The organism is Staphylococcus lugdunensis, from assembly GCF_002901705.1.
Lineage (GTDB): Bacteria > Bacillota > Bacilli > Staphylococcales > Staphylococcaceae > Staphylococcus > Staphylococcus lugdunensis.
In genome coordinates, this window is sequence record NZ_PPPV01000016.1 from 598,578 (window position 1) to 656,248 (window position 57,671).

A 57,671-nucleotide genomic window follows, 5' to 3' on the forward strand; every position below is an offset into this window, starting at 1 on the left:
TTTTTTATAATCTTAGCTCCCTTTTCAATACCTAATACACGTTCAACAAATTGTCCTGCACGTGGTTCATCTGTTAATTTTTGACTATCATAAGCGATTTTACCATCTAATGCCGTTTGAAAAAATGTCGTCGCTTGTTCTATATCGGGTACGGTTAAGCCAATATGATTAATTCCTCTTGTTACAGCCATGATTTTATTCATCTCTCTTTATCTCATTTTCATTTACTTTACCTATTTACCCTAATCATCATCACTGCTATCACAGTCTTATCTTCTTGCAGCTATTGACAACAGAAATTTGATGCTACCATCTATTCCTGCTTATGTTTAAAACGTACCTGCTGTTTAATTTATTGAAATTGGTAACTGTTATGCGCTTTGGCAAATCCATTCACTGTGTAAATCATCGAACCGCCTTCTGAGTTGTTTTCAATATCATTTGTACAAATGAGTAATTGATTTGTCCCTGGAATAAATTGAGGGTGCGTGGAACGCAGCATTTTCCCTTCATCACGACCGGGCATTAGAATTTGACCAATTGGATAGCCACGGCGATTAAACACAAGTACACGACCTTGGCCATACATGGCTACATATAAATTATCGTCACTGTCAATGCAACATGAATCCGGTCCTTCATGCCCAGTAAAATAGTATGGAATTGTCGCGCCAAACGATGCAATCGTCACACCATCATCTTCAAGCTGTATACGATGCAATCGATTTGTTGTAGTTTCTGTCACCCATAAAATTTTCTCATCCGTACTTAATGCAATTCCATTGGCTACTGAAATATTTTGAATGACAGGTGTGACGGTTTGAAAATCAGGTGAAACATAATAAACACCACCTTGTGGCTGTGTAGAGTATCCTCTAAAATCTGTAAAATAGAATCCACCTTTACTATCGAAAACCATATCATCTATACAATAATCATTACCAATATCCGAAATAATATCTTCAAAGTGTTGACCGTGTGCATCCGTCGCAAAGATGCCACCTGTTGTCTTAAAGTCCCCTAAATAACACGTGAACAAACGGCCATCCTTATGAATTTTTACTGCTGCGGGATTAACTTTAGGCGCTTGAAAAGCCGTACTTAATTTTTTCTTGGCAACATCAACTTTAAATACTCGCCCACCAAAAACTTCACACAAATATAAATCACCTTGCTGATCAAAAATCAAACCTTCTAACTGTAAGCCATCATCCGAAACTTTTAACCAAGGTTCCGCCGTTACCGTTTGTAAATCAGCCTCAGAAATAATCGGTACAGCGCTTTTAGAGGCACCAATGTATTTTAATGTAGGAAGTGCTTGTTCACACATGATTTATTCTCCTTTACATCGCAATTTATAGCTCTATCATATTATATGTGACCGTTTTCATCAAAAAAATATCATTCTCCATATCCGTCTGTTGATGTATTTGCGGCTTAATCTATTGAATAATGAATCATATTTGATAAAATATAGTAATGTCTTTTTTAAGAAAATTTGATTATTGTCATTTACTACATTTAACGATATAACTTTTAGAATAAGGAGAATCACAAATTATGGATTATAATGTACTGCTATATTACAAATATACAACCATTGATGACCCTGAAACATTTGCAGCTGAGCACTTAGCATTCTGTAAAGCAAACAACTTAAAAGGTAGAATCTTAGTTTCTACTGAAGGTATTAATGGTACGTTATCAGGTACGAAAGAAGATACAGAAAACTATATGGCACATATGTATGCAGACGAACGTTTTGCAGATATGACGTTTAAAATTGATGAAGCTGAAGGGCATACTTTCAAAAAAATGCATGTGCGACCTCGTAATGAAATTGTTGCGTTAGGTTTAGAAGATGATGTAGATCCTCGTGTAACAACTGGTAAATATTACTCACCAAGCGAATTCAAAAAAGCTTTGGAAGATGATGAAACAATTATTTTGGATGCTCGTAATGATTATGAATTCGATTTAGGGCACTTCCGTGGTGCAATTCGTCCAGATATTACACGTTTCAGAGATTTACCAAATTGGATTCGTAAAAACAAAGATCAATTAGAAGGTAAAAACATCGTAACATATTGTACTGGCGGTATTCGTTGCGAAAAATTCTCTGGTTGGCTAGTCAAAGAGGGCTTTGAAAACGTAGGTCAATTACATGGTGGTATCGCAACTTACGGTAAAGACCCTGAAACAAAAGGTGCATATTGGGACGGTAAAATGTACGTCTTCGATGAACGTATCAGTGTTGATATCAATCAAATTGAAAAGACCGTTATTGGCAAAGAACATTTCGACGGTACGCCTTGCGAACGGTATATCAACTGTGCCAACCCTGAATGTAATAAACAAATTCTGGTTTCCGAGGAAAATGAAGCAAAATATCTTGGCGCTTGTTCTTATGACTGTGCTAAACATGAGCGCAATCGTTATGTTGCTAAACAAAATATTAGTGATGAAGCATGGAAACATCGTTTAGAAAATTTTAAAGATGTGCCAGAACGCGCACATGCTTAATTGCAATTCAAAAGAAGGACTCGAAAGATGCTATTTGCGTCTCGAGTCCTTCTTTTATTAATTATGATTGCTGTTGTTCATATTTCTTATCTGCTTTTCCTTTTAAGAAGATAGCGCCTGCTGCCAAAATGACTATAAAGATGACAGAACCTATAATACCTGCATACTTAACGATATTACCAAAGATAATACCTACAGCTAAGAAGTCTGTATCTGAAAATGTTGTTGTCGCTAAACCTAAGTCTCCCAAGAAAGGGATAAATAATAATGGCAAGAACGTAATTAATATACCATTCAAGGCCGCACCAGCAACAGCACCTTTAATACCGCCTCGAGCATTACCAAAGACAGCAGATGTTGCACCTAGGAAAAAGTGTGCAACAACACCTGGTAATATGACAATGCCTCCCGTGAAAAATAGAATGAACATGCCAATTACCCCGGTAATAAAACTAACAAAGAATCCTATTAGCACAGCATTTTGTGCATATGGAAAGACAATTGGACAATCCAATGCTGGTTTAGAGCTCGGTACTAGTTTTTCCGAAATACCCTTAAACGCCGGAACAATTTCAGCTAAAATTAAACGTACCCCTGTTAAGATAATAAAAACACCTGCCGCAAAGGTCACACCTTGAATAACTGAAAAGACTATAAAGTTTTGTCCTTGGCTAATATGATCATGCACATAACCTACACCGGCAAATAGACAAGCAATCAAGTATAGCAGTGCCATGGTAATAGAAATACTAATTGTACTTTCTCGTAAAAAACTTAATCCTTTAGGAAATTTAATTTCTTCCGTAGATTTAGATTTCCCTTTAAATAGTTTACCAACCTCACCCGCTACCCAGTAACTGATTGTTCCAAAATGACCTAATGCAACTTGATCATTTCCAGTTATTTTACGCATAGTAGGTTGTGCTAACGTTGGTAATATGGACATTAATAAGCCTAGTAACACAGCACCAATTGTTACAGTTAAATAACCTTTAATATGACCGACTGTCAATAAAATGGCTAAAAAGGCAGCCATATAAAAGGTATGATGTCCTGTTAAGAAAATATATTTTAAATTTGATATGCGTGCAATCACAATATTAATTAACATACCAAATACCATGATTAACGCAGCTGTTGTCCCATAGTCCTTTAATGCTAATGAAATAATTGCTTCGTTGTTTGGCACGACACCTTGAACACCAAATGCATGTTGGAATATTTTTCCAAAAGGTTCTAATGAATTAGACACAACGCCTGCACCGGCACTTAAAATAAGAAAGCCTAACATTGTTTTAATGGTACCTGTTGTAATCGCTGTGGCTGATTTTTTCTGTACTAACAAACCAATTAACGCAATCAATGCAACTAGAATCGCAGGTTGACTTAAAATATCAACAATAAAATCTAATATGGCATGCATGTGCGTCGCCTCCTTTAAATCATATTTAATGCTTGTAATTTTTGTTGTAATTTTTGTTGCAATTCTTCTTTATCTAAAATATTATCTAGCACTAAGACGTCTCCCAAGCGCTGTGCATTTTCTGCTAAATCGCGTCCACAAATAAATAAATCTGCCATTTCGGGACTTGCAGTCATAATATCACTATGCTCTACTTCGATATCTGCTGGTGCAGCTAAATTTTTCAGTGCTTCTTGTGCATTCATTTCTACCATAAAACTACTACCTAAACCATGTCCGCATACGACTAAAATTTTCATTATTCATCCGTCTCCTTTAATAAATTTAAAATTTCTGCTTTGTCTTGAGTTGCTAATAATTGTTGAACTGTATCTTTATCACCTAACACGCTGGCCAAATCTTGTAATACTGTAAGATGTGACTGCCCATCTACTGCGCTAAGCACAAACACTAATGATGCATAATGTCCTTCCTCCGAAAAGTTAACATGTTCCTTTAATTTAAGTAAGCTTAACCCTACCTCATTCACGTCACCATTTGGTCTAGCATGGGCGATGGCTATTTCGGGCGCAATGACAATATATGGTCCAAATTCATTGACACTATTAATCATGGCATCTACATAACCTTCATTGATAACATTTGCATTTATGAGTGGCTGTGCCGCTTCATGAATGGCAGTTGACCAGTCTGTGGTAGATGTTTTGACTACTACTTTATCTTCTGTCAATAAATCTAATGTCACCTTGCATTCCTCCTCTCAATCTAAATCGTCGATAAATCTATGAACAACTTCAAGTTGCCCATCTAAAATATGTTGCCTGTCTTTGTCATTCGTAATCAGTGCACTAAGTTGCCCAAGTGCAGTGAGATGAAAAGTAGGATTTTTTGTTGCCAATACAATAACAATATGCACTGGGTCATAATGTTGATGTCCAAAACGCACGCCATGCTCAAAGTAACACATTGAAAATCCTGCATCTTGAAGCACATGTGCCGTGCCTGCATGAACCAATGCAATATGTGGACTAATCACCATATATGGCCCAAATTTTTCTAACTGTGCAATCATCTCTTCAACATAGTCCTGCGCTACAATACCATCTTGTATTAATGCCGTTGTTGCATGTGCGATGGCTTCATTGCGCTGCATATGCTGTTGACACTTTTGAATGCGATGAATTGGCAACAACTGTCGTAACGTATAACCCTCTTGGTCAAGACGTTGCACCTTTTGTTCACGATGCGTATTGACGATGTGGTTTAATTTTTCTCTTGCCGCTAAGCTAAGAAAAGGATCAACAATAATAACGGGAATCTGTGTTGCCTCACATGGAACTGTTGAAACGATGTAATCTATGCCCCGTGCTAACAATTGACTTTCATCAATTTGATATATCGAGTAAGCATCTAAAATATCAAATTCTGGATAAACATTGCGCAGCTTATTTTTTAATAATTGTGATGTGCCAATGCCTGAACCACACAATAGTACAACTTTAATTTGATCTTGATGCTGGGCAATACGTTCAATACTTGACGCGAAATGAATCACGATAAAGGCAAGTTCATCTACCGTAAATGTAATATCATAGGTCTGTTCTAACAACGTAATTTGGCTCTCAATGATTCCAACAAGCTGATGATATTGTTGATAAATCTCTTCTTGCAATGGATTTTGTTGACTCATTCGATATTTAAGTCGATGAAGCGCTGGTTTCATATGAAGCAATAAGTTATCAAATAACTTGTCATCCTTATGCATGTCAATGCCTATTTCAGCACTGACTTGATAAATAAAACGTCGCAACACAGTTTCTAAACCTTCTTGCGTCCCCCGCATTTCTGCATTTGTCGAAACTTTTGACCCTAATAAATGCAGCGTGATAAAAATTGCTTCTGAATCTGGAAATTTAATATTAAATTGTCCTTCTAAGTTGTCTTTTAACTGTGATGCAATTTGAAACTGATACGTTTGTTTCAATGTTTCAGCTTGTTCGCTTGGCACATCAAATGAAAACTTTCCCTTTAGCCTATGAATAGCGATAAGCACATGATATATCAATCCATCAATCGCACTTTGTACAAGATGATAATCCATTTGTGTCAATGTATGAATCACGGTGTTTCTCACTTTAGTCAATTCTTCATCCGTAAATATATCTAATGTGATGAATGGCGACATTGTTTTAAAATATACTTGAATTCTGTTAGCGTAGGCACTGCGGTAAGCTTCTTCATCCCCTGTAATCATAAAACCTTTATTTTTAATATAGGCTAATTCGAGTTGATATTGTGTTAACCAATGCTGAATCGCTTTCAAATCATTGACAATCGTTCGTCGTGATACAGCCATTGCTTGTGCCAAATCACTTGAAGTCAACGGTTGTGATGTTTCGAATAATTTTAATATGATATTTAATACACGTTCATCTTTTGATAAGTGTACATCCGTATAAATAAGTTCATCATTTTTAGACAACGTCTCTTGTAAATTGTGGATTCTAACTCCATATGATTTGTGTCGTTGTAACGTAAATTGTCTTTCTCGCTGTAGATCCTCAATATGTTCGAGGTCATATTGAATCGTACGTTGAGAGACGTCAAACATGGTTGCTAAATCTGCAATTGTAGTATATTGCTCTGATTTCACTAAAAGGTCAAAAATTTTACTTTGCCGATTATTTAACAATTGTATCAACGCCTCCTTTTATAATTGTAAGCGATTTCTTTAGTGAATAGGTGTGCAACTTATTTCGTTTTAAAATCCGCAAAATTTCATAGCTATAGCATAACATCATTTAACATATTTTCTCTTTATTTTAAAAAGTTGAAACAGCTGTCTCAACCTATTATAATTGAAAATAATTCTCAATTAAATCTATTGGAGGTTGTTGTAAACATGTGTACAGGCTTTACTTTCCAATCACATAATAATGAAGTTATTCTAGGAAGAACAATGGATTATGACTGGCCTTTAACTGGACATCCTGCCGTCCAGCCACGTCATTATGAATGGAAATCACGTGTCGATTATCAAGGACAAACGCTTTATGGCTTTGTTGGTACTGGCAGCGACATGGAAGGATTTATTTTTGGTGATGGTATGAATGAACACGGATTAGCCATCTCCACTCAGTACGATCGTGATTATTGCAGTTATGCCTCTCAGTGCCGTGACGATGCTATGAACATTTCACAAAATGAAGTACTTACTTGGGTACTTGGCTACCATCAATCTATAGAAGAGTTATGTGCTCATGCGGATCAAGTTAACGTTGTAGCTGTAACTTTAAATGATATCAACGATGTACCACCATTACATTATCACGTTTCTGATGCTAGTGGTCGTACAGTCGAGTTAACATTTGACCAAGGACGTGTAGTCATTCATGACAATCCAATTGCTGTGTTGACGAATAATCCTGACTTAAATTGGCATTACGAAAATTTAAAAAACTATGTCGCAATCACACCTTATCGTCCTTCAGCCAAACAATTTAATGATGTCGAACTAACAACGCTTGGTAGTGAAGGTGGCACACGAGGTTTACCTGGCGGATTCACCTCTCCAGAGCGCTTTGTACGTGCAGCTTATCTTATACGTCATCTACAACCTTCTGATGACGATTATGCAGTTCTTGACGCCTTCAGAATTCTTGATGCTGTAAGCATTCCAAAAGGTGCCGTACGCTCACAAAATGACGATTTGCATTATACGTTATATCAAACCGTCTTTAATCTAACTTCACGCACGATGTTCGTCAAATATTATCAATCCAATCAGATTATTGAATTATCACTAACTGAATCCTTGCTTAACCAGTCGCACTTACAACTATTCGAACCAATATCTGGCATATCAACCACTAAGCTAAATTAAGCACACAGTTTTAGCATAAATATAAAAGAAGCACAAAGACGATTTTTAATGTCAAATCATCTTTGTGCTATTATTTTGTTATTGATATCTCATCCAGAAATGATTTAAAATCGAATTTTAAGCTTTTACATTGCGCGGTATCAATACAAAGGCTGAAATAACACCTAAAATCATCACAATGGCACCTGCAATAAACGAAACCATAGCTGCCGTTTCAACTGTATAGAATTGCAAACATACAGTAAATATGGTCGTATTAAAGGCAATGCCGAATGCACCACCAAGCGTCGCACCCATTTTATAAAGTCCTGTAGCAAAGCTTACTTTGTGCTCTGGCATATTAAAAATCGCAATTGTCAATCCTGGCGTTGCAACTAAGCCATTGCCGATAGCACAAATCACGTAAGCAATTGTTACAATCGCAATATACAAATGTGTCGTTAACGATGTCATACTAATCAGCATAATACCTAATGTTGGGAATAATGGACCGGCGATTAACATACTTTTACCGCCATAGCGTTTAATCGCAAGTTCACCTAAACGAATCATCGCAATTGCCATAATCGTATAAGGTACTATTACCAAGCCTGTTTGCATTTCAGTCAATCCGAGTTGCTTTTGGGCATAAACATTAAAGACAACCGTTGTTCCTGTCCCTGTATTAACCACAAAATTATTAATTGTTGATCCTAAAAAAGCTCTGTTTTTGATAATTGAAAAATCGATGAATGGTACTTTTTGTCGTTTTTCATATAAATAAAAAATAATGAGCGCCATAATCATTACAACTACAAGTGTGATAGTAAATGTACCTATCCCATAGTTAAACCCTTGTGTCATTAATATCATTAAAGCAGCAATAAACACCCCAAAAATGAACATACCAACATAATCAAATGGCTGATGATTACGTTCTGCACGAGGCACCTCTTGTTTATTCTTTAATATCCATAAAGCAACCACAGATAAAATAATAGATAAAACGAAAATACTTTGCCAATGTAAGTATTGTGATATTGTCCCACCAATATATGAAGCAAAACCAATCCCCCCAACAGTGGCAATCATCAAATAACTATATGCTTTACGTAACGTTTCCCCACTAAAACGATCCGTCACTAAGCCAATCGTAGACGGTAATAGTACCGCTGCAGATAAACCTTGAAATATACGACCAATAATCAGAAATGCTGTTAAATGGGTACTAATTAAACATATACAGCCAATAATACTTAACATCAGCCCCAATTTAGTCATTTTTAAGTTTCCAACTTTATCCGCAACATCACCTGCACCAACCATAAAAATCCCTGTGACAAACGCAACAATACTAATAGATAAGTTTAATGTCGTATCCACTGCTCCAAAAGTATGTTGTACGCTTGCACCTATATTAATAAATGACTGGGCAAACATCCAATATGTTAACACTGCCAAACATGCAGCGAGTACTAGACTTAAATCAAATTTATGGTCTTTGATAGACACATCATTCACTCCTTTAACATTCTAAGGTCAATTCCTATTGAGAATAATTATCAATTAACCATTCGTTATTATATCATGCTTCAGCTTGCAACACTATACGAATAATGACTTTTCTAATTAACGACTTCACCAAACAAATCGCATAGGTATTTTATTTACTGCTAAAATTTATTTTTTCAATTCTTTATTCATCATAAATGTAATTCATTTTATTTTTTAGTTATGCTAATATTAAGAAAATTGCAGTATATATATGCAATGATTATTTGTTAAGGAGGATTATTATGGAATGGCTTAAATTGATTGGGATATTAATTATTATTTTGGGATTTTTATTTAAGTTTGATACGATTGCGGTTATTCTTGTAGCAGCATTAATTACTGGTCTTGTATCTGGCTTAGATTTCACAGAGGTTTTGTCTATTCTAGGCAAGGCTTTCGTTGACAACCGTTTAGTTACACTCTTCATGTTGACATTGCCTATGGTTGGTTTGATTGAACGTTTTGGCTTAAAACAACAAGCTTCTAAATTAATCAGTAATGTGAAACGCGTCACCGCTGGAAGGCTACTTACACTCTATTTAATTATTCGAGAGATTGCAGGCATCGCATCCATTCGTGTTGGTGGGCATCCTCAATTTGTGCGTCCACTTATCAATCCTATGGTACAAGGTGCTTTACGTACACGTTATAATCTTACTGATGCTACGATTGATGCCAAAGATATTGAAAAGCTTAAAGCTGAAGCATCAGCAATGGAAAACTATGGGAACTTCTTCGGCCAAAATTTATTTGTTGGGGCTGCTGGGGTCTTGTTGATGGTTGGAACATTTAGCTCATTACATATTAAAGTAAACGCCATCGACTTAGTTCTTGCATCAATTCCAGTAGCAGTTATTACATTACTGCTTATATGGATTAAAAACATGATGTTAGATCGTTATTTCAATAAAAAATATGGTCGCAACGAGGTGAAAACACATGAGTCAAACAACAATTAACCACATTCTTGAATTTTTTTATATTTTAATTGGACTACAATTTTTATATACTGCTTATCGTGCTTTAAGAGCTACTGATAAACAAAAACGAATTGGGACTGCACTATTTTGGACTATATTAGCTATACTTTTTATTGCTGGTCCTTATATTCCAAATGCACTTAATGGTGCGCTCGTATTATGTATGGGTGCATTAACACTCTTTAAACAAGTCCAAATTAAAAACATTATCGATGTCACTGAGAAAGAAGCTGAACGAGGATCTGACCGTTATGGTAATAAATTATTTATTCCTGCAGTGGCCTTAGCCGTTATTGCAGTTGTTGTTTCAAACTGGACGCCTTTAGGTGGTGCCATTGGCTTAGGTATTTCATCAGTACTCGGTTTAATCGCCGCTGTATGGATTATTAGACCAAAATTACACTACATCCTGTATGATAGCGATCGTTTGACACAACAAGTTGGTACTACAGGTATATTGCCGCAATTTTTAGCAGCATTAGGTGTTCTCTTTACTGCTAGTGGGGTAGGCCAAGTCATTTCTAAGGGTATTTCATCATTTTTACCTGAAGGCAATCATTTTATCGGTGCTATCGCTTATATCTTAGGTATGGTGATCTTCACTATATTGATGGGTAATGCTTTTGCAGCATTCACTGTCATTACTGCAAGTATTGGTATTCCTTTTGTCATTGCACAAGGTGGCGATCCAGTGATTGCAGGTGCCTTAGCGATGACTGGTGGATTTTGTGGAACTTTATTAACACCAATGGCTGCTAACTTTAACACGTTACCTGTCGCTTTGCTTGAAATGAAACATGAATTTGGCGTCATTAAAGCACAAGCACCAATTGCTATCGCGCTAATTATTGTTCATATTGCATTAATGTATTTCTGGGCATTCTAACTATAGACACGCATTCCGTAAAAATTTTAGGAGGTAATATATTTATGGACATACTCGTTACAGCATTTGATCCCTTTGGTGGAGAAAAAATTAACCCCGCATTAGAAGTCGTTAAACGTTTAGACACGAACATCGGTGCACATACTATTACTAAACTAGAAATACCGACAGTCTTTCATGAATCTAAAGATGTCATTGCACAGAAATTAGCACAACAACATTTTGATGCCGTATTAGCTATTGGACAAGCCGGTGGACGTTTTGAAATCACACCAGAACGTGTCGGTATTAATATCGATGATGCACGTATCGCTGATAACAAAGGTAATCAACCTATTGATGTAGCGATTCAGCCTGATGGTGCACCTGCATACTTCTCAAATTTGCCTGTTAAAACAATGACAGAAGCGATTAAAGCTGAAGGTATTCCAGCAAAATTATCAAACACTGCTGGCACGTTTGTCTGCAACCACGTTCTATATCAACTTGGTTATCTTGCTGATACACAATTTACAGGTCTTTTATTTGGTTTTATCCATGTTCCTTTTATTCCTGAACAAGTAACAACTAAACCTGAAACACCTTCCATGTCAATAGACACAATGACAAAGGGCTTAACTGCTGCCATAAAAGCGATATCTTATGGTGATGACCAAAAAATCGCCTTAGGTGAGACACATTAAAATATAGTTATTACATTTGTAAAGCCACAAAATGCTTTAAACAACACATTTTGTGGCTTTCATTTACTTTGTGATACAATATGTAAACGTTTTACAAAAATGAAACGATAGTCGCTTCAACGTTAATACATATATGGATTAAAATAGGTACCTCTAAACGTTGTGTTTTTAAAAAAGCTACAACTAAGATGATTCCTGAAATACCATAGACAATCCATTCTATAACATTAGATGGTCCATGAACTGCGGCAAAGGCAATGACTGAAACGATCCCCCCAACAATGGGAATTCGACGAAAAATCCCTTTAATTATGAAGGCACGAAAAATACACTCTTCTATAATTGGTCCTACAATCCCAATAGATAACAGTTGTAGTAACAATGGTACACCACTTAAATATGCATCTAATTCCTCTTGATTTGCTGTCGTAGAAATAAAAAACATTGCAATATAATCACATACAATGGATATAATGACACCAACAACAACATAAACAAGGTGCCGCTTGGTTAGCTTATTAAAATTAAAGACATGCAAATTGAATGCGTTCATTAAACCAAATATACCGACTAAAAAGGCTAGCGATAATAAATAATAGTAACCACTTTTTAAAAAAAGAAAATCTAATGATTCAGCTATAAAGAATAATATGATAAACATGATACTTTGTAATAACAATTTCCAATAATGTTTCGTCGATAATTGGTATTGATGAAGCGGTTGATGTGTCTCTATCATAATATTTACCTCTCTGTCTTTTATTATGAAACTCATTGTATTACTGTCATATTTCTTCACTAATACGTATATTTCAAATACTTTATAAGCAAACTTTATCGTGCTTTTAACACAAGCACAAGTTCTTACGAAACAATTTAAGCTAATTTTAAGCATCCTTTTTTTAAAATTCTTGTGAAGCACTATAACAACTTGTAGATGATGTCAATTATATGTTACATTACTCATGTAGATGCGCAATGTTGCATTGTTATGATTTCAAAATCAACATAAAAGGGTGGGTTTATAGTGAATGATTACCATACTTCAACAGAACAGCGCTACAACGAAACAAATAGCACGATAGAAAGCAGTACCAAAAATGTAAAACCTAGAGGTAATATCATCCTAAATATTTTGATCTTTATTGGCTGGATGCTTTTATCACAAATGGTGATCTTAATAATTTTTGGAATCCTCAAGTTGTCTTCTATATTTAATTCATTCAGCGGAGCAATACTTACATGCCTATTTATAGTTATAGCGACAATCATTACGTGGCTCATTAGACGTTATTACATACGCCATTCATATGAAGAACGTCAGAAATTTAAACTAAAAGATATCGGTATTAATATTGGTTGGGCAGTATTGTTACGTGTTTTGGCACTGGCTTTTAGTTATTTGCTACATATCACAACTGAATCGGGGCAAAGCGAAAATGACAAAATGCTATTAGGTGATGCGAATCATCAGATCTCAGATGCAAGTCAATTACCTCAAATTTTTCCATTTTTGATGTTTATACTAACAATTAGTATACTCACGCCGTATCTTGAAGAGCTCATTTATAGAGGTATTTTTAAGGAAACATTATTTAGTCGTGCAGCTTTCTGGTTGCCATTAATCTTGTCATCCTTGATCTTTGCTTTACAACATAGCGTAACTGACATTATTTCAATATTAATGTTTATGTTTATGGGAATTATTTTTTATCTTGCTTATTCACGACGCGGTAATGTTCGAGATAGCATGATGGTTCATATGATTCATAATAGTACTACTGGTATTATCCTGCTCATAGGCTACTTCTATGTCTTACTTCACTAGTCAGAAAAAGGCTATGACATAAAAAATAAACAGTTTCGCAGTATTAAAAAATGGCAATTTTCTTTGGATTTATATGAAAACTGCCATTTTTATATGCTTTTATTTTTATTCAATTAATTCAAGACAATACAACTAAAGCACGTGGCTACTCTGTTTAATTAATCATATGCCTTTGTTTTAATGCCTTTTGCTTTTAAGAACTTTTCAATTTTCTTCTGTTCTCTTCCATTGACAACGTCTCTATCCTCATTTAACTGTTTAATATCATCAAGTACAGATGCGTCATCTTTTTTAGAAAGTTCATAACTCTTCTTGTCTATTTTATTACTTGCTTTTGTATATTCACTTATTTTATTCGTGAACTTATCATAGCCACCCTTTGGTAACACGTTATTATGAATATAGCGCGCAAAATTTTGATCATTTTGATCAGTAAGTTGCATCAATTTAGCAAATTCATCTTGTTGTGATGTCGTTAACTTATCATCAGAATCTATGATATCCATATAGTAGAATTTTGCATCTGTCAACTCACGATCAGTATCTAAATAAAGTTGAATATCTTGCTTCATTGTCTTTTCAGAAATTGAATCATTTGTTGTTTGTTTATTGAAAATTTGAGTAGGTATTTTTTTCTTCGTCACACTATCATCGTCATCATCGTGATCGTCTTCTGTGTCACAAGCGACAATTATGAATGATAGCAAGCATAATGTTAATATAAGTACAAATTTTTTCATAATCAAACTCCTATTTTATCTATTGTCTTAATCTCCGCCTTAACATGACTAACACTACAATAACACTCACGTAACCCAAAATAGATATGATTGACGCTTCAAAACCAAATTCACCACCTGTAAGTGCAAAGTTATGACTGTCGAGTATGTATTGAAATACTTTATCATCAACTTGTTTCTCTGTGATATAAAAGACTTGACTGATGTTCCAGAAGAAATGCAATGTCGCACTTGCCCAAATACTACGGAAGACATAAGCAGTTAATCCAAACATAACACCTGCCAAAGAACCACCAACTAATAATTGAAGAAAGCTTCCTACATTTAACGCGCCATTAAGTACGTGAATTGCGCCAAAAAATATACTCGTAGTCAAAATGGCAACAACAATATTAGTCTTTTTCTCAATATAGCCCATCAATAGACCACGAAAAACAAGCTCTTCAACTATAGCACCGGCTACAGCCACTTGGAAAATATCCCAAAATAGCGAACGGAACAACGTATCCTGTGTCTTAAAATGTGAGATTTTAAGTTCCCCAGGCACAAAAATCAAATAGAATAGTATAACGCCAAGCGGTAAAATGATACCAAGTATAACCGCTCTGATATCAAAATGTGGTGATACAATTCGATAATCTACGCGTCTTTGCTTTAGTCCCTTTTCTATCATTAACCGCACAAAAAAATAAATCACAATACAATAAATTAATGCACTGATGATTATACCTATCCCTAAAAATGGAATCATCTCATCAAAAATAGCTCCTAAGGCTTGTGCAACAATAATCATCAAAAATGCTAAAACAAACATCCCCAAAATCTTTATATAGTTCATTTATGTATTTTCCTTCCCTTAAATGACTATGATTACATTAACTTCAAATACAAATACATATTATCATATTTTTCAATAAACTAATAATTCTCTTAAACCATCATATATAACATCAACTATTTTCAGTTCACAAATTAGTTAAAAACCTATAATTCCTCATGTTTATGACTTTTTACACACTTCTATATGCAAAATTTCGATTGTAAACGTTTACTAAAATGCATGTAATATGTTACTATATATATGAATATTAAAACATTTGTTTATATTAAAAACATATGTTTATAAGGAGGTGCACAGATGAATAAAAATGAACAAGCAATTTTCAACTTGGTTAAAGAAAACCCTTATATTACACAACTTGAATTAGCTGAACGCATAGGATTATCACGACCGGCAGTTGCAAATATTATTTCAGGATTAATGCGCCAACGATACATACTTGGTAAAGCTTATGTCATAAATGAAGAAAGCCCGATTGTTTGCATTGGCGCGGCTAACGTCGATCGCAAATTCTATATTGATACACCCTTACAACCAAAAACATCTAATCCTGTTTCCTCCTCCAGATCCATCGGTGGTGTTGGTAGGAATATTGCAGAAAATTTAGGCCGTTTAGGAGAGAAAGTGACCTTTTTAACTGCAAGTGGTAATGATAGTGAATGGGATATGATTAATAGAATGTCTTCACCTTTCATGGATTTAAGTGCCATACAACCAATAGAAAATGCTAGCACAGGCTCATACACTGCTGTCATTAAAGATGGCGATATGGAATATGGCTTTGCTGATATGGAAATCTATGAACAGATTACACCTGATTTTTTAGCACGTTATGCACAAATTTTAACTAAAGCAAAGTGTCTCGTTGCTGATTTGAATTTACCTAAAAGCGCGCTAGAATTTCTTAGTGCTTTTGCCCAAAAGAATCATATTAAGTTTGTTATCGTGCCAGTTTCTTCACCTAAGATGGTACGCATGCCTCAATCCTTGCACGCCGTAGATTGGTTAATCATCAATCGTGATGAGAGTGAGACATATCTTAATATGTCAATTCGCAATATTTCTGACATGCAACGTGCTGCAGAAAAATGGGTTGAACTGGGCGTATCTAATGTCATCATTACAAACGGTCTTGAACCACTTATTTTTAAAAATTGTCATACAGAACACATCGTACCTATTTCTCCAGCACAGCATTTTGTCGATGCGACTGGAGCTGGTGACTCCTTTACTAGTGCAGTGATTTATAGTTGGCTCAATGACTTCTCACTCCAAGATATTATTAAATCCGGCATGGTCAATTCTTTAAAAACGGTTGAAACAAATTATACCGTACGTCAAAACCTTGATAATGAACAACTTAAACGTGATATGGAGGAATATAATTATGAAGCAATATCTTGAATTTTCAACCGAAGTAGCTGAAGCGAAAAAGCATAATCAACCGATTGTCGCTTTAGAATCAACAATCATTTCTCATGGTATGCCCTACCCTCAAAATATCGAAATGGCCAAAAATGTAGAGCAAATCATTCGTGACCATGGTGCTGTTCCAGCGACGATTGCTTTGATAAATGGAAAAATTAAAATCGGCTTAAACGAGGCAGATTTAGAAACACTCGCACATAGTGAAAATGTTGCTAAAGTTTCTCGTCGTGATTTACCAGAAATCATTGCTACTAAACGCATTGGTGCCACAACTGTAGCATCTACAATGATTTGCGCAGCATTAGCTGACATACCATTCTTTGTCACTGGTGGTATTGGTGGCGTGCATAAAGGTGCAGAAGAAACCATGGATATTTCTGCAGATTTAGATGAGTTTGCAAAAACAAATGTTAGCGTTATCTGTGCGGGCGCTAAATCGATATTAGATCTGCCAAAAACAATGGAATATTTAGAAACAAAAGGTGTGCCTGTCATTGGCTACCAAACAGACGAACTGCCCGCATTTTTCACTAGAGAAAGTGGCGTAGCATTGACAAGTCGTGCAGACACACCCGAAGAAATAGCACGTATTTTTAAAGCTAAACAAGATTTACATCTTGAAGGTGGTATGGTCATTGCTAATCCAGTTCCTGAAAAAGATGAACTACCTAAAGACTACATCGATGCAATCATTGATGATGCTGTCAAAGAAGCAAAAGTTCAAGGAATCCACGGGAAAGATTCTACACCATTCTTACTCAAAACAATTGTTGAAAAAACTGCAGGAAAAAGTTTACAAACAAATATTAAATTAGTTGAAAATAACGCTGTCGTTGGTGCTCAAATAGCGGTTGCTTTCAATCAACTGTAGGTGATAATCATGTCAATACTATTTGGGATGTTAGGTGTTGCTTTTGCTTTAATCGTAGCATTTATTTTTAGCTTTAATAGGAAAGCAATTGACTATAAAAAACCATTGATTATGTTAGTAATCCAAGTACTGCTTGTCTTATTTATGATGAACACCACGATAGGTTTACATATTCTGACCGCCATGGGAACTTTCTTTGAAGGGCTGATGAATATTAGTAAAGCTGGTATAGATTTTGTATTTGGAGACTTGCAAAATAAAGGTGGCTATAATTTCTTCTTAAATGTGTTATTGCCATTAGTGTTTATTTCAGTGCTCATTGGCATATTAAATTATTTCAAAATCTTGCCTTTCATTATTAAAGTTGTCGGTTATATTATCAATAAAATTACACGCATGGGAAAACTAGAAAGCTATATTGCTATTTCAACATCGATGTTAGGTCAACCTGAAGTTTACTTAACAGTTAAAGATATTATTCCAAAGCTGTCTAAAGAAAAGTTATACACGATTACAACTTCAGGGATGAGTGCCGTTAGTATGGCAATGCTAGGCTCTTATATGCAGATGATTGAACCAAAATACGTTGTAACTGCCGTTATGTTAAATATCTTCAGCGCATTAATTATCGCAAGTATCATCAATCCTTATCATTCTGATGACAAGGAAGTAGATTTAAACGTGATTGATACACAAGCAACAAACAAGAAGACGGTAAATGGTTCAACTAAAGCAAAGAAACCTGCATTCTTCCAAATGATTGGAGACAGCGCGATTGATGGTTTCAAGATTGCAGTAACGGTCGCCATCATGTTACTCGCATTTATCTCATTAATGAAAGGCATTACAATTGTCTTTGATCTGGTGGGTCTAGACTTCAAACAAATCATTGGTTATATTTTTGCGCCAATCGCTTTTATTATGGGTGTACCATGGGAAGAAGCGATTCGTGCTGGATCGATTATGGCTACTAAATTAATTACGAATGAGTTTGTTGCGATGTTAGACTTCCAAAAGATAGCTTCATCTTTATCACCTAAAACACAAGGTATTATTTCGGTATACTTAGTCAGTTTCGCCAACTTTGGGACAGTTGGTATTATGGTGGGAGCCATCAAAGGAATTAGTAGTGAGCAAGGCAATAAAGTAGCGACATTTGCACTACGACTACTTTTAGGTGCAACTCTAGCTTCAATCGTGTCAGCAAGCCTTATCGGTTTGGTATTATAATGACATCATCCTCTACACTATCGTAGCTCTTAAATCCAATAAATATATATACGAACGTGGGACATAAATCCCAATATAATAGCACAAAGATGATTTAAAATTAAGAATCGTCTTTGTGCTTCTTTATATAATCCATACTTATATGTGTCTTTAACATTAACAAATATGATTAAGACGTGCTTTTCTTGTGGATTTATACTAAAAAGGTCTGGACATTAAGTTCTTAAACAATGTAAAAAAGACAATTTCTATTAAAATTATTTGATAGAAATTGTCTTTTCTTTTATGTATTATAATATACAGCTCGTTATCATTTTAGGGGGATAAGATGTAGTCCCACGATAGTGTTTGAATTCATCAAATTCATTATCTGGGATTGTTTCAACAATTTCATTTACATATCGAGAAATATTATTTATAAGAATAAGTATTGAAGTTTCCATTGGTAGTGTATAGTGTAAGTTGATTCATGTTATAAGCTTTATACATAAGGCACTTCGTTAATTTAGTTTAGTGAAGTTTATTAAATGATACGAAAGTGCCTTATTTTTTTAAAGTATGTTGATGTAAAATTACATATAAATGCGACGTATTTTGGCGAGACTCTTGAGGAAACAGGACGAGCTGAAGACTACAGGCTGAAGCTGTCCCCTAAGAAAGCGAGCCAACAATACGAAGTATTGAATAAAAAGAAGCGCTCAGATAAGTTGAATTCAATTCATCGGAGCGCTATTTTTCTGAGATGCATGTCCAAGACTGTTTTTATCTTTTATTAAACTACTGCTATAAAATTATTTATTTGCAACTTTAGATACATAGTTTGAAGGCTTGTCTTTATCATAAATTGTTAATCCTGTAATATCCTTTGCATATTTAGCTGGAACAACTAAACTGATAAGATATCCAAAAATAAAGGCTATCATAAATGATATAATTGATACATAAAATGGCGAATTGCCTCCACCTATGCCATTAAAGAAATACGCGAAGATTACACCTGAAATAAGTCCAACGAACACTCCAAATGTATTTGCACGCTTTGTAAAGATACCTACCGCAAAGATACCAGCAAGTGGTACACCAAAAAGACCTGTTACTAATAAGAAGAGATCCCATAAGTTATTTGAATCTGCTGCGATTAAATACATAGAGATACCATAACTAAGCAAGCCAGCTATAATAATGACGATACGTGCAAAATTAACTTCGTCCTTGTCACGTCCTTTACCAAAGAAACGATGTTTAATATCTTCTGATATACACGCTGAAATTGAATTCAAACTTGATGAAATTGTAGATTGCGCAGCTGCAAAAATTGCGGCAATCAATAGACCACCTACAAAAGGTGGCATTTCAGTTAAAATGAAATACGGTACAACTGAAGAGGTATTAAATCCCTTAGGTAAGCTATCTTGATGTTGATAAAATGAATACATCATTGTGCCCATACCATAGAAAATAGGTGCAGAAATAAGCGCTAATACACCGTTTGTCCACAATGACTTTTTCGTTTCTTCCATTGAATCTGAAGCTTGATAACGTTGAATAACATCTTGACTAGCTGTGTATTGATGTAAGTTATTAAAAATATTTCCCAGGAAAATAATAGGAATCGATGCTGCTGCAGAATTCCATTTCCAGTTATCTGCACTCATAATCTTTTTATTAGCAATCGCATCATGAATGATCGTGCCAAAACCACCTTTAATTTCAAAGGCGCCAATTAAAATAATCATTAAAGCGCCACCCAATAGAATTACACCTTGGATAAAGTCACTCCATACTACCCCTTCAAATCCACCTAAAAACGTATATAAAATACATAATATTCCTACTAAGCTCGCTACTAAAAATGGATTCATATCTGATACAGATGTAATGGCTAGTGTTGGTAAATAAATCACAATTGCAATACGTCCTAAATGGAAAATGACAAAAAGTAATGAGCCAATAACGCGAACACTTGGTCCAAAGCGCGCTTCTAAATATTCATATGCTGACGTGACTTTTAACTTTTTGAAAAATGGTACGTAGAATGCAATTAAAATAGGTATAATTGCTACAATTGCGATGTTTCCTGCAATATATGCCCAATCCGTTAAAAATGCTTTTTCGGGTGTAGACATAAATGTAATCGCACTTAACGTTGTTGCATAAATAGAAAAGCCAACTGCCCAAGACGGTAAACGACCGCTAGCCGTAAAGAAACTATCTGTGCTTTGACTGGCACGTTTAGTAAAATAAGCTCCTACAGCTAACATAATCAATAAATACAGTAGAACTGCGACCCAGTTCCAAAATCCAAATCCTATTTGCTGCATTCACAACACCTCTTAATTTTCAATATTTTGTTTTTACAAGTTGTATTTATTAATTAAGTTGTCTAATGTGGCACGATGCGCTTCATTGAATGGCGCAAATGGGCGTTTTGGCAAACCACCATCGATACCACGCGTTTTTAATATTTCTTTTAAAGTTGGATAAATACCCATCGCTAACACGTTTTGAATAATATCGTTTGTTTCATGTTGAATTTTATACGCTTCTGATACATTGCCTTGTTGCGCTAATTCAAAGATTTGACGCGCGCGACGTCCATTTACGTTATATGTTGATCCTATCGCACCATCTACTCCGGATACCGTTGCTTGAACAAGCATTTCATCAAATCCCGATAATATTAATTTATTTGGAAAGGCTTTACGAATACGTTCTAGTAAGAAGAAATTAGGTGCTGTGTATTTAACACCAATCACTTTGTCATGATTAAAGAGTTCCCCAAATTGTTCAATACTAATATTGACACCCGTTAAGTCTGGAATCGCGTATATAATCATGTTATTTTGTGTTGCCTCGATAATGTCGAAATAATATTGTTTAATTTCTTCAAAGCTAAATGGATAGTAAAATGGCGTAACGGCTGATAATGCATCATAACCTAATTCTGTTGCATATTGTCCCAATTCAATTGCTTCATTTAAATCTAATGAACCTACTTGAGCAATTAGTTTTGCTTTATCGCCAACCGCTTCTTTTGCTAATCTGAAAATTTGTTTCTTTTGTTCTTTACTAATTAAAAAGTTTTCTCCTGAACTACCATTTACATATAAACCATCTAAACCTTCTGTTTCAATGGCATTGCGTGCAATTTGTTTTAGTCCCTCTTCTTTAACTTGTCCCTGTTCATCAAATGGAACAAGCAGCGCTGCAAATATGCCTTTCAAGTTGTTATCCATTGTTTATCACTCCAATTTCATTGTTATTCATTCAAAGTTTATTTAGATAATAAATAGACTTAACCATTAACCCAACTTTTACATTAAAATTGTAAACGCTTTCTAATAAGGTTACAATATGTTTTGAAACGTTTTAACATTTTTGTCTTAATTTTATGAAAAATATTTTCAAAACATTAAATATTGTTCTAACTACGAACAACTGTTTATATAATGTTAATTGATAAAGGAGGAATAATAGATGTATAAAATTGCGGTAGACATTGGTGGTACCAATATTAAAATTGCCGTATTTAATACGGACTTAGATATGCTGGCACATGAATCTATAAAAACACCTGATAATAAGAAAACGTTAATCATTGATACGGTTCATGACTTAATTGCTAAGTATATTCAACATTATCAGCTAGAACGTCCACATATTGGTATTTCAACGGCTGGTGTAGTTGACACTGAACGAAAAGCAATTATTTACGCTGGTCCTACAATTGCAAATTACAATGGTACTGATTTCCAACAACATTTGGGAGATTTGTCTGATCATATTACAGTACATAATGATGTTGATGCAGCGTTGTTAGGAGAACTTGTATTACATAAGTATCCAGAAAGCCATATTTTCTGTTTAACATTAGGCACTGGTATTGGAGGTGCGTTTTACACACAACAACATGGCTTATATACAGGGGCGCGTTATCACGCAAATGAAATTGGCTACTTACTTTACCGTTCAAGCGATGGTTTAACTTATGAGCAACGGGCTTCAACATCTGCTTTGAAAGCGTTAATTAAAGCATACGGCTTAGATGCAAACATCAGCGTTCCTGCACTTTTTGACCTTGCAGAAGCTGACGACAAGCAATCTGTCCAACTGCTTAATGATTGGGGAAATGCTGTTGCTGAGGGAATTGCGCAAATACAAATCATCTATGATCCAGATTTAATCTTAATTGGTGGTGGTATTTCCTCACAAGGTGACAGGCTTATTCAATATATCGAACCCCATATTCAGCACTATTTACCCCATGGCTACGGAGGCGCTCGGCTTCAAACAACACGCACGAAAAACCATGCTGCTTTGTATGGTGCACTTGTTGAATGATAAAGGGAGCAGGACTACGAATTCATTATGAATTCTGTCCCGCTCCCTTATCAATTGGTTCTAGTAATGATGTACCAATCTTTAGCTTATAATCACTATTTACCTAATATTGTCTGTCGTGTATGCTGATAAAGTTGATTCATATGGGGATCGTTTAATAGGAGATAACTGACAATATCCATTAAAAAGAAAGTGGCAATTTGCGTATTAATAAATTGAGAATCATTAATTCGAGATTGATCCGTAGTAATCAGTACTAAGTCTGCCTTTTCAGTAATACTACTACCTTCATAATTCGTTATAACCGCAACATATGCGCCTTGATCATGTGCAATCGCTGCTGCTTCAATTAATTCTATCGTCTCTCCACTATTAGAAATAGCAACAAACATATCTTGCGCTGACAATAAGGACGCCGATATTTTCATCTGATGCGCATCTGTGGACACCATTCCTTTTAAGCCCATACGCATCGTTCGATAATAAAATTCGCTGGCTGTTAACCCAGAACTACCTAAACCAGCATAGTTAATTTGACGTCTTGTTTTTAAATTATGCGCAAAGCGTTTAATCTTTTCCTCAGAAATAAATTCCCCTGTCTGTTGTATAATACGTTGGTGATAACGGTGAATTTGTTGTACTAGTGGCGCATTTTCGACTATTTTTTCAGATTTTTCATGTTGTACACTAAATTTCATATCTTGAAAGTTATCATAGCCTAACTTATTACTGAAACGTGTAATAGTGGCCGGAGACGTACCAATGGCATAAGCAAGAGAATTAATAGTAGAAAAGCGATCATCTAATTCTTGTTCTTGAATAAATGTGACAATTTTGCGATCCATTTTTGTTAGTATGTGCCGACTACGTTGTACTCTATTATCAAATTTCATCATCCTCAGTCCTTTATTCGTATTAACTTGAGTGTAGACTATTTGAAAATCTTTTTCAAAAGTTAAATTTAAATTGATAAAAAATTTCTTAATGATATGATGATATTAACCAATCATTCTAGACCTATCTTTTACAAATTAAACAAAAGTAATTGGAGTGTTTAACATGTTACCACAAGGATTAATTGTTTCTTGCCAAGCTTTACCTGATGAACCATTACATTCATCATTTATTATGTCTAAGATGGCTTTAGCCGCTTATCAAGGAGGCGCAGTTGGCATCAGAGCCAACACTAAAGAAGATATACTCGCGATAAAGCGCGAAGTCAATTTACCAGTTATTGGTATTGTTAAACGAGATTATGCCAATTCGGATGTCTTTATTACCACAACGTCTAAGGAAGTCGATGAATTGATCGCTAGTGGCTGTGACGTTATTGCGTTAGATGCGACGAAACAAACTCGCCCAAAAGAAACGCTGTCAGAATTAGTTGACTATATTCGACAACATGCACCAAACGTAGAAATTATGGCAGATATTTCGACATTAGACGAAGCTCAGCAAGCAGATAAGTTAGGATTTGATTATATTGGCACAACATTAAGAGGCTATACCTCATATACTAAAGGCCATATTTTATACGAAAATGACTTTGCTTTTTTAAAGGATGTACTGAATTCAGTTTCAGCCAAAGTTATAGCTGAAGGCAATGTCATCACACCAGAAATGTATAAACAAGTGAGTGATTTAGGCGTTTATTGTACTGTCGTTGGCGGTGCAATCACTCGACCAAAACAAATTACCGAACGCTTTATTAAAGCGATAGCTGAAGATTAATTTACACATTTATTTTAAAATTGAATGTCATTGGAGGTGTTTCAAATATGAGAATTTTAAATCTTGGAGACCAGCAAACAGCTAGTCGCTACGTCGCTATAGAATTAATTAAATTACTCCAAGATAAACCTGACGCAATATTAGGTTTAGCAACAGGAGCTACGATGACAAGCGTTTATCCATATTTCACTGATTTATTAGATTTAAATCACATAGATGTCTCTCAAGTGCACACATTTAACCTCGATGAGTATGTTGGTTTAGACGCACATCATGAGCACAGTTATCATCACTATATGCATGAACGCTTATTTGACAACTATTCTGGCTGGAATAAAGCGTTCATCCATATCCCAAATGGTGCGGCAGACAATCTTGAAAGCGAAGCATTGCGCTATGAAACATTATTACAATCGGTTGGTCAACGTGATATTCAACTGTTAGGCATTGGTCAAAATGGGCACATTGGCTTTAATGAGCCAGGAACACCTTTTGATAGTCACACCCGCGTCGTTAATTTGACGACATCCACGATTCAAGCTAATAGTGTGCATTTCTCTAAGTTAGCAGATGTTCCTAAACAAGCCATATCTATGGGTCTAGATAACATCACACGCGCGAAACGTATTATACTATTAGCGTTTGGTGACAAGAAACATGATGCCCTACAAAGATTGATAGATGGACATATTACTGAAGATTTACCTGCGTCTATTTTACATCAACATGAACGTGTAGATGTGATTGTTGATAACGCGCTTTATCAATCATTAAACATTTAGTTGACCAAAATACACTAAATAACATACTATAAAAGCCATTCTGTGTAGTTAACGTTTCTACATAGAATGGCTTTATATTCCGGTTTGATATTTGACTTATTTATATTCAAATAATTTTAAGATAAATAGTGCTATTAAACTAATAAGAATACAGATACCACATGCTGATACAAAAATAATTTCAGTTTCTTGCCAGGCCATCTCAAAGACAACGCCTGCTTTAGTTATGATGCTATTAGAGATAAAGTTGACAATCGCCAAAGCAATAATCGCTAATGTTGCAGCTAATAACAGCATATTAAAGAAAAAGATAGCATTAGGAAATCTATAATTACTTTGCATATAATACGCCTCCTAAATTTTTTTATTATGGTCTTAATTTATCTATTCCCCAAGTGAACGGTATCGATGCATACAACCTGCTTTGATTGTTGTTAATACTTGAATATCATCATCAACAATAACTAAGTCAGCGTCTTTACCTACTGCTATACTACCCTTTTGATCATCAATTTTTAACGCGATTGCCTGATTTAAACTGGCTACGCGCCACACTTGGTCTAGTCCTTGTCCAGTAAAGGTCATCACATTTTTCAGTCCATCATTCATTTTCAAAATACTTCCAGCTAAAGATCCTGATGCTAGACGCGCTTCTGACCCTTTAACGATAACATTTTGACCGCCTAGGTCGTATTCTCCATCAGACATGCCTTTAGCACGCATGGCATCAGTAATAAGATAGAAATGTTCATGTCCTTTGAGTTGATACGCAAGTTTAACCGCTGTTGGATGTGAATGAATACCATCAACAATCACTTCCGTATTTAATCCTGAATTGGTCCATGCTGCGCCGAAAACTCCTGGCTTGCGATGCTCAAAGCCTGTCGCTGCATTGTATAAGTGTGTAATATGTTTCGCACCACATGTGACTGCCTCATTCGTTTGATCAAAATCCGCAACAGTATGACCTATTGAGAAAATAATATCATGATGTAGTGCAGCTAATGTCTCTTGTGCACCTTCCACTTCCGGTGCAAAGGTGATCACTTTAATTAAACCTTGCGCACTTTGTTGAAATTGTTGAATTTTATCCACGGAAGGTCGTTGCACATATTGTGGATTTTGTGCTCCCACTTTATGTTCTGAAATAAATGGCCCTTCTAAATGTATTCCCACAATTTCTGCTGCAGTTCCTTGTTGTTGTTCTTGATGATACTTAGCAATATTAGCTAAAGCTTTAATGATATTTTCATCAGACTGTGTCATTGTAGTTGCTAAGAAACTTGTCGTTCCTTCTGACAATAAATTTTCAGCTAAATGTTTTAACCCTTCATATGATGCATCCATGGCATCAGCACCATATCCCCCATGAATGTGAATATCAATAAATCCTGGTAGGACGTGCTGACCTTGTGCATCAACCGTTTCTAACATACCATCATATTTACCTGATGCGATTTGCTCAATACGTCCATCATTAATCACAACATATCCATGCTCAATCACTTGCTGTTCTGTGTAAATCTTCCCGTTAATTAGCGCATATTTAGACATACGATTCCTTCTTTTCTGTGTATAATGATTGTCTTATAACGCCTTTATTATATCATTTCAGACTCTGCTCTCCCATGCTTCTTGAAAAATGAAAAATCTTTTCATTATTAGATGTTTCACCATTGTCCATATATGATTGTGTTACTTTTTTCACCACAGCATTTGTAGTTAAAATCCATAAATTTTTGAATTATTTTAAAACTTATGGTTATACTTTTAACGACAATAAATTTAAACAAAGGGATGACTAAACAGCTCCATGTCTGACAAAAGGAAGAAAAATAACAATTTTGTTTATGCATTTTCCGTACTTATCATTTTAATCATCACTGCAATTGCCGGCTTATTTCCAAAAGCATTTGGATCACGGGCACAAGCAATTTATAATTTTTTGACTAATTCGTTTGGCTGGCTATTTTTACTAATTATCTTTATTCTCGACGTCTTTTTGATTTCCCTCGCTGTTTCACGTTATGGTCGCTTCAAGCTGGGAGATAATGATGAAGCGCCTGAATTTTCCACTATTTCATGGATTGGTATGCTATTTTCTGCTGGCTTAGGTGTTGGTATTGTCTTTTGGGGTGTAGCCGAACCATTGACGCACTATTTACATTCACCTTTTCCTGGGAAGATTACCAGTGAATCTGCATCATCTGCACGGCTAGCTATGGGATATACGTTCTTTCATTGGGGAATCTCTCAATGGTCTATATTTGCGATTGCCGGTTTAATAGTAGCATTCTTTCAATTTAGAAAAAAACGCAACGGACTCATTTCCACCGCAATGGAACCTGTCTTTGGTGAAGCTTATAAACGTCCATTTCGCAATATTATTGATATTTTAGCTATTATTGCCACTGTCATGGGTATTGCAACCTCAATTGGTCTTGGAATTTTACAGATTAGTGGCGGCCTTAACTATGTATTCCATATTCCAAATACAAATGTAACTAAGATAGGAATTACAATTTTAATGGTGTGTATCTTCTTAGGCTCTGCTTTAACCGGCTTAAATAGAGGCGTAAAATGGTTGAGCAATATCAACATTGGGTTAGGCGCACTGTTACTTATCTTTATGCTTATATTTGGTGATTTAAAATTTATTGTAGAATCTTATACGCTTGCGATTGGCGATTATATCACGCATTTTGTTGAATATAGTCTCCGTATTAATCCGTATCAAGGGGATAATTCTTGGGTGCAAAAATGGACCGTCTTTTATTGGGCCTGGGTTATTTCTTGGTCCCCATTTATTGGTGGTTTCGTGGCTCGTGTTTCTCGTGGGCGCACAATCCGCGAATTTGTCGTAGGGGTCCTGCTCGTGCCACCTTTAATTTCATTTTCATGGATAGCTGGCTTTGGCGGGACAGCATTAAAAATAGCACTTGGCGGTGATCCGATTGCTAATGTAGTCGATAAAGATTATACTGTAGCATTATTTGAGTTACTGTCTAAGTTCCCGATTAGCGACATCACTAGTGCCCTAGCCATTACCTTAATCTTTATCTTCATCGTTACTAGTGCGGATTCCACCACACATATCGTTGCTAGCATGGCCACAGGTGGTAAAGAAAATCCAAAAGTTAAACATAAAGTTATTTGGGGTTTATTAATCGGTGCTATATCGGTTGCTATGACGATTGCCGGGGGTTTAACAAGTTTACAATCTGCAGCCGTCGTTACTGGTTTGCCTTTTTCTATTATTTTGCTGTTAATGATTTTTTCTTTAATGCGTGCATTACGCAGAGAGCATACGAAACACTTTGCCATGACATATATTAATGATGATAAAGATTACACGATTAGCTTAGAAGAACGTGAAGATCAACAAGATAAACAACATGATTCTACAAACAATATAAATAAAAAGAAATAGCATAAAGGGAGCAGAACTGAACTCATTATGAATTCCTAGTCCTGCCTCGGCAAGTTGACTTGGATTGAAAAAAGCTTGGTATAAGCATATTTTCAATCCAATCAACTACTGCCAATATATCGTTCATAGTCTCAAACTGGTCAATGTTGTTAGTATAGGTATTGATCTGCAAAAAAGGCTACAGTCGTCAAGATTGAATTAGATTTAGGCACTATATCTTGAATCTAATCTGATAAAGTGCATGATGTCGCTACAAGCACCATAGCAATGGCTATTGAAAATGCGATATCTAATAATTGGATTTGTTGTGGCTGCCAATAAGCTTGTTATGTTTCAGGTGTTGCCTCAGCACCATAATCTGATTTAAATATTCGAAGTACCCATGGCAGCCCATCTAATGATGCCATAATAGCCTCCCACGTATCATCTTTCACAATCAATGTCGCTATCTTAACAGAAAACAATTATCGTTGTTGCCCTCAAACATCCACTAATTCTTATTGTTCATTGTAAATCTTCATATTTTTAAACACTCAAAAAAAGAAACTGATTATTTCTCTCCCCAAAAAAGTCTTTTTTATGCGATAATTATATATAAGATTAATTTTAGATAGAAATTGGAGTGACGAAGATGTCCGCAGATATATTAACTACTGATGTATTACAAGCGCGTCTAAATTTGATGCCTCAAATACACGATGAATTGGAAGCACAAATTAAAGAACAACTGCAAGGTCAAAATCGTAAAGATATCGCTCATATTAAAGAAGCAACAATCGTTTTAATTAAGTTACATATTACAAAAATGATTAAAAATCAAGCACGTTATGGTGAAACAAGTACTAATGATAATCACTTACACTTTATCGAAGGCCGTCATGCCTACCAACTATTTTATGCATTAGATAGTTCAATGCATGTAGAAGAATTAGAATTATCAGAAGACTTATTGGCTAAATATGATGCTGATATCGAACGATTATTAAATGTGCGTGGACAATTGACACCATTTATTAACGTAGCTATCGAAACATTCGATTCTTTTTCTGAAGATTTAGATCTCACTATTGAATATCTTTTCAAAACATATCCTGACATTTTAACAATGGTACAAGATAAGGAGTTTAGATTGCATAAATTTGATTCACTCATTGAAGAGGCTTTTAAACAATTAGCCACTACACATCAATACGGTGACTTTGGCACAGCGATGGCTCAAGCATCAATTGTAGATACACCATAACAATATAGGGAGCGGGACTACGAATTCACAAAGAATTCTGCCCCGCTCCTTATTGTTAATCGTCATAATTTTGTTCTAATTTACGTAGTTCATCTCTTGTTTTCAAAGCTAATCCTTCACCATAATCCATCATTTTCACAATATCTTTAAAAGCTGCATGCGGAATAGCTAATTCCTCTAAATCATCTTGAGTGATGTGTAAATCAATACATTCAGGCTGCCCTGCTGCAAGTTTTGTCACAAAGTCAGGTTCTGTGACAAACGGTGACGACATACCCACCATATCTGCTTGTCGCATCGCATCTAATGCACTTTCTACCGAGTTAATTCCACCACTCGCAATCATAGGTAAACGCCCACTCAAATGATCATATACAACTTGATTGACACGTTTTCCAAAGTGTTGCCCTGGTGTACGGCTTGTATTTTGATAGATGTGTCGACCCCAACTAGCAATAGCTAAATAGTGAATATTGGCAACATCCATGACCCAGTCTAAGTGTTGATTAAATTCATCAATGGTATACCCTAGATCACTTCCACGTGTTTCCTCAGGTGTAGCCCTATAGCCAAGAATAAAATCAGCAGGTGCTTGTTGATCAATCACATTTTGAACAGCTTGCATGACTTGTAATCCAAAACGCGCACGGTTTTCTAAGGAATCTACCCCATAGTCATCATGTCGTTGATTTGAAAAAGTAGAAAAAAACGTTTGTATTAATAGACGTTGTGCAACTGATATTTCTACACCATCAAAGCCTGCTTGAATAGCACGAGATGTAGCATCAGCATATTGTTGAATCACATCTTTAATCTTCTCTTGAGACATTTCTAGTACTTTATGAGGTGTTGGAGAATGCAGTGACATCGGGCTAGGTCCATATACTTCACCAAAATTTCGAATCGCTTGATTGGAAAAACGTCCTGCATGTGCCAATTGAATAATCGCTTTATTGCCATCTTGTTTCATGACTTGGGCTAGCTTTTTCAACCCAGGAATACATGTATCATCTGAGATATTAAAACCATACTCAAAGAGCTGACCATAAGGTTCAATATAAGCAGCACCAGTCACTTGAAGTCCAGCTGATCCCGCCCGTCTTTCAGCATAGCGCAAATCTTCTTGAGTAATATGTCCATCATGCGTCGATGAATTTGTCGTCATTGGTGACAACACGAAACGGTTGTTCAATTGTACGCCGTTAGGTAGCGTGATAGGTTGCAATAATGGTGTGTAATCTTCCATGTCAGTGTCATCTTCTTTCATCTGCTTATTAACATCAACGTATCACGACCGCTTAAAATTAGCAATTTAATCACACTTCTTAAATAGTTTTTACTAATGCATTTGACCACTTTGAACCAAATAAACCACATAAAAATATGTTGTTGTAAACTGAAATTTAGCAATACATAACAAAAACCGTTAAAATAAAATTGGGTAAATAATTGGGGAATGATAAAACAGTAATGGAGATGAGTTTTTGGTAGAACTAAATGTGTTAGATTATGCGATGATAGATGAAGGGAAAAATGCTGAGCAGGCACTTCACGATACAATACGCTTGGCACAACTGGCAGATCGACTACGCTTTAAACGTTTTTGGATAACAGAGCATCATAACGTGCCAGCTTTTGCTTGCAGTAGTCCAGAATTATTGATGATGCACATTTTGGGTAAAACATCCCACATTAAAGTAGGCTCAGGTGGTATTATGTTGCCTCATTATAGTCCTTACAAAGTCGCCGAAAATTTTCGCATGTTAGAAGCATTTTATCCTGGACGCGTCGATCTTGGCATTGGCAATAATCCTGGTACACCTGCCGTGAAACGTGCAATGGACGAGGATAAATCTGAATATCTTGATTATCAACAAAGTATCGTGGATCTTCGTCATTACTTAACAAATCAGCAAAGTGAGCAGCGCTTTTCTAGCGTCATGGCACAACCAAACATATCACATCATCCTGATATGTGGCTATTAAGCATTAGCCAACGTTCAGCTAAAATGGCTGCACAGCAAGGTATGGGGTTTGCTGTTGGTACATTTTTATTGCCAGATACAGATAGCATACGTGCCACACAACATAGCATCGCTACTTATCGCCAGCATTTTGAAATTACATCACTACAGATGTCACCAAGTGTTATGTTAACCGTGTTTGTCATTGTAACTGACACTGAGAAAGAAGCTACACGATTATTACAAGCACTAGATGTATGGTTATTAGGAAAACGTTATTTTGCTGAGTTCGAACGTTTTCCATCTTATGAGACTGCATTACAATATCAACCAACTGCGCGAGATAAAGCACGCATGCAAGCATCTCATTCTAAAATTTTAGCTGGAACCATCACACAAGTAACACCAAAACTCGACGCCATGATTCAAGACTTTCAAGCTGATGAAGTCTTAGTGGTACCTCTCCTACCAAATATAGAAAACCGCTGTCGCACGCTAGAACTACTTGCACAAGCATATCTATAACTAAAGAAAGGAAGTATATATATGGCTAAATTAGCAAACTATCTATTAGTACAAAAGGAAGGAAACCAATATGTCTATTATATGACACCAGAACTTCAAGATGATATTGGTACTGTGGGTTATGTTGAATTCATGACTGCAAACGATGTCGCTAAAAACGATGAAATTGTAAGTATTGAAGCTTCAAAAACGGTGTTAGATGTCCAAACGCCTCTTGCCGGAACAATTGTGGCACGCAATACAAAAGCTGAAGACGAACCAACGATTTTAAACTCAGAAAAACCAGAAGACAATTGGTTAGTCAAATTAGAAAATGTAGATGAAGATGCGTATAACGCATTACCAGAGGCATAAATGTTACAAACACAGAGTAAACGTCTCGCTTATTTAACACATTATTTATGGCAAGAAGCACATGGTTCAGAACCGTTAAACTACCCTACTGACTCCACAGCACAATGGGAATTATATCGTGGCTTAGCCAATGTCAGACCACCAGAACCTATTTCTCAAGAATATTTAGATATTCAAGATGCTTATCTTTCAGCATTATCAACTGAACGACAGCCCATTCATATGGATGCGTTAACACCTGTAGAGAATCAACAGTTATATGTGTGGCAAGGTGATATTACACATCTGGCTGTTGATGGGATTGTCAATGCTGCTAACAGTAGCCTCTTAGGTTGTATGCAAGCCAATCATGATTGTATAGATAACATAATCCATACAAAAGCAGGCGTTCAACTTCGTCTTGATTGTGCACAAATCATCAAACAACAAGATCGTAAAGAAGGTATAGGTAAAGCTAAAATCACACCGGCGTATAACTTGCCTTGCCGTTATGTCTTGCACACTGTCGGTCCACAAATACGTAAATATCCTGTTTCGCAAATGAATAAAGAACTGTTAGCGCGCTGTTATACATCTTGCTTAGAATTAGCTGAACAGCACGGTTTACAACATATAGCTTTTTGTTGCATTGCGACAGGTGTATTCGGCTTTCCACAAGAAGAAGCTTGCCATATCGCGATTAAGACCGTTTCGGATTATTTAACAACACATCCATCATCAATAAAGGTTATTTTTAATGTCTTTACTGATAAAGATGCACAACTTTATACGGAGGTGCTTCAGACTCATGAGTCATAATAAATGGGCAGCACTCCAACTTGCTCGCGAAGACGCTGCACAAGTCGATATACTACTACGCGCTATCTATGAAGCAGATGCAGTCGTTGTCGGTATTGGCGCTGGTATGTCGGCAGCTGATGGCTTTACCTACATAGGTGATCGTTTTACACAAAACTTTCCAGATTTTATCGAAAAATATGGTTTCTTTGATATGTTACAAGCCAGTCTACATCCCTTTGATAGTTGGCAGGAATACTGGGCATTCGAAAGTCGTTTTGTTGTTTTAAATTATTTGGATCAGCCGGTCGGAGCATCATATCTTGCTTTAAAATCATTATTAGCGCAAAAAGCGTATCATATTATTACAACTAATGCAGATAATGCTTTTTTAGCAGCAGACTATGATTTAAATAAAGTATTTCATATTCAAGGCGAATATATTTTATGGCAATGTAGCCAGCATTGTCATGCAAAGACCTATCGTGATGATGATGCTATTCGTCAGATGGTAGCTGAACAACAAGATATGAAAATTCCTTGGACATTGATTCCACATTGTCCAAAATGTAATGCGCCTATGGAAATTAACAAACGTAAAGCACAAGTTGGCATGGTTGAAGATGCTGATTTTCATGCACAGCTCGAACGGTATAATGCCTTTTTAGCTGAACATCAACATGGCAAAATCTTATACCTTGAAATTGGTATCGGTTATACGACACCACAATTTGTGAAACATCCGTTTCAGCGCATGACACGTCACAATCCAGATGCCCTTTTTATGACTTTAAATAAAAAAGCTTATCGTATTCCACAAAATATTAAAGCGCGAACCATTCATTTGAATGAAGACATTGCTACATTAATGACAACTGCACAGCAGAAAATGAACAACTAGGAGCTAAAATTATGTATTTAATTGAACCCATCCGCAATGGAAAATATATCGCTGATGGTGCGGTTAACCTTGCCATGCAAGTTTATGTAAATCAGCATATTTTTTTAGATGAAGATATTCTATTACCATACTACTGTGACCCTAAAATTGAAATTGGACGTTTCCAAAATACTGCCATCGAAATCAATCAAGAATACGTTGATACGCATGGCATTCAAGTAGTACGTCGAGATACTGGAGGCGGTGCCGTTTACGTTGATAAAGGTGCTGTAAATGTGTGCTGCATCCTTGAACAAGATACGTCAATTTATGGAGACTTCCAACGTTTCTATCGTCCAGCAATCAAAGCATTGCATCATCTTGGTGCCACCGATGTCATCCAAAGTGGACGCAATGATTTAACACTCCATGGCAAAAAAATTTCTGGCGCCGCTATGACAGTAATCAACAACCGTATTTATGGTGGTTACTCTCTACTGCTCGACGTTGATTACGATGCCATGGTGCAATCATTAAATCCAAATCGCAAAAAAATTGAGTCCAAAGGCATTAAATCCGTACGTGCTCGCGTGGGTAATATTAGGGATTCACTTGCCCCTGAGTATCAAGACATCACCATTCAAGCGTTCAAAGACCTTATTATTAAACAAATTATGGGCATCGATGACATTTCAGATGCCAAACGCTATACATTAACCGACGAAGATTGGGCTGGTATTGATCAACTCGTTGCTGACAAATACGCAAATTGGGAGTGGAATTATGGACATTCTCCGCGTTATGAATATAATCGCAATGCGCGTTTTGCTTGTGGTACCATTGATATTTCACTTTCAGTAACACAAAATCGTATCTCAGGTTGTAGTATTTTTGGCGATTTCTTTGGACAAGGCGATATTCATGATGTTGAAACACATCTAGTAGGTACACGAATGGTTAAACAGGATTTAATCGCTCGCTTAGAAGATATTGATTTAAATTATTACTTTGGATCATTATCAGCAGAAGAATTAACACAACTCATTTTAAGCTAGTTACCTAAAACGTCTCGGACATCGTCATGTTTTAGGCTATGAACTCTATATTGGCAGTAGTTGACTGAATTGAAAATACGCTTATCCCAAGCTTTTTTCAACCCGAGTCAACCTTGCCAGGGCGGGACTTCGAATTCACAATAAATGCTGTCCCGCTCTTTTTTTATTATTTAAAATGTAAAAAGTATTTGACATTCTGAATTTCAGTTGTTATGGTGTTTATGTAAAAAACTTTTGACATTTTGAGGTGTAATACAATGAAAATCTTAGCATATATCGGTTTCTTTATATTTTCAGTATCATGGAGTATCGTCACCACTGCATTGTTGCCAGCAGAAAGCGTCGATGGTCGTAAAAAAGACAATACCAAATACGATGAACGACAACGGCGGATGTTCCTAGAAATATTTGCACGCACATTTGTGTGGGTAGTTTATGCAATGCTATCTTCAGTATTTTTGCGTTTATTTGGTATATACAAGAAAGTTTCAGAATCACTTTTTATATTTAAAGATTATCCAGAATTACTATACATCTTATTGGGCCTGTTATTTTTAGTCATGAATTACTTTTCTGTAAAAAAGAAATATACCACTTAGGATGCGTGATATATGAAAAATAAAATTAAAGCCTATCGTAAAAAAATAGGCATGTCTCAAGAAACGTTAAGCAAAAACGTCAACGTTTCGCGCCAAACAATTAATGCCATCGAGAATAATAAATATGATCCCACATTAATGTTAGCGTTTAAACTTGCAAAGCAGTTTGATACAACCGTTGACGATTTATTTAGCACAAAGTAAAGCAAAGGATGATTCAAATGTTAAAAAAGCAAGATGAAATGGAACGTCATCATGTAAGTATCGCAAGTAAATGGACAACTGGATATTTCTTTATTACTTTATTCATCTACAGTGTATACACCAAGATAACAACAAGACAATTCGATATCATTTGGCTTATTTTAATGAGTGGCCTTGTACTGTTTTGGGGTATTTTAACATGGCATAAATATCACACACGTTTATAGTTTAATCGTGAGTCCAATATAACACTATGCTGCGCCGTTTCTGCTAGCTCGAGCCGACATATATGATGCCCTGATGGCAGGTGGCGCTTGAATTGCTCCCAAAGCCAGTTAGCGATATTTTCAGCTGTTGTATTCATTAAAATCAATGTATTATTGATAAGCTGACCATCCAATTTAGGATGAATATATTGATAATATATCTCGTCAATATCAAAGAAATCAATAGCTAACCCGTATGCATTAACTGGAGACTGGATATCTATCGTTAACCGATATTCATGATCAATCAAATCTCGATAATGATGTGCGTCAAAATAAATACGATTATCAGCTGTAAACTGATAATAACTGCGAACAACGATGTCTTGCTGACTACCATATTTAAATTGTTGTGGTAATTGTACTTCACTGATATCGTTATACATCATCTGTTCCTCCTTTTATAAATAAGTTCCTCCAATTAAGAATATAAAAAATCATCTGATATAATCATTTATATACTCAGATGATTTTTTATACTTATCTAGCTGTTTACAGACGCTATCGATCTGTTTTATTTTGTAGTTTATTTTTCAAAAAGTTATTGTCGAAAAGTACGCTTAAGAAATTCAACACGATTTCACGTTCTTTCTTGTTTTTAAAAGCTATCGTGGCATTAAATTCAAATTGATTATCCCCATAAATCAATTCAACAACGGCACTCATAAACTTATCAGATAAGGTATACCCTTTAATATTGCGTATAATAATTTCCTTAAAAAAGTGTTCCTTATTTGAAATAATAACAATATGTCGTCTACTTAAAATCAATGTCGATTCGACAAATGTTTTCTTGCCATTTTGATTATAGACATACTTTACTTTTGTATTATATAGTTGTGCTTCTGTCCCAAATTTCTTATTATATAACTCCATATCTGCATTCATGTGTAGCACCTCCAAAATAATTATTATCATCCCCGAAATAAGTTCTTTCATGCTTATAAGTAACAAAAAAAGTGCGATTCATTCTATTTAAGAATGAAAAAGGCACACAAGGTTATCTCAAACCTCATGTGCCATATCATTTGTCTTATCAAACGTGATGCATCAACAAATCAAATCCTAATTCAATTGTCTTAAATAATACTGTTCCGTAAATGAAATATTCAACCACTTATCATAGTTTGTAAAAGCCTCATTTATATTATGAATCAGCTCATCACGATAGACATCTGCTTGTTCAATCGTTCTAATTGCTGATTTGGAATCTACAATATTTTGTAAATCTATATAAATCGCTTGTCCCATTTTAGAAATTCTTAAATCTTCTTCACGAATATTATATTTTAAGTTTAATTCTTTAACAATCGTAAAAATTTCATATTGAACTTCTTCAGATGCTGACATAGAAATAAGTTCCTTACCATTATTGTATAGTAATCGAATTGGCATTGTAATCAGGATAATCCCTGCGAGTAACACCATTCCTGGGTCAATGTAAGGAATGAGCCATGCAAGTGGCGTGTATTTTAAAACAAACATTAACACAAAGCCAAATACTAAACCAAAACTAACTACAGTATCGAGTAACCACTGCAACATTTCAGCATAAATAAGATCTGAACGTTTACGGTTGCGTGACAACATTAAACACACTAGACCACAGCCTACAAATGAGAAAATACCATAGAACAAACCAATGTTTGCATTGATATCTCTCCCGCCTTGTAGAATCGCATAAACTGATGATACTAATGATAAGATACATAATAACAACATGATTGATGAGTTAAAGATAATGGTAAGAGGTTGAAACACATATTTACCAAACGGAAAAGACTCATGATTCGGTTTCTTGATTGCTATAGATGTAAATAAAGAAAGTGAAGAAATTAATAAGCTAAGCACTGCATACAGACCGTCAAGTAACACCATGTCACTGTTTGATACGATACCTAAAAAGATACCTATCACGGAAAAGATCAGTGCACCTATCGTAGAAATGACTAATATTCTACTCACAGAATGATCTGCTTTTTTCATTTTTATCTAGTCCTTTTACATATTTACACCTATTATTTTACACCTAAATTCAAATAAAACAATCCCATAGCCGTGTTGCGAGAGGTTTGAGAATACAGCTAATGGGATTGTTAAGGAAAGAATATTCACGTTTTTTAAGCTATCTTAATTATTTTGTAATATTTTCATGAGGTTTGTTTACGTCAAATCTATAGGAAATCAATCCATAAAGTGTCCATCCGGCAAACGTTACTATTGCACCGTAGTAAACTGCGATACCACCAGAAGAGTAGATTGCATATAATGTGTAAAGTCCTGCAATGACTGCAATAAAGTTTGTCCACTTCATGCCTTTAGCAGACACACTACCTGCTTCTTTCTGCATCGTCTTAATACTTGCCATAGTAAGAACGTATGGCACAGCGTTCGTTACAACGGCCAAGTTAACTAAAATGGTAAATTGTTTAGATAATGATGGACTAATTGTCATTAATGAAATTAGTGTTTGTAAACATGTAATTATCAACATACCAATTAATGGTGTACCATTACCAATTGTTTTAGCGAATACTTTAGGGAAGTATTTTTCAACTGCAGACGTTCTAAATACTTCTGCAATTGTAAATTGCCAACCAATTAATGAACCGAAACATGAAATAATCATTAATCCGATTACAATGCTACCTACTGTTGGGTTAAACATATGACTAAATGCTAAACCGAATGGTGCATTTGAATGTGCTAAATCTTTAATTGGTGAAATACCTAAAATAACGTTTGTAGAAATAATGTACATTACCGCAGCACCGATTGTACCACCCATAACGGCAATTGGTACGTTTTTCTTAGGATTATCTACAGCATCACTATTTGCTGCTGCTGACTCTAAACCTAAGAATGCCCATAAGGTAATTGAAATTGATTTACCCATACCTTCGAAGAATCCAAAGTGATGTGGGTTCCATGATGATGCGAAGTTACTTCCACTGAACCAGAACCATCCAATAATACTGATGAATACAACTGGAAGAATAACGCCCCATACAGTAAATGAACTGATTTTACCAGTGATGCTTGCACCACCAAAGTTTAATGATGTTGCTACCCATAACGCTAAAATTGTCCATAACGCTGTAGCAACTGGTGACATATGGATGTGAAGTAATTCAGCTGTATAACCTACTGCTGAAATAGCGATGGCAGCATTGGCAATTACCAACGAAAGACCATACGTATAGTTAGTTAAGAATGCTCCGGCTTTACCGAATGAGTATTCTGCATAACCACCCATTCCTCCACCTTTTGAGCTGTATAAACCTGCTCTAGCAAAGATGAAAGCAAGCATTACTGCTCCAACTGTTGTCACAATCCATGAAAGGATTGACATTGTACCTACTTGTGCGAGGTTCGTCGGTAACATGATAATACCTGAACCCATCATGTTAACAGCCGTAACGATTGTTAACTGAGTCACACTCATTTTTTTCTTTTGAGCCATGTTCGTTCTCCTTCCTAGCTTTCTAGCACATAACCAAATGCTTTAATTTTGCCGTCTACTTCTTCAAAGTAAACACCTTGAATTTCTGGTGCGAATCCAGGGAATTTATTGATACCTTCTTCTAAAATCTTGAAGTAAGATTTAGCTGTTTCGCTCCATTTTTCACCTGGAACAACACAGAAGATTCCTGGAGGATATGGTAATGCACCTTCAAGTGCAATTTCTCCAACGATGTTGTCTAATTCAACTAATTTAGCGTTGTTTTTCAATAATTGAATGTTAGCATCGTAAGGTTTCATGCTTTGTTCTGGTAAGTAGTCTTTTAAGAACATTTTTTTCTGGAATTCTTTTGTATTATGTTCTTTATAGAAATCATGTAATTCTTGGCATAATTGACGAATTGTATAACCTTGATAGCGTTCAAAGTTTTGATGATACAATCTTGGCAACACTTTATCTAGCGGTGCATCTTGATCAATTAAGCTTTCGAATTTGATTAATTTAGCGATTAAATTGTTCATTTTAGCTTCGTCGCTAGCTGGTGTCATTAAGAATAGAATAGAGTTTAAGTCATTTTTCTCAGGAATAATGCCATTTTCACGTAAATAATTAGCCAAAATAACTGCTGGGATACCAAAGTCCATGTATGAATCATCTTCTGGGTTGATACCTGGTGTTGTTAATAAGAATTTGTTTGGATCAACGAAATATTGGTCTTTACCATAGCCGTTGAAACCATGCCATGATTCTTCTGGATTGAATTTCCAATAGTCTAAATTGCTAATGATTTCTTCTGTTGGTGCATCAGACCATTTTTTACCATTCACTTTTTCAGGTAAGAACGGTTTAATATATTTACATTTAGCTAGGATTTCTTTTCTAGCATTTGTTGATACCGTTAAACAATCGTTCCAAAGTTTTTCTCCCATAGGTCCTTCTTGCATTCTTGCGTTGATATCTAGAGAAGCGAACATTGGATAGAACGGTGAAGTTGATGCATATTGCATATAAGCATTATTGAAACGTTTATGATTGATATAACGTTTTTGGCCTTTAATGTGTTTATCTTTTTTATGGATTTGTGACGCTTGTGAGAAACCAGCTTGTTGTTTATGTGTAGATTGAACAACAAAGATACCAGGATCATTTTCATCAAGGTCTAATAATAATGGTGAAGATTTTTTCATTAATGGAATGAATTGTTCATAACCCACCCAAGCTGAGTCGAATAAAATGTAATCACATAAGTGACCAATTTTATCTACAACTTGACGTGCATTGTAAATCGTACCATCATAAGTTCCCAATTGGATAACAGCTAAACGGAAAGGTCTATCCCATTTTGCACGTTCAGGATCCACTTTAGCAACTTCTTGTCTCAAATATTCTTCATCAAAGTCGTGTTCGTGAATACCGCCAATGAAACCATAAGAGTCACGTGCTGTTTGCATATAAACTGGACGGCCACCGTCTTTAACTAAAGCTGAAATATAAACTGATTTGTGGTTGTTTCTGTCAAATAATACTAAGTCATCAGGCATAATTGCTGATGTAATCGTAATGTTATTTGATGTTGTTGAGCCGTTCATAACGAAATATGTTTTGTCTGCATTATAAACTTTTGCAGCATGTTTTTGAGCATCTACGGCTGGACCTTCATGGATTAATAAGTCCCCTAAATCCACGTCTGCGTTACAAATATCTGCTCTAAAAATATTTTCGCCGAAGAATTTGTAGAATTGTCTTCCAGCTGGATGTTTAGCAAAATATTGTCCACCTTGGTGTCCAGGACAGTCGAATTGCACGTTACCGCGTTCAACATAGTCCGCTAAAGTATTAAAGAATGGAGGTAGTACATTGTTTTCATATTTAGAAATTGCATATTCTAATTTTTTTGAATTATATTCAAAATTACTATTGTTTACATCTATTATGAAATCTACTTCTTTTAAATCCACTGCGTTAGCTGCATCTTTATCATTTTCGTAGTCGGAAACAACAAATACAGGAATGTCTAATTTTGCCTCTTTAAGTTTGTTGACAAAATCCATATCCTCTTCCATAAGAACAACAGCACCTAAATCGATGATGTCTTCATCTTTGTCATGGATCGATACAATTTCTCTTTCGCTAGTGAAATATTTTCTTGCTTCCTCCGAAGAAGCAACTTTCAAGAATTTCATAAATATAACCTTCTTCCCTCAAATTAATTTATTCTCTTTTGTACCTCCACCGACAGTGTAGTACGATTATCAAAAATTGTTAATACCTTAAATAATTATTTCTGTGAAATATTTCACATTTAATATTACAACGCTTACATACACAAGGCTTTTGAGAATTGTTAAGTTTTTGTGACAAGTATGTAAATTGCATTTACAAAGTAAAAACCCCGCCATTGTAGGCATATTTGTCTATACAACTTGGGAATTTTTATTATAATATGTCTTTAAAAGTAACCAATATGCAAAATATTATTGCGGACTATGAACAAATGTTTATATCTATTTTTTCACAATCTCACATCCGATTTTTGATTAAAAATTTAGACATGTATCATCTTTTTGAGAAGATCCATGTCCTAGAAAATAAATTTTCACACTTCCTTGTATATTCATAATATTTTATATTTATGCATTTAATACGATTAATAATTCAATTCTCGCTTGCTTAAAATCGAATGTTTTTAAAAAAACTTGCAGTTAAATATTTTGGTATTCTATCTATTCTTGCTATTTACAACTTGTGGTTCAATTAATTCGACTATCTGCTTTTCATAAAGAGGTCGCTTGCTTCAATTACTACCTAACAACTACACATATATGGTCGACTGATACTAAGTGGTGTTGTCTCAACTGTGGCAATCATACCAGCTATAATAAATATTGAATCATTTTTAACATCCCGTTGATTGGTAAATGATAGTGCCTGTCTTCTTTTATCATGCTTAACTATGGCAGTGTCTACCTAATAATATGAAGATTTATCACATTGTTTTTGATTGTCTAATATGATGCGTTTGGCGTTGTGATATAATTGCTTGCAATATTAATAACGCAGCATTTACAAACCAATATAAAGCTAGTGCTGAGGGAGATTGAAACGCAATGTAGAGAATAAATAACGGGGAAACGATCATCATCACATAGCCCATCATTCTTTGTTCCTTAGGCATTTGTCTGGCACTTAACCATGATTGGACAAAATACATGAACCCAGCAATCATAGCTATCATGCTATCTGGTGATGTGAGATGAAACCACATAAATGTTGGATAACTTAGAATTCCTCCTGAAGTTGGCCATTTTAATGTCGCATATAATCCAAATAAAATGGGGATTTGTATTAGCATAGGTAAACAGCCAAACATGGTTGTTAAAGGATTAAGTTGATGTTGTTGATATAACTGCTGCAACTCTTGATATGCCTCATTTTTTAGTTGCTGAGTTGCTGCTGCTTTCATTTTTTGTTGTATCGGTTCAATTTTGGGTTGTAATTCTTTCATTTTCATACTGGTTATTGCCATTTGTTTTTGGTTATGCAACATGAGTGGCATTAATATTAATCTTACTAGGCACACAATAATAACAATAGCCAATCCATAATTATGATTCAGATGTAAACCCAAATAATGCAGCAACCCATCCATAGGTCCAACAACAAGTTGATACACCAAACCTGTCCTTTGATGTGTATCACTGTAATTGCATCCTGAAAGTAAACTAATCCCTAATAAAAGTATTGTCACATACCATTTCTTCATTTTATTCAATCCCCTGGCGATATATAAAGTCTAAACGCTTCACAATCTGTTGAAATTGTGGATTATGCCACAATTCTGCAAATCGTTGTTCGTCAGCTACGACTCTATAAAAGTCACGTGCCACTCTATCATTTTGTATATTTAATCGCTCACCAAACGGCATTTTTGCTAAAAACATATCAATATCATTAAAAAAATGATCTTGCTGATAATTACAATTTCGCACAACTCGTTCATAGCACTGACAGTAGTCTTCTAAATATTCTAAAGCTTGCTCATACTCAGTTTGTTGATAGTAATACTTAGCCAGCGACAAATTAATACCAATATTGATATATGGAAATAATTGATTGGTATTAAACCCCTGCTGCAATGCTTTAAAACGCTGTTCGATATCACTGATTTCTTCGTATAAATCACGAACCAATATCAACTGTAACTGTTGAGACATTAACATTAGTGATTGATACATATCCACTTGAATCACACTTGAAGCCTTCGCTAAGTTCCCTTGTTGTGCATAAGCATCTGCTAAAAAGAATGCTGTTCCCTCTTTAATTGAACAATCAGGAACAGTGTCGATAATGGCGCCATAGTCTGCTGAATATAGCTGAAATGCTAAACGATAACATTTAGCATATTTTATCAGTTCATCAGAATCAGATTTTTCTTCAACTATATCGCATAATGTTTGTGCAAATTGAATCGTATCTAGACGTTGTTCCTCATTTTCAGCATAATAAATATGATTCATCAGCAACGCAATGATTGACAATAAAAATGAATACTCATTATTGTTATTATGACAACTCTCTTTCACTGCAGTTAAAAATGTCCCATACGAATGATTAGTCAATTGTTTAGACAAGTGTTGACACAGATGAGTGGCGTCCTCTTTCGTTAATACATCTTGATAATCCAATAATTCGTCCACACTCATATTAAATAATTTTGCAAGCTTTGGTAACAACTGAATATCAGGCATTAAACTACCATTTTCCCATTTTGAAATAGTTGGCTTTGTGATATCTAAATATGCAGCCAATTTATCTTGCGTTAATCCTAGTTTAGTCCGCTGCGCTTTTATAACCTTATTAATTTTAATCATATTAAACAACTCCTTACATTTATTGTATCTAGCAGTTGAACTAAATTGTATTTCTAATATGACAATATCAAGGAAATAAAGTTTCCACATAAGAAACTTATAGTCGTATGGATATTCTTTTCGTTTAAAAATTCGTATAAAAACACGGTGTATGATAATTTAAAAAACTATCATTCGAAAATCTTGTATCGTAAGTTACAATATTGATAAAGAGGTGATATAAATGAAAAACATCTTTAATTTCTCATTCGTTCTAGGGCTTATGTTAATTATCGTTGGGATTGTGCGTTTATTTAATGGTATTGATATTGTATCTATCTTTGCAATTGCACTGGGAATTATGGAAATATTTCTCTCATTAAGTCAGCGCAAACAAATTAAACGACAAAACCAACATGCTTCAAATGACTCAAAACACGAAAAACCAAGTTTTAAACATACTCAAGATAAAGAATAATCACCATTTCAGCTACTAAAATAAACAAAATTTATTATAATATATATAAATAATAAAATAATATAGTCTGTACTAAATAACGCTCCATGTTATCGTTTTTTACGATTGAATTAATGTGTACTTATCGTTTTACTTTATTCAAACTTTACAACTTTTAAATAAGATTCGTGAGATTAAGTGTTTTCTCATTTTCTCTAGCAGTATCTTCACAAAAACAAAAATAAACATATTAACTATTAACTTTATTTCACAAATTAGTGAATCTTTAGCATTGTTCAATAGTTAAATATGCTTATCCGTCCTCGTTTCCTATGTTCAGTAATCAAATGGTCCTAATAGTATAAAGATAATGAATAATACAGCACTCAAAAATGTTGTCGGCATAAGCCACCATACTTTGGTGAAATGTTGGCGCTTAAGTTCAATCAATCCAATCATAGTAGAAAAACCCCATAAATCATCAAATACAACATTTCCAAATATATTCTCTGGTAGTAGCGCATCTAATAATTCAATTAAAAATGCTGCCATTAAACCAAGTTGGTAGCTAATCACTAAAATACGTCGCTGCTTAGATTGCCATTGTCGACTCAGACGCAAATACGCCCAAAGTATTATTACAAGAATGAACACCTCGATGATAATAGTTAAATAATACAAGTAATCATTGCTTATTAACATTTTAACCCTCTTAACATTAAAAAATTTATAAATATGTTCACTTTTAGAATAGGTCATATCAATGCATCATTCAATTATGATATACCAATTTTATTTACTTATGTTGTTATGTTATGTTGTATATGTAAATGATCACTAGGGGTGCAGTAATCGCTGCTGAGAGAAACTTTGTTTCAACCCTTGAACCTGATGGTTAGTACCAGCGTAGGAAAGTGAACCTTGTGCGTCATTGATGCGTAGTCCTTTTGACATCAATCTTTTTCTTGTTAAACACAAGCATTCACTTTTGCTACGTGAATGCTTATTTTAATAGGAGGAGAAAAGATAATGGATACACTAACAGTTGGTTTAGAATGGTTTTTAAATCCAGATCATATGCCGCTGATCATTGGCATTGAAAAAGGCTGGTTTGCAGACGCACAACTTGACGTACATATGATTGAGCCAGAAGCGCATTTCGATGCACTATCTGAAATTGAAAACAACAAAATGGATATAGCGATAACAGAACCTATTCACTTAGTTGAAGATCGTGCTAACGCTAAAGACGTTGTTGGCTTCGCACGATTCTTGCACACTAACGGTGGTGTCATGTTCAACAAAGATAAAGCAATAACTCGTCCACGTGACCTTATTGGAAAACGCTTAACCTATCCTGGGGCACCAGGCTCCGGTGGTATTGCAATTGTTAAAACAATGATTGAAGCCGATGGTGCTACATATCAGGAAGGTGATTTGATTCCTGTGAACAATAGCTTTTATCATACAGATGCCTTAGAGAAGGACAAAGCAGACGCAGCAACGTTAATCTTTGAAAATTTCGAAATAATCGAAGCAAAATTACGTGGCTTAAATGTCGATTTCTTCGCTCTTAAAGATTATAATGTTCCAGATTTTTGTCAATTAATATTGATTACCTCTCCACAACACCTCAAAATACAGCATGATAAATTATCACGTTTTATCACTGTCATTAAAAAAGCTATAGATTATATTCATCAACATTTGAATGAAGCGATTGCAATTTATTGTGCTTATACGCAAACTGATGTATATGATGCATTAAACCAACAAACCATACAAGCTACAGCCCATTGTTTTACTAATGATTTATCAATGAGCTCCGATTATTACAATGATTTACAACTATGGTTACACGAAAACGATAAAATCGTACAAACCATTGATTCACAACTTTATTTCACTAATGAATTATTATTCCCACGTTATCATCGACACTAATCAAAACCACCCGTTATAAGGGAGGGTTTGATTGTAGACAAACCTACTTTTTATAAAGGGGGGTTTGTCTTTTTATAATTTTAAAAATTATAAAATGAAATTACTTTTTATTATTGAACATCTCCTTAAATATTTCTGTATTAACATATATAAATATTGAGATTAGAACTAAAGATACACTTGCAAAATAATAAGGCATAAATGTTTGAGGCACCAATCCAATTAATATTGCACCTATAGTCATACCTATATATCTTACAAAATTAAAAACACCTAAAACCTTTCCTTTGATACTTTCGAACCTTTGAGATATTAGAGTTGATAGTAAGGCAGGAACAAGGCCGACAAAAAGTCCTAGTATAAAAATGATGAATGATAAAATTATTAAACTTAAAGTATTAAACAATCCAAATAGCAAAGTAAATATTGAAAAAATAATAACAGTGTATTTAAGTATAATTAAACCCTCATGCTTCTTTGAAATTCTTTTGTAGAACATACTACCTAATATTACACTAACTGTAATAGGTAAAAATAATACACCGGATATTCCTTCACCTATATTGTATATATTGTTTAATAATGTTGGTAAATAAACCAATATTGAGAAATAGGTGAAAAATATTAAGAATCCTAACAATACTAAAGTAATAAAAACTTTATCAGATAAATATTTTTCATTTACTTTTTCTGTTAATTTTCCTATTCCTTTTTCAACATTAGGTATATTTGTAAATGATATAATTAAAAATAGTATCATTGATATCGCAAACAAAAAACTAAAAATCCCCATATAATCCCATTTAGCACCTATACTACTGCCCAATATAGGTGCCAATGCTGGAGCACATGATAAAAATATTTGATAATTTGCCATTGCGGATGCTCTACCATTACCTGAACTTAACTTAGCCAATAAAGTTAAGGTTACAAGTGGAATTATTCCACACCCAATAGCTTGTACTAATCTTGATATCGCAAATAAAATGAAATTATTTGTAATAGCACAAACAAAACTAGATAAAATAACAATTCCTAATCCTGCTAAAAGTACTTTTTTCGAATCTCTAGAATCTATACTTTTACCTAGCAATATTTGCATGATGGCAACAATAAATATGAAACCACCAACTGTTACATTGATCCAAAATAAAGACACATGAAAATCATCATGTAATCTCGGAATGATAGGTGTATATATATTTTGAATTAGTGATGCGAAAAACGCTAAAAATCCTAGAATATATAATTTTATATTACTTTTCATTTCAGCCATTAGAATCAACTTCTTCTTTTTTTAGTTCATCAACACTTCTCTGTAGAAATTCAATAATTGTTTCCATTTCTTTATCATCGAATACTTTTAATACTTCTTCGTATTTTTTAACTGCTTTTTTATGTAAATCATCGTGTATAAAAGAAAGTTTTTCCCCTTTTTTTGTTAGCTTATAATAAATCTCCCTTTTATTTTCCTCATTATTCAATTCAACCACTAAATTCTTAGATAATAGTTTTTTTATGGATTTAGTAACTGCTGGTTTAGATAAATTTAACTCTTTGGCAAGAAATTTATTATTGATTTTATCATTTTTATCGATTAACTCTATGATATGAAATTGAGTTAAAGATAAATCAAGGTTTTCATTCTCTCTTCTATACTTTCTTCTTTTATCAGCATTTTCTCTTTCAATTATAAATTTCTGTAACATTAATATGACTTTTCTTTGCATATCCACTTTAATTCCCCTCCAATAGTTAACCAGTTAACTATATTATTGTATATTTTATTTTTATTGTCAAATGTAATTGCTCACATTATATAAATTTGGTATTATTTAATTGTTAACCAGTAAAATGTTTATGGGTTAACAATTAAATGGGGGGATTAATGTGCATAACTTTAAAGTAGACTTTTTAACAAAAAACTGTAAACAAATTTATCAGAGAAAAAGGCATGTCATTTTAGGTATAAGCCCTTTTACAAGCAAATATAATGAATTATATATAAGAAAAGTTATTCAATGGGCTAATTTAAATTTCGATGATTTTTCTATTCTATTAGCAGGAGAAGAATCTAAAAATCTTTTAGAATGTTTAGGTTATTCAACTTCTAAAGCTAATCAAAAAGTGCGGAAGGAAATCAAAAGACAAATTAGATTCTGTGAAGACGCAATCTTAAAATGTAATAAAACTATAACAAACAGAATTCATAGATTTTCTGATTTCAGACAACATATTTCTTATATTGAGATGTATGAGAACATCGTAAATCAATTCTATACAGACTCTAACTTCAAAAACAGTTGTTTAAAAATGTCATTTCAAGCCATTAAAAGTAAAGCCAAAAACCTTAATACATCTATTGAAATGACAAATGAATCTTTAGAATATGCAGCACAATATGTTTTGGCAGAACTACCATTCTTTCTCAACGCCAATCCTATAATTAATACTCAAGAAACTTTAATGGCTTATCATGCACCATGGGAATTAGGTACGAGTATTATAAACGATAAATTTAATTTAAAAATGAATGAAAAACAGGGCTATATAATATTAACTGATAGAGGGGATAATTATGTTAAAAGTGTCTAAAAGTATTTTCGACAAAGGATACGAAGTAAATCCTACTTCCTACTTCAAATATTTATGAGAAAACGATCCAGTTCATTATGAAGATTCAATTAATGCTTATTTTATAAGTAATTATAAAGATGTAAAGTATGCTCTTAAAAATAATGAAGTTTTCACTACTAAGACATTAGCCAAAAGAGCTGAGCCTGTTATGAAAGATAGGGTTCTAGCACAAATGTCCGGTCATGAACATAAAGCTAAAAAGAAAGCTATTTTAAAAGGGATGACTGGAAAATATCTTGAAAAATTAATACCTATATTAGAAAAAAGAGTTAATTATATTATTGACAAATTTATTGATAAAAAAGAAATAGATATAGTAAACGACTTTGGAAAAGTATTTGCAATTCAAAGTTCTATGGATTTATTGGGCTTAAACATTGAAGACTCAGAAAAAATTAGAAAATGGCATAATGGCATAGCTAAATTTATAACTTCTTTCAACTTAAGTAATGAGGAAATTAAATATTCATTAGAATGTAGTGATAAATTAGAAGAATATTTGATGCCTTTGATTAGAAAAAGAAAAAATTCTGCTAAAGACGACTTAATTTCTATTTTACAAGAATATAAAGATACTGAAATTTTAGCTTTAACTTTAAATATTTTATTAGCTGCAACAGAACCTGTCGATAAAACATTAGCCTATTTATTTTACAATTTATTGAATAACCCTGATCAATATCAAGATGTCATAGATAATCCTAAGTTATTAAGGGCAGCAATTACAGAAACCCTTCGTTTCAATTCTCCTGTTCAATTAATACCTAGACAATTATCTGAGTCTTTTACTTTGCACAATACACACTTGAAAACCGGGGATACAGTGATATGTATGATTGGAGCTGCAAACAGAGACCCTAACGCTTTCACTAATCCTGATAAATTTAATATTTATAGAAATTCTGAAAGTAGCAAGCCATTCACCACTCATTCTCAAAGTTTATCATTTGGAGCAGGAATCCATACATGCGTTGGTGCATCTTTCTCGTTAATTCAATTAGAAATGGTGGCAAATATTTTATTAAAACGATTAAAAAATATAAAATTAAAATCCATGCCTCTTGAAGAAAAAGGAATATATACTAGAGGACCTAAATCAATGATAATTAATTTTGATTAATTACAAATTGTAGACAAACCTACTTTGAAAAAGGTTGGTTTGTCTTTTTATGATTTTTAAAATATATTTAATAATCCAATAGATTCTTACAAACTTTGTTAATAGCCTTCACCAGCAATATATCGTATAAGTTTTTATTACATCAAAATCGAGACTGAAGCATAGAAATTTTGTTTTCTGAGAATTATATTATCACTAATACGAAGGTATAAGTAGTAATAAAAAGTTGAACATTAACATCACAAAAAAGCTTTTCAACAAAGAAACCCAAAACAGAGAAATGCTCCTCACGTGTATACGAACAATACGAGTTCGGTTAAATGATACAATTCGCAAAAATTTGAGGTACAATTTTCGCGAATTGCTCGTTTCAACTCAAGTCATCAACATTTTTGTCTCGACCTCGTCTTTATGGATGACTAACGATTAACGTGAGTTGTCCATCAAATTCGACGTCATAATCATCAGCTGTGATAATAAAATGACTGCCTTTGTTAATTGGCCATTGTTCTCCATCTATAGCTACAATACCTTGTCCATCTATCACAGATACTAGACAATAAACATGTGGTTTCTCATATGGTAACGTGCCATCAATTTCCCATTTATCTACTGTAAAGAATGCGTTTGACACAAACTGTGTCATTGACTGGCCGTGCTTGATACTATGTATCGGCACCGTATTAGGATTTTTCGTTTCAAGATCAATAACCGCCTTACTCTGTTCCAAATGAAGTGCACGTAGTTGTCCATTTTTATCTTTGCGATCATAATCATAAATACGATAGGTCGTGTCTGAAGATTGTTGTGTTTCTAGAATCGTTATCCCGGCCCCAATGGCATGTACAGTTCCAGCCGGCACATAGAAAAAATCACCTGCTTTAACCGGAACGTGTTTAAATAACGTGTCAAAGTCTCGTGCATCAATCTTCTGGGCTAACTCAATTTGATTATCTGCATGAACACCATAAATAATTTCTGCACCTTCCTTAGCACTGATAATATACCAGCACTCTGTCTTACCATACTCGCCTTCGTGTGCTAAAGCGTAGGCATCATCCGGATGAACTTGCACAGATAATTTATCATTAGCATCCAAAATCTTTGTTAACAGTGGAAATTGGCTGCGTTGATCTTCTCCAAATAATGCGCGATCTTCATCCCATACTTGCGTCAAAGTCTTTCCTTTATGCGGTCCGTTTTCAATAATGTTCGGACCATTTGGATGTGCTGAAATCGCCCAACATTCACCAGTAGTATGACTTGGAATATCATAATTAAATTGTTGTTGTAAGGCACGACCTCCCCAAATGCGTTCTTGAAAAACTGGTTGTAAAAATAACACCATGTCCTGACGCCTCCTTTATAGTTGTTGTAACATGTGATATATATCTGCTGTTGATGCTGCTTCAATAAATTGTTTACGTGTAGCATCGTCCATTAAGGCTCTTGATAAACGTTGTAACAACTTCAAATGTGTATCATTACTATGATTTGGCACAGCTATTAAGAAAATAATTTGTGGTAATGAACCATCTAGACTATCCCACTTTACACCTGTTTGATGCTGTAATACTGCCACAACAGGTTCTTTAACTGCAGCTGACTTGGCATGTGGAATCGCCACGTTCATTCCTATTGCAGTTGTCGCTTCGGCTTCCCGCGCTACAATAGCATCTTTTAAAGTTAAACAATCATTAATATAGCCATGTTTATCCAATTGCTGAATAAGGCAATCTATTGCTTCATCACGCGTCATAGGTGTTTGGACACGTTCAATCAACTCTTGATGAAAGATTTGTTGTTCAGCAGTATTTTTATTGTCAAGATTTTCATTTACTGACGATTGTGGAGGCGTAGTAACTTCTGTGGCTAACGTTGTTTTTGCCTGTGTTTCATCAACATTAATGGCAGGCGTTTTACGTTTTAACAATAATACAGTCAGCGTTGTCACGATACTACCAACAATGACTGCTATAAAGAACCAAACAATATGGTCGATACCTCCAAGTACTGCTACAATCGGACCACCGTGCGCGACACGGTCACCCACACCACCTAAAGCTGCAATCACTGCTGCCACCATTGCGCCAAACATATTGGCTGGGATAATACGCAATGGATCTTGTGCTGCAAATGGAATTGCACCCTCAGTAATACCAAATAATCCCATTGTAAATGACGCTTTACCCATTTCTTGTTCTGATTGATTAAATTTATGTTTTTGGAAAAATGTAGCTAGACCTAAACCTATCGGCGGTGTACACACAGAAACTGCGACCATTCCCATAACCGTATAATTGCCTTCAGCGATCAAAGCCGAACCGAAAAGAAAAGCTACTTTATTAACTGGGCCACCCATATCAAAGGCAATCATTGCACCAATGACTAGTGCTAAGATAATGATATTTGTACCTTGCATACCTTTTAGCCAAGTGGTTAACACACTAAAAATACTCGAGATTGGCCCTCCGATAACAAAAATAAAAATTAAACCGACAACCAATGAAGCTAATATCGGAATAATAATAATTGGCATAATTGGTGCCATCGCTTTTGGAACTTTAACCTGTTTAATCCATTTAGCAACATAACCAGCAATGAACCCTGCAACAATGCCACCAAGAAAACCGGCACCTGCAGCACTACCATAGAAACTACCATCCGCTGCGATAGCACCACCAATCATCCCGGGTACTAAACCTGGTTTATCTGCGATACTATATGCAATATATCCAGCTAAAATCGGTACCATAAATCCAAATGATAATTTTCCTATATTTTCAATTGATTTCCAAAATGTACCATCATGCACCACTAGGCCTTTAGATGATGTTTCTCCGCCTAACGTCAAAGCAATCGCTATCAGCAATCCACCTACAACTATAAATGGCACCATAAATGACACACCATTCATTAGATGTTGATAGACCATTTGCACGCCACTTTTTTTATTTTCATCATCTACCACATCATGTTCGTTTGTTTCACCGTGATGATGATAAATTTTAGCGTCATGATCAATGATACGTTGAATTAATGCTTGTGGATGATGAATGCCTTCGCGCACATTTTCATTAATTAATCGTTTACCATGAAACCGAGCCAAATCAACTTGTCTATCAGCTGCAATAATAATGCCATCTGCCTCACGTATCTCCTTGGCAGTTAACACATTTTCTGCTCCCACGCCGCCCTGTGTTTCAACTTTAATATCAACACCCATCTCTTTAGCTGCTTGTTCTAATTTTTCTTGAGCCATATATGTATGAGCAATTCCATTCGGGCAAGATGTAATCGCTAATATTTTCATTTCAATCACGCTCCTCAACTTAAATTGTAAGCGATAACATTAAGGCATTAAAAAAGATAATTGCCACTAGTACCGGCAATTATCCTTGTATTAATCCGAAAATTTCTTGTTTAAATGCAACTTCGTCTAAGCGACTCAAGTGTTCTACAGCTGAATCATCTAATTGAGCTAGTACGTGCATCAGTTGCTTATTCATGTGTATATCTTGAGGTGTAATGGCTAAGAAAAAGACTAACTTGACCTCATGTTCTTGCCAATAAAAACCCTCACTATGTTTAAAAATTAGAACATGTGACTTTAGCACCTTGTCTGGATCTCCATGTGGCATTGTTACACCATGTCCAATATAGGTGGATGATGCTTTCTCACGTAATAATGCTGTATGAATGTAATCCTCTTGCACTGCATGACATGCCATTAAAATATCATGTGCACGATCAAATAACTCAGGCAAACTTTGATATGACTTAGCTGTAATCACTTTAATAGGAATTGAACTCATATCATGGGAGGTTATGGTTGGATTAAGCTTTTGCTTAACCAATGATTGAATTTGATGTTGATCCTTTTCTGATAATAATGGAGATATCTTTATGACATCAACATATGATGGTACCTCAACATCTATATCATGTGTCATCACTAAAACGTCCACACCTTCAAATGAATAAGTAGCCAAATCATCATACTGAAGCGTATCTTGCACTTTAATATGTCGATTTAATGTTGTTAATTTCGTTTCTAATAGTTGAGAAATACCTAAGCCATAGTAGCAACAAATAACCATATGAACACGCGTCACTTCATTTCGATCAATGGATGCTTGAAAATGAATGGTTAAAAAGGCAATTTCATCTTCACTCAGCGTAATATCCGCTCTTTGCGACAGTGTTTGAACAATGTCAAATAATACATTAAAGACATATGGGTAGAGCGTTTTGATTTCACTCGTCAATGGATTATTCATATACACTTCTTTTATAATCCTCAAATACGTACGACTAAAATGTTCCGTTAGATTGTCTTTTAAAATAACATCTTGACTAAATGGAATATGCATCTTTGCTTCCATTTTTAAAATTAATTGTTGAATATAACTATCAATAAATAGTTTTTCGAACGTTAGCTCAAACTTATTAAAATGATAACCGATGAAAAAAGAGAATAGTTGGCTTGTATCATCATTTAAGTCATAGCCTAAACGATGATTAATTTCTTCAATAATTCCTCGTGAAATCACTAAGGCTTCTTCATTTAAATGCCAAGACTGTGCATTCGACTGATGTCTTTTCATAATTAAAATAAGATGGATCATCAATTGTTCTATTTGTATGTCGGATGTAGATAGTTGCTCCGCTTGTAAATTAGTTTTAAAAATCTGACGTATTGTACAAACATGTGCTTCGGGTAGTTCATTCAGAATCAAATCTTCCACACGTACATGCTGTGTTGCTAACTGATTCAAATGTAAAATTGCATTATTTATTGCAGTTTCACTACCTTCTACAATAATACCTTTTCTTTTTTTAATATGTATATCTACTTCAAACTTGTCACACCACATGCGCAAACGCTCTAAATAATCCAATAATTCACGCTTTGTGAAACAAAATTGTTGTTCCAAATCTGTCAGAGTTACGATGGTATGATGCATCAACAATCGATAACCCAGCTGCACTAGATGGTTACTATCCTGCAAAGAAAATCTTTGAAGAGCCGCTTCGATATCTTCAATCGTGTAACGCGCCGTATTAAGCGTATATCCTTTAGCCTTTACACTTATAATCAGTTCTGCTAACAGTGACATATTTACAATTTTAATATCATTTCGTGCCGTCCGATTCGATACATTTAAATACGTTGCAATCTCATCTGACGTTAAATAACTCGATTGATTATTTAAAAATAACTGTACTAATTTCAATTGTCGATCAATCATCATTCACCCTACTCTCTATCTCAGGATTCGTTGTTGTTTAATGAGCAACCGTTTTCAAATACTTATTGTAGCCTGGAACAAAACGGAAAGCAATGAAGGATCTAGTAATATTTATATAGGTCTCAACACAAAATAATAGCACAAAGATGGTTTGATATTAGAAATCATCTTTGTGCTTCTTACGACGAGAGCGGGACAGAATTCATAATAAATTCGTAGTCCCGCCCTCTATTAAAAATTTCGTTTATTATTATTTCGTTGTTGAAAATACCGTATTACTAAAATTTTCGCCCTATTATTTTCTGTTATAAGATCATCATTGATAAATGCTAGAATACCTGTACTAATCAAGCAATAAACACACTGTGCATATGGTATAATACGATTTAAAAATATTGGACTTCCACCTGTAATATATGAAATACATACCATTATGCTCATCATAAAGGTTAATATAAGCAGACCCAGCTTTTTCTTCTTATGCGGATGGGAAAAAAGATGCATTCGTATCATATGAAGTTTGCTAAATATACATGCAATTTCTTCGTACATATTCCCTTCAAAATCATAGTATCTATAATGAATACATTTATAAAGTGCTCGTAATGGATAATCTACATTTTTTGAAGCAAGTTCCTTATTTATATCTTCTACTGTATCTAACCTTAATTTGTTTTCATAAAATTTTCTATTTAAACCTCTCTTGATAAACCATCTACCTTGCAAATCCCTGTAAATTATAAAAAAGTTTAAGCATGTCTGTATTAATACGATCCATACCATTATATTTGATAATATCAATGCACATACGATAGCAATTAGCATAATTTCCAAAAAATCATTCTTTAAATTTAGCAGTATTTTTATTTCTATAGCTAATGGAAAGCAAAAAATACCAATGATAACAATTGAATTCAAAAAGAACATAAAATAGTAGTCCCATTTCTT

The 57,671-nt window shown here is 34.7% G+C and carries 56 protein-coding genes, 2 pseudogenes and 1 riboswitch (2 of these 59 cut by a window edge); of the genes and pseudogenes, 26 read left to right on the forward strand and 32 right to left on the reverse strand.

What is annotated here, in order from left to right; all coding sequences use genetic code 11:
* Together CD041_RS09605 and CD041_RS09610 are read right to left on the reverse strand one after the other, a co-directional pair.
* Window positions 1–203 carry the start of a VOC family protein gene (locus CD041_RS09605; protein ID WP_002478995.1) on the reverse strand. Its footprint begins 364 nt before the window's first position, so only the first 203 of its 567 coding nucleotides appear in the window; its start codon is at window positions 201–203; its stop codon lies off the left edge, out of view.
* 149 nt (window positions 204–352) lie between these two features.
* Window positions 353–1,330 (reverse strand): SMP-30/gluconolactonase/LRE family protein, encoded by a 978-nt coding sequence (locus CD041_RS09610; RefSeq protein WP_070647743.1) that lies wholly within the window; start codon window positions 1,328–1,330, stop codon window positions 353–355.
* A 230-nt stretch (window positions 1,331–1,560) separates the two neighbouring features.
* Here CD041_RS09610 and trhO point away from each other — a divergent pair, with 230 nt between their 5' ends.
* Entirely contained in the window at window positions 1,561–2,523 is a 963-nt protein-coding gene (trhO, locus tag CD041_RS09615; protein WP_070647742.1) for an oxygen-dependent tRNA uridine(34) hydroxylase TrhO, read from the forward strand.
* Window positions 2,524–2,584: 61 nt separating this feature from the next.
* Here the strand turns inward: trhO and ulaA are convergent, their stop codons facing one another.
* Genes ulaA through CD041_RS09635 form a run of 4 tightly spaced genes read right to left on the reverse strand, consistent with a single transcriptional unit; the run spans window position 2,585 to window position 6,638 of the window.
* Entirely contained in the window at window positions 2,585–3,946 is a 1,362-nt protein-coding gene (gene ulaA, locus CD041_RS09620) for a PTS ascorbate transporter subunit IIC (RefSeq protein ID WP_080606670.1), read from the reverse strand.
* Window positions 3,947–3,960: 14 nt separating this feature from the next.
* A complete protein-coding gene (locus CD041_RS09625; RefSeq protein WP_002460675.1) occupies window positions 3,961–4,245 on the reverse strand; it encodes a PTS sugar transporter subunit IIB in 285 nt (94 codons plus the stop codon).
* The gene (locus CD041_RS09630) at window positions 4,245–4,691 is read right to left on the reverse strand and encodes a PTS sugar transporter subunit IIA (RefSeq protein WP_002478998.1); all 447 of its coding nucleotides are present in this window, start codon (window positions 4,689–4,691) and stop codon (window positions 4,245–4,247) included. Before CD041_RS09630 ends, CD041_RS09625 begins: the two co-directional genes overlap by 1 nt.
* A 15-nt stretch (window positions 4,692–4,706) precedes the next feature.
* A complete protein-coding gene (locus tag CD041_RS09635; protein WP_070647741.1) occupies window positions 4,707–6,638 on the reverse strand; it encodes a BglG family transcription antiterminator in 1,932 nt (643 codons plus the stop codon).
* A 210-nt stretch (window positions 6,639–6,848) separates the two neighbouring features.
* On the opposite strand from CD041_RS09635, the gene CD041_RS09640 reads away from it, so the two are divergent.
* Complete coding sequence (locus tag CD041_RS09640; protein WP_062078221.1) at window positions 6,849–7,829, forward strand: choloylglycine hydrolase family protein; 981 nt, start codon at window positions 6,849–6,851, stop codon at window positions 7,827–7,829.
* Between the two features lie 117 nt (window positions 7,830–7,946).
* Here CD041_RS09640 and CD041_RS09645 read toward each other — a convergent pair whose 3' ends face one another.
* Window positions 7,947–9,320 (reverse strand): MFS transporter, encoded by a 1,374-nt coding sequence (locus CD041_RS09645; protein WP_002492370.1) that lies wholly within the window; start codon window positions 9,318–9,320, stop codon window positions 7,947–7,949.
* A gap of 284 nt (window positions 9,321–9,604) precedes the next feature.
* Here CD041_RS09645 and CD041_RS09650 point away from each other — a divergent pair, with 284 nt between their 5' ends.
* Genes CD041_RS09650 through pcp form a run of 3 tightly spaced genes read left to right on the forward strand, consistent with a single transcriptional unit; the run spans window position 9,605 to window position 11,911 of the window.
* Entirely contained in the window at window positions 9,605–10,321 is a 717-nt protein-coding gene (locus CD041_RS09650) for a DUF969 domain-containing protein (RefSeq protein ID WP_002460682.1), read from the forward strand.
* Window positions 10,302–11,228 carry a DUF979 domain-containing protein gene (locus tag CD041_RS09655; protein ID WP_002460683.1) on the forward strand — a complete coding sequence of 309 codons (927 nt, stop codon included), beginning with the start codon at window positions 10,302–10,304 and terminating at the stop codon, window positions 11,226–11,228. The genes CD041_RS09650 and CD041_RS09655 overlap by 20 nt, the downstream gene beginning before the upstream one ends.
* 44 nt (window positions 11,229–11,272) lie before the next feature.
* Entirely contained in the window at window positions 11,273–11,911 is a 639-nt protein-coding gene (gene pcp / locus CD041_RS09660) for a pyroglutamyl-peptidase I (RefSeq protein ID WP_002479003.1), read from the forward strand.
* A 91-nt stretch (window positions 11,912–12,002) separates the two neighbouring features.
* Here the strand turns inward: pcp and CD041_RS09665 are convergent, their stop codons facing one another.
* Entirely contained in the window at window positions 12,003–12,650 is a 648-nt protein-coding gene (locus tag CD041_RS09665; protein WP_070647740.1) for a CPBP family intramembrane glutamic endopeptidase, read from the reverse strand.
* Window positions 12,651–12,938: 288 nt separating this feature from the next.
* Here CD041_RS09665 and CD041_RS09670 point away from each other — a divergent pair, with 288 nt between their 5' ends.
* On the forward strand, window positions 12,939–13,739 hold the full coding sequence (locus tag CD041_RS09670) for a CPBP family intramembrane glutamic endopeptidase (protein ID WP_080606669.1): 801 nt from the start codon (window positions 12,939–12,941) through the stop codon (window positions 13,737–13,739).
* A gap of 158 nt (window positions 13,740–13,897) precedes the next feature.
* Here CD041_RS09670 and CD041_RS09675 read toward each other — a convergent pair whose 3' ends face one another.
* The gene (locus CD041_RS09675; protein ID WP_002460688.1) at window positions 13,898–14,479 is read right to left on the reverse strand and encodes an NDxxF motif lipoprotein; all 582 of its coding nucleotides are present in this window, start codon (window positions 14,477–14,479) and stop codon (window positions 13,898–13,900) included.
* A 19-nt stretch (window positions 14,480–14,498) separates the two neighbouring features.
* Window positions 14,499–15,317, reverse strand: a complete 819-nt coding sequence (locus tag CD041_RS09680) for a CPBP family intramembrane glutamic endopeptidase (protein ID WP_070647739.1) — start codon at window positions 15,315–15,317, stop codon at window positions 14,499–14,501.
* 300 nt (window positions 15,318–15,617) lie between these two features.
* Between CD041_RS09680 and CD041_RS09685 the strand changes: the two genes are divergently transcribed.
* The 3 genes from CD041_RS09685 to CD041_RS09695 are packed head-to-tail and all read left to right on the forward strand — an operon-like array spanning window position 15,618 to window position 18,849.
* On the forward strand, window positions 15,618–16,724 hold the full coding sequence (locus tag CD041_RS09685) for a carbohydrate kinase (protein WP_002460690.1): 1,107 nt from the start codon (window positions 15,618–15,620) through the stop codon (window positions 16,722–16,724).
* The gene (locus CD041_RS09690; RefSeq protein WP_002460691.1) at window positions 16,708–17,619 is read left to right on the forward strand and encodes a pseudouridine-5'-phosphate glycosidase; all 912 of its coding nucleotides are present in this window, start codon (window positions 16,708–16,710) and stop codon (window positions 17,617–17,619) included. Before CD041_RS09685 ends, CD041_RS09690 begins: the two co-directional genes overlap by 17 nt.
* Window positions 17,620–17,628: 9 nt before the next feature.
* A complete protein-coding gene (locus CD041_RS09695) occupies window positions 17,629–18,849 on the forward strand; it encodes a NupC/NupG family nucleoside CNT transporter (protein ID WP_002479009.1) in 1,221 nt (406 codons plus the stop codon).
* Window positions 18,850–19,142: 293 nt separating this feature from the next.
* Here CD041_RS09695 and CD041_RS12085 read toward each other — a convergent pair.
* The 3 genes and pseudogenes from CD041_RS12085 to CD041_RS09705 form a co-directional block, all read right to left on the reverse strand.
* Window positions 19,143–19,338: pseudogene (locus tag CD041_RS12085) on the reverse strand (IS5/IS1182 family transposase); the annotation flags it as partial.
* A gap of 302 nt (window positions 19,339–19,640) precedes the next feature.
* On the reverse strand, window positions 19,641–21,170 hold the full coding sequence (locus CD041_RS09700) for a sodium:solute symporter family protein (protein WP_070648134.1): 1,530 nt from the start codon (window positions 21,168–21,170) through the stop codon (window positions 19,641–19,643).
* Between the two features lie 33 nt (window positions 21,171–21,203).
* The gene (locus CD041_RS09705) at window positions 21,204–22,085 is read right to left on the reverse strand and encodes an N-acetylneuraminate lyase (protein ID WP_002460695.1); all 882 of its coding nucleotides are present in this window, start codon (window positions 22,083–22,085) and stop codon (window positions 21,204–21,206) included.
* Between the two features lie 241 nt (window positions 22,086–22,326).
* On the opposite strand from CD041_RS09705, the gene CD041_RS09710 reads away from it, so the two are divergent.
* Complete coding sequence (locus CD041_RS09710; protein WP_002460696.1) at window positions 22,327–23,190, forward strand: ROK family protein; 864 nt, start codon at window positions 22,327–22,329, stop codon at window positions 23,188–23,190.
* Window positions 23,191–23,285: 95 nt separating this feature from the next.
* On the opposite strand, the gene CD041_RS09715 is transcribed toward CD041_RS09710, so the two are convergent.
* A complete protein-coding gene (locus CD041_RS09715) occupies window positions 23,286–24,083 on the reverse strand; it encodes a MurR/RpiR family transcriptional regulator (protein ID WP_002479011.1) in 798 nt (265 codons plus the stop codon).
* Window positions 24,084–24,249: 166 nt separating this feature from the next.
* Between CD041_RS09715 and CD041_RS09720 the strand changes: the two genes are divergently transcribed.
* Together CD041_RS09720 and nagB are read left to right on the forward strand one after the other, a co-directional pair.
* Window positions 24,250–24,921: an N-acetylmannosamine-6-phosphate 2-epimerase gene (locus CD041_RS09720; protein ID WP_070648132.1), complete on the forward strand. Its 672-nt coding sequence runs from the start codon at window positions 24,250–24,252 to the stop codon at window positions 24,919–24,921.
* Between the two features lie 47 nt (window positions 24,922–24,968).
* Complete coding sequence (gene nagB / locus CD041_RS09725) at window positions 24,969–25,703, forward strand: glucosamine-6-phosphate deaminase (RefSeq protein WP_002460700.1); 735 nt, start codon at window positions 24,969–24,971, stop codon at window positions 25,701–25,703.
* A 96-nt stretch (window positions 25,704–25,799) separates the two neighbouring features.
* Here nagB and CD041_RS09730 read toward each other — a convergent pair whose 3' ends face one another.
* Together CD041_RS09730 and nagA are read right to left on the reverse strand one after the other, a co-directional pair.
* The gene (locus tag CD041_RS09730) at window positions 25,800–26,045 is read right to left on the reverse strand and encodes a hypothetical protein (RefSeq protein ID WP_002460701.1); all 246 of its coding nucleotides are present in this window, start codon (window positions 26,043–26,045) and stop codon (window positions 25,800–25,802) included.
* A gap of 42 nt (window positions 26,046–26,087) precedes the next feature.
* Window positions 26,088–27,257 carry an N-acetylglucosamine-6-phosphate deacetylase gene (gene nagA / locus CD041_RS09735; protein WP_062078227.1) on the reverse strand — a complete coding sequence of 390 codons (1,170 nt, stop codon included), beginning with the start codon at window positions 27,255–27,257 and terminating at the stop codon, window positions 26,088–26,090.
* A gap of 259 nt (window positions 27,258–27,516) precedes the next feature.
* On the opposite strand from nagA, the gene CD041_RS09740 reads away from it, so the two are divergent.
* Window positions 27,517–29,133 carry a BCCT family transporter gene (locus CD041_RS09740; RefSeq protein ID WP_062078229.1) on the forward strand — a complete coding sequence of 539 codons (1,617 nt, stop codon included), beginning with the start codon at window positions 27,517–27,519 and terminating at the stop codon, window positions 29,131–29,133.
* Between the two features lie 326 nt (window positions 29,134–29,459).
* On the opposite strand, the gene CD041_RS12170 is transcribed toward CD041_RS09740, so the two are convergent.
* Window positions 29,460–29,597 (reverse strand): hypothetical protein, encoded by a 138-nt coding sequence (locus tag CD041_RS12170; RefSeq protein WP_002460704.1) that lies wholly within the window; start codon window positions 29,595–29,597, stop codon window positions 29,460–29,462.
* 167 nt (window positions 29,598–29,764) lie between these two features.
* Here CD041_RS12170 and CD041_RS09745 point away from each other — a divergent pair, with 167 nt between their 5' ends.
* Window positions 29,765–30,376: a hypothetical protein gene (locus CD041_RS09745; protein WP_002479015.1), complete on the forward strand. Its 612-nt coding sequence runs from the start codon at window positions 29,765–29,767 to the stop codon at window positions 30,374–30,376.
* A 55-nt stretch (window positions 30,377–30,431) separates the two neighbouring features.
* Here the strand turns inward: CD041_RS09745 and CD041_RS09750 are convergent, their stop codons facing one another.
* Window positions 30,432–31,622 (reverse strand): NADH-dependent flavin oxidoreductase, encoded by a 1,191-nt coding sequence (locus tag CD041_RS09750; RefSeq protein ID WP_037543364.1) that lies wholly within the window; start codon window positions 31,620–31,622, stop codon window positions 30,432–30,434.
* 238 nt (window positions 31,623–31,860) lie between these two features.
* On the opposite strand from CD041_RS09750, the gene CD041_RS09755 reads away from it, so the two are divergent.
* The 8 genes from CD041_RS09755 to CD041_RS09790 all read left to right on the forward strand — a co-directional run bounded on the left by CD041_RS09755 (window position 31,861) and on the right by CD041_RS09790 (window position 36,961).
* The gene (locus tag CD041_RS09755; RefSeq protein WP_070648131.1) at window positions 31,861–32,865 is read left to right on the forward strand and encodes an LLM class flavin-dependent oxidoreductase; all 1,005 of its coding nucleotides are present in this window, start codon (window positions 31,861–31,863) and stop codon (window positions 32,863–32,865) included.
* 21 nt (window positions 32,866–32,886) lie between these two features.
* A complete protein-coding gene (locus CD041_RS09760; protein ID WP_002460709.1) occupies window positions 32,887–33,219 on the forward strand; it encodes a glycine cleavage system H family protein in 333 nt (110 codons plus the stop codon).
* Window positions 33,220–34,017 carry a protein-ADP-ribose hydrolase gene (locus CD041_RS09765; protein WP_070648130.1) on the forward strand — a complete coding sequence of 266 codons (798 nt, stop codon included), beginning with the start codon at window positions 33,220–33,222 and terminating at the stop codon, window positions 34,015–34,017.
* Window positions 34,007–34,897: an SIR2 family NAD-dependent protein deacylase gene (locus CD041_RS09770; protein ID WP_080606668.1), complete on the forward strand. Its 891-nt coding sequence runs from the start codon at window positions 34,007–34,009 to the stop codon at window positions 34,895–34,897. Before CD041_RS09765 ends, CD041_RS09770 begins: the two co-directional genes overlap by 11 nt.
* A gap of 11 nt (window positions 34,898–34,908) precedes the next feature.
* The gene (gene lplA / locus CD041_RS09775) at window positions 34,909–35,931 is read left to right on the forward strand and encodes a lipoate--protein ligase (RefSeq protein WP_002460713.1); all 1,023 of its coding nucleotides are present in this window, start codon (window positions 34,909–34,911) and stop codon (window positions 35,929–35,931) included.
* Window positions 35,932–36,188: 257 nt separating this feature from the next.
* Entirely contained in the window at window positions 36,189–36,530 is a 342-nt protein-coding gene (locus CD041_RS09780) for a hypothetical protein (RefSeq protein WP_070648129.1), read from the forward strand.
* Between the two features lie 12 nt (window positions 36,531–36,542).
* Complete coding sequence (locus CD041_RS09785; RefSeq protein WP_002460717.1) at window positions 36,543–36,734, forward strand: helix-turn-helix transcriptional regulator; 192 nt, start codon at window positions 36,543–36,545, stop codon at window positions 36,732–36,734.
* A gap of 17 nt (window positions 36,735–36,751) precedes the next feature.
* On the forward strand, window positions 36,752–36,961 hold the full coding sequence (locus CD041_RS09790; RefSeq protein ID WP_080606667.1) for a hypothetical protein: 210 nt from the start codon (window positions 36,752–36,754) through the stop codon (window positions 36,959–36,961).
* Here CD041_RS09790 and CD041_RS09795 read toward each other — a convergent pair.
* The 7 genes from CD041_RS09795 to CD041_RS09825 all read right to left on the reverse strand — a co-directional run bounded on the left by CD041_RS09795 (window position 36,946) and on the right by CD041_RS09825 (window position 45,334).
* On the reverse strand, window positions 36,946–37,386 hold the full coding sequence (locus CD041_RS09795) for a 6-pyruvoyl trahydropterin synthase family protein (protein ID WP_070648127.1): 441 nt from the start codon (window positions 37,384–37,386) through the stop codon (window positions 36,946–36,948). The genes CD041_RS09790 and CD041_RS09795 overlap by 16 nt on opposite strands.
* A gap of 115 nt (window positions 37,387–37,501) precedes the next feature.
* A complete protein-coding gene (locus CD041_RS09800) occupies window positions 37,502–37,888 on the reverse strand; it encodes a hypothetical protein (RefSeq protein ID WP_002479023.1) in 387 nt (128 codons plus the stop codon).
* Window positions 37,889–38,065: 177 nt separating this feature from the next.
* A complete protein-coding gene (locus CD041_RS09805) occupies window positions 38,066–38,986 on the reverse strand; it encodes a cation diffusion facilitator family transporter (RefSeq protein ID WP_070648126.1) in 921 nt (306 codons plus the stop codon).
* Window positions 38,987–39,134: 148 nt separating this feature from the next.
* Window positions 39,135–40,463, reverse strand: a complete 1,329-nt coding sequence (gene potE / locus CD041_RS09810; protein WP_002460723.1) for a putrescine-ornithine antiporter — start codon at window positions 40,461–40,463, stop codon at window positions 39,135–39,137.
* Between the two features lie 14 nt (window positions 40,464–40,477).
* Window positions 40,478–42,646, reverse strand: coding sequence for an ornithine decarboxylase (speC, locus tag CD041_RS09815; protein ID WP_002460725.1), 2,169 nt, complete (start codon window positions 42,644–42,646; stop codon window positions 40,478–40,480).
* Window positions 42,647–43,449: 803 nt separating this feature from the next.
* Window positions 43,450–44,226: a membrane protein insertase YidC gene (gene yidC / locus CD041_RS09820; RefSeq protein WP_002479024.1), complete on the reverse strand. Its 777-nt coding sequence runs from the start codon at window positions 44,224–44,226 to the stop codon at window positions 43,450–43,452.
* A 1-nt stretch (window position 44,227) separates the two neighbouring features.
* Window positions 44,228–45,334 (reverse strand): helix-turn-helix domain-containing protein, encoded by a 1,107-nt coding sequence (locus tag CD041_RS09825; protein ID WP_070815458.1) that lies wholly within the window; start codon window positions 45,332–45,334, stop codon window positions 44,228–44,230.
* 223 nt (window positions 45,335–45,557) lie between these two features.
* Between CD041_RS09825 and CD041_RS09830 the strand changes: the two genes are divergently transcribed.
* Window positions 45,558–45,791 (forward strand): hypothetical protein, encoded by a 234-nt coding sequence (locus CD041_RS09830; RefSeq protein ID WP_002460728.1) that lies wholly within the window; start codon window positions 45,558–45,560, stop codon window positions 45,789–45,791.
* A 315-nt stretch (window positions 45,792–46,106) separates the two neighbouring features.
* Here the strand turns inward: CD041_RS09830 and CD041_RS09835 are convergent, their stop codons facing one another.
* Window positions 46,107–46,472, reverse strand: coding sequence for a hypothetical protein (locus CD041_RS09835; RefSeq protein WP_002479027.1), 366 nt, complete (start codon window positions 46,470–46,472; stop codon window positions 46,107–46,109).
* A gap of 127 nt (window positions 46,473–46,599) precedes the next feature.
* Window positions 46,600–46,700, forward strand: a riboswitch (TPP riboswitch).
* Between the two features lie 99 nt (window positions 46,701–46,799).
* On the opposite strand from CD041_RS09835, the gene CD041_RS09840 reads away from it, so the two are divergent.
* Window positions 46,800–47,714 (forward strand): ABC transporter substrate-binding protein, encoded by a 915-nt coding sequence (locus CD041_RS09840; RefSeq protein WP_070648124.1) that lies wholly within the window; start codon window positions 46,800–46,802, stop codon window positions 47,712–47,714.
* Between the two features lie 100 nt (window positions 47,715–47,814).
* Here CD041_RS09840 and CD041_RS09845 read toward each other — a convergent pair whose 3' ends face one another.
* Both CD041_RS09845 and CD041_RS09850 read right to left on the reverse strand, forming a co-directional pair.
* Entirely contained in the window at window positions 47,815–48,981 is a 1,167-nt protein-coding gene (locus tag CD041_RS09845; protein WP_103284525.1) for an MFS transporter, read from the reverse strand.
* A gap of 1 nt (window position 48,982) precedes the next feature.
* On the reverse strand, window positions 48,983–49,444 hold the full coding sequence (locus CD041_RS09850) for a MarR family winged helix-turn-helix transcriptional regulator (protein ID WP_094449198.1): 462 nt from the start codon (window positions 49,442–49,444) through the stop codon (window positions 48,983–48,985).
* A gap of 160 nt (window positions 49,445–49,604) precedes the next feature.
* Here CD041_RS09850 and CD041_RS09855 point away from each other — a divergent pair, with 160 nt between their 5' ends.
* Together CD041_RS09855 and CD041_RS09860 are read left to right on the forward strand one after the other, a co-directional pair.
* On the forward strand, window positions 49,605–50,309 hold the full coding sequence (locus CD041_RS09855; protein WP_051575047.1) for a tRNA-dependent cyclodipeptide synthase: 705 nt from the start codon (window positions 49,605–49,607) through the stop codon (window positions 50,307–50,309).
* A pseudogene (locus CD041_RS09860) lies at window positions 50,293–51,471 on the forward strand (cytochrome P450, cyclodipeptide synthase-associated). Before CD041_RS09855 ends, CD041_RS09860 begins: the two are co-directional and overlap by 17 nt.
* A 409-nt stretch (window positions 51,472–51,880) precedes the next feature.
* On the opposite strand, the gene manA reads toward CD041_RS09860, so the two are convergent.
* The 4 genes from manA to CD041_RS09880 all read right to left on the reverse strand — a co-directional run.
* Entirely contained in the window at window positions 51,881–52,819 is a 939-nt protein-coding gene (gene manA, locus CD041_RS09865) for a mannose-6-phosphate isomerase, class I (RefSeq protein ID WP_002479029.1), read from the reverse strand.
* A 15-nt stretch (window positions 52,820–52,834) separates the two neighbouring features.
* Window positions 52,835–54,784, reverse strand: a complete 1,950-nt coding sequence (locus tag CD041_RS09870) for a fructose-specific PTS transporter subunit EIIC (RefSeq protein ID WP_070648120.1) — start codon at window positions 54,782–54,784, stop codon at window positions 52,835–52,837.
* Window positions 54,785–54,863: 79 nt separating this feature from the next.
* Window positions 54,864–56,726 (reverse strand): BglG family transcription antiterminator, encoded by a 1,863-nt coding sequence (locus tag CD041_RS09875; protein ID WP_002460735.1) that lies wholly within the window; start codon window positions 56,724–56,726, stop codon window positions 54,864–54,866.
* A 228-nt stretch (window positions 56,727–56,954) separates the two neighbouring features.
* Window positions 56,955–57,671, reverse strand: partial view of a hypothetical protein gene (locus CD041_RS09880; protein ID WP_002479032.1) — the 3' portion only. Its footprint extends 57 nt past the window's final position; 717 of the gene's 774 nt are visible here — the last part of the coding sequence; its start codon lies off the right edge, out of view; it ends in the stop codon at window positions 56,955–56,957.

Coding starts and splice junctions, on each gene's coding strand:
- lplA (WP_002460713.1), top strand. CDS start 34,909: ATGTATTTAATTGAACCCATCCGCAATGGAAAATATATCGCTGATGGT.
- CD041_RS09705 (WP_002460695.1), bottom strand. CDS start 22,085: ATGGATAACAACTTGAAAGGCATATTTGCAGCGCTGCTTGTTCCATTT.
- CD041_RS09625 (WP_002460675.1), bottom strand. CDS start 4,245: ATGAAAATTTTAGTCGTATGCGGACATGGTTTAGGTAGTAGTTTTATG.
- CD041_RS09715 (WP_002479011.1), bottom strand. CDS start 24,083: ATGAAATTTGATAATAGAGTACAACGTAGTCGGCACATACTAACAAAA.
- nagA (WP_062078227.1), bottom strand. CDS start 27,257: ATGTCTAAATATGCGCTAATTAACGGGAAGATTTACACAGAACAGCAA.
- manA (WP_002479029.1), bottom strand. CDS start 52,819: ATGGTGTTATTTTTACAACCAGTTTTTCAAGAACGCATTTGGGGAGGT.
- CD041_RS09840 (WP_070648124.1), top strand. CDS start 46,800: ATGGATACACTAACAGTTGGTTTAGAATGGTTTTTAAATCCAGATCAT.
- CD041_RS09845 (WP_103284525.1), bottom strand. CDS start 48,981: ATGAAAAGTAATATAAAATTATATATTCTAGGATTTTTAGCGTTTTTC.
- CD041_RS09675 (WP_002460688.1), bottom strand. CDS start 14,479: ATGAAAAAATTTGTACTTATATTAACATTATGCTTGCTATCATTCATA.
- CD041_RS09795 (WP_070648127.1), bottom strand. CDS start 37,386: ATGTATAACGATATCAGTGAAGTACAATTACCACAACAATTTAAATAT.
- CD041_RS09870 (WP_070648120.1), bottom strand. CDS start 54,784: ATGAAAATATTAGCGATTACATCTTGCCCGAATGGAATTGCTCATACA.
- CD041_RS09785 (WP_002460717.1), top strand. CDS start 36,543: ATGAAAAATAAAATTAAAGCCTATCGTAAAAAAATAGGCATGTCTCAA.
- CD041_RS09875 (WP_002460735.1), bottom strand. CDS start 56,726: ATGATGATTGATCGACAATTGAAATTAGTACAGTTATTTTTAAATAAT.
- CD041_RS09790 (WP_080606667.1), top strand. CDS start 36,752: ATGTTAAAAAAGCAAGATGAAATGGAACGTCATCATGTAAGTATCGCA.
- CD041_RS09690 (WP_002460691.1), top strand. CDS start 16,708: ATGAAGCAATATCTTGAATTTTCAACCGAAGTAGCTGAAGCGAAAAAG.
- CD041_RS09700 (WP_070648134.1), bottom strand. CDS start 21,170: ATGCAGCAAATAGGATTTGGATTTTGGAACTGGGTCGCAGTTCTACTG.
- CD041_RS09800 (WP_002479023.1), bottom strand. CDS start 37,888: ATGAATGCAGATATGGAGTTATATAATAAGAAATTTGGGACAGAAGCA.
- CD041_RS09695 (WP_002479009.1), top strand. CDS start 17,629: ATGTCAATACTATTTGGGATGTTAGGTGTTGCTTTTGCTTTAATCGTA.
- CD041_RS09770 (WP_080606668.1), top strand. CDS start 34,007: ATGAGTCATAATAAATGGGCAGCACTCCAACTTGCTCGCGAAGACGCT.
- pcp (WP_002479003.1), top strand. CDS start 11,273: ATGGACATACTCGTTACAGCATTTGATCCCTTTGGTGGAGAAAAAATT.
- CD041_RS09685 (WP_002460690.1), top strand. CDS start 15,618: ATGAATAAAAATGAACAAGCAATTTTCAACTTGGTTAAAGAAAACCCT.
- CD041_RS09805 (WP_070648126.1), bottom strand. CDS start 38,986: ATGAAAAAAGCAGATCATTCTGTGAGTAGAATATTAGTCATTTCTACG.
- CD041_RS09665 (WP_070647740.1), bottom strand. CDS start 12,650: ATGATAGAGACACATCAACCGCTTCATCAATACCAATTATCGACGAAA.
- CD041_RS09740 (WP_062078229.1), top strand. CDS start 27,517: ATGTCTGACAAAAGGAAGAAAAATAACAATTTTGTTTATGCATTTTCC.
- nagB (WP_002460700.1), top strand. CDS start 24,969: ATGAGAATTTTAAATCTTGGAGACCAGCAAACAGCTAGTCGCTACGTC.
- potE (WP_002460723.1), bottom strand. CDS start 40,463: ATGGCTCAAAAGAAAAAAATGAGTGTGACTCAGTTAACAATCGTTACG.
- CD041_RS09765 (WP_070648130.1), top strand. CDS start 33,220: ATGTTACAAACACAGAGTAAACGTCTCGCTTATTTAACACATTATTTA.
- CD041_RS09825 (WP_070815458.1), bottom strand. CDS start 45,334: ATGATTAAAATTAATAAGGTTATAAAAGCGCAGCGGACTAAACTAGGA.
- CD041_RS09830 (WP_002460728.1), top strand. CDS start 45,558: ATGAAAAACATCTTTAATTTCTCATTCGTTCTAGGGCTTATGTTAATT.
- CD041_RS09780 (WP_070648129.1), top strand. CDS start 36,189: ATGAAAATCTTAGCATATATCGGTTTCTTTATATTTTCAGTATCATGG.
- CD041_RS09650 (WP_002460682.1), top strand. CDS start 9,605: ATGGAATGGCTTAAATTGATTGGGATATTAATTATTATTTTGGGATTT.
- speC (WP_002460725.1), bottom strand. CDS start 42,646: ATGAAATTCTTGAAAGTTGCTTCTTCGGAGGAAGCAAGAAAATATTTC.
- CD041_RS09640 (WP_062078221.1), top strand. CDS start 6,849: ATGTGTACAGGCTTTACTTTCCAATCACATAATAATGAAGTTATTCTA.
- ulaA (WP_080606670.1), bottom strand. CDS start 3,946: ATGCATGCCATATTAGATTTTATTGTTGATATTTTAAGTCAACCTGCG.
- CD041_RS09680 (WP_070647739.1), bottom strand. CDS start 15,317: ATGAACTATATAAAGATTTTGGGGATGTTTGTTTTAGCATTTTTGATG.
- yidC (WP_002479024.1), bottom strand. CDS start 44,226: ATGAAGAAATGGTATGTGACAATACTTTTATTAGGGATTAGTTTACTT.
- CD041_RS09720 (WP_070648132.1), top strand. CDS start 24,250: ATGTTACCACAAGGATTAATTGTTTCTTGCCAAGCTTTACCTGATGAA.
- CD041_RS09710 (WP_002460696.1), top strand. CDS start 22,327: ATGTATAAAATTGCGGTAGACATTGGTGGTACCAATATTAAAATTGCC.
- CD041_RS09745 (WP_002479015.1), top strand. CDS start 29,765: ATGTCCGCAGATATATTAACTACTGATGTATTACAAGCGCGTCTAAAT.
- CD041_RS09835 (WP_002479027.1), bottom strand. CDS start 46,472: ATGTTAATAAGCAATGATTACTTGTATTATTTAACTATTATCATCGAG.
- CD041_RS09760 (WP_002460709.1), top strand. CDS start 32,887: ATGGCTAAATTAGCAAACTATCTATTAGTACAAAAGGAAGGAAACCAA.
- trhO (WP_070647742.1), top strand. CDS start 1,561: ATGGATTATAATGTACTGCTATATTACAAATATACAACCATTGATGAC.
- CD041_RS09610 (WP_070647743.1), bottom strand. CDS start 1,330: ATGTGTGAACAAGCACTTCCTACATTAAAATACATTGGTGCCTCTAAA.
- CD041_RS09655 (WP_002460683.1), top strand. CDS start 10,302: ATGAGTCAAACAACAATTAACCACATTCTTGAATTTTTTTATATTTTA.
- CD041_RS09850 (WP_094449198.1), bottom strand. CDS start 49,444: ATGCAAAGAAAAGTCATATTAATGTTACAGAAATTTATAATTGAAAGA.
- CD041_RS09730 (WP_002460701.1), bottom strand. CDS start 26,045: ATGCAAAGTAATTATAGATTTCCTAATGCTATCTTTTTCTTTAATATG.
- CD041_RS09750 (WP_037543364.1), bottom strand. CDS start 31,622: ATGGAAGATTACACACCATTATTGCAACCTATCACGCTACCTAACGGC.